This window comes from Desulfobacterales bacterium (assembly GCA_030066985.1).
Classification (GTDB): Bacteria; Desulfobacterota; Desulfobacteria; order Desulfobacterales; family JAHEIW01; genus JAHEIW01.
Map to the genome: position 1 here is coordinate 57,672 of JASJAN010000021.1, position 57,671 is coordinate 115,342.

Annotated in this window: 61 protein-coding genes (2 of these 61 cut by a window edge); 40 read left to right on the forward strand and 21 right to left on the reverse strand. The window is 47.8% G+C overall.

Annotated features, from left to right (window positions below):
- The 4 genes from QNJ26_11905 to QNJ26_11920 form a co-directional block, all read right to left on the reverse strand.
- Positions 1–703 carry the 5' portion of a PatB family C-S lyase gene (locus QNJ26_11905; protein MDJ0986238.1) on the reverse strand. It extends 458 nt beyond the left edge of the window, so only the first 703 of its 1,161 coding nucleotides appear in the window; the start codon lies at positions 701–703; the stop codon falls past the left edge of the window.
- Between the two features lie 144 nt (positions 704–847).
- On the reverse strand, positions 848–2,353 hold the full coding sequence (locus QNJ26_11910; GenBank protein MDJ0986239.1) for a hypothetical protein: 1,506 nt from the start codon (positions 2,351–2,353) through the stop codon (positions 848–850).
- 178 nt (positions 2,354–2,531) lie between these two features.
- Positions 2,532–3,542 (reverse strand): J domain-containing protein, encoded by a 1,011-nt coding sequence (locus QNJ26_11915; GenBank protein ID MDJ0986240.1) that lies wholly within the window; start codon positions 3,540–3,542, stop codon positions 2,532–2,534.
- Between the two features lie 76 nt (positions 3,543–3,618).
- Complete coding sequence (locus tag QNJ26_11920) at positions 3,619–4,785, reverse strand: acyl-CoA dehydrogenase family protein (GenBank protein ID MDJ0986241.1); 1,167 nt, start codon at positions 4,783–4,785, stop codon at positions 3,619–3,621.
- Between the two features lie 176 nt (positions 4,786–4,961).
- On the opposite strand from QNJ26_11920, the gene QNJ26_11925 reads away from it, so the two are divergent.
- Positions 4,962–5,921, forward strand: coding sequence for an aldo/keto reductase (locus QNJ26_11925; GenBank protein MDJ0986242.1), 960 nt, complete (start codon positions 4,962–4,964; stop codon positions 5,919–5,921).
- Here the strand turns inward: QNJ26_11925 and QNJ26_11930 are convergent.
- The 8 genes from QNJ26_11930 to QNJ26_11965 all read right to left on the reverse strand — a co-directional run bounded on the left by QNJ26_11930 (position 5,918) and on the right by QNJ26_11965 (position 15,332).
- Positions 5,918–6,181, reverse strand: a complete 264-nt coding sequence (locus tag QNJ26_11930; GenBank protein MDJ0986243.1) for a hypothetical protein — start codon at positions 6,179–6,181, stop codon at positions 5,918–5,920. The two genes, QNJ26_11925 and QNJ26_11930, sit on opposite strands and share 4 nt — an antisense overlap.
- Positions 6,182–6,236: 55 nt before the next feature.
- Complete coding sequence (locus QNJ26_11935; GenBank protein MDJ0986244.1) at positions 6,237–6,443, reverse strand: hypothetical protein; 207 nt, start codon at positions 6,441–6,443, stop codon at positions 6,237–6,239.
- A 129-nt stretch (positions 6,444–6,572) separates the two neighbouring features.
- Positions 6,573–8,207, reverse strand: a complete 1,635-nt coding sequence (locus QNJ26_11940) for a hypothetical protein (protein MDJ0986245.1) — start codon at positions 8,205–8,207, stop codon at positions 6,573–6,575.
- A 56-nt stretch (positions 8,208–8,263) separates the two neighbouring features.
- On the reverse strand, positions 8,264–8,749 hold the full coding sequence (gene lspA / locus QNJ26_11945; GenBank protein ID MDJ0986246.1) for a signal peptidase II: 486 nt from the start codon (positions 8,747–8,749) through the stop codon (positions 8,264–8,266).
- Positions 8,750–8,923: 174 nt separating this feature from the next.
- On the reverse strand, positions 8,924–11,722 hold the full coding sequence (ileS, locus tag QNJ26_11950; GenBank protein ID MDJ0986247.1) for an isoleucine--tRNA ligase: 2,799 nt from the start codon (positions 11,720–11,722) through the stop codon (positions 8,924–8,926).
- Between the two features lie 655 nt (positions 11,723–12,377).
- Positions 12,378–13,259, reverse strand: a complete 882-nt coding sequence (gene rfbA, locus QNJ26_11955; protein MDJ0986248.1) for a glucose-1-phosphate thymidylyltransferase RfbA — start codon at positions 13,257–13,259, stop codon at positions 12,378–12,380.
- A gap of 61 nt (positions 13,260–13,320) precedes the next feature.
- Complete coding sequence (locus QNJ26_11960; protein MDJ0986249.1) at positions 13,321–14,700, reverse strand: nucleotide sugar dehydrogenase; 1,380 nt, start codon at positions 14,698–14,700, stop codon at positions 13,321–13,323.
- 125 nt (positions 14,701–14,825) lie between these two features.
- Positions 14,826–15,332 (reverse strand): HNH endonuclease, encoded by a 507-nt coding sequence (locus tag QNJ26_11965; protein ID MDJ0986250.1) that lies wholly within the window; start codon positions 15,330–15,332, stop codon positions 14,826–14,828.
- 376 nt (positions 15,333–15,708) lie between these two features.
- Between QNJ26_11965 and QNJ26_11970 the strand changes: the two genes are divergently transcribed.
- Positions 15,709–16,266 carry a class I SAM-dependent methyltransferase gene (locus QNJ26_11970; GenBank protein ID MDJ0986251.1) on the forward strand — a complete coding sequence of 186 codons (558 nt, stop codon included), beginning with the start codon at positions 15,709–15,711 and terminating at the stop codon, positions 16,264–16,266.
- Positions 16,267–16,345: 79 nt separating this feature from the next.
- On the opposite strand, the gene QNJ26_11975 is transcribed toward QNJ26_11970, so the two are convergent.
- From QNJ26_11975 to QNJ26_11985, 3 genes are all read right to left on the reverse strand, one after another.
- The gene (locus QNJ26_11975) at positions 16,346–17,287 is read right to left on the reverse strand and encodes a hypothetical protein (GenBank protein MDJ0986252.1); all 942 of its coding nucleotides are present in this window, start codon (positions 17,285–17,287) and stop codon (positions 16,346–16,348) included.
- Positions 17,284–18,216, reverse strand: coding sequence for a carbamate kinase (gene arcC / locus QNJ26_11980; GenBank protein ID MDJ0986253.1), 933 nt, complete (start codon positions 18,214–18,216; stop codon positions 17,284–17,286). The genes QNJ26_11975 and arcC overlap by 4 nt, the downstream gene beginning before the upstream one ends.
- Positions 18,217–18,464: 248 nt before the next feature.
- On the reverse strand, positions 18,465–19,778 hold the full coding sequence (locus QNJ26_11985; GenBank protein MDJ0986254.1) for a cyclic 2,3-diphosphoglycerate synthase: 1,314 nt from the start codon (positions 19,776–19,778) through the stop codon (positions 18,465–18,467).
- 346 nt (positions 19,779–20,124) lie between these two features.
- Here QNJ26_11985 and QNJ26_11990 point away from each other — a divergent pair, with 346 nt between their 5' ends.
- The 26 genes from QNJ26_11990 (at position 20,125) to QNJ26_12115 (ending at position 39,815) form a co-directional block, all read left to right on the forward strand.
- Positions 20,125–21,090: a hypothetical protein gene (locus QNJ26_11990; protein MDJ0986255.1), complete on the forward strand. Its 966-nt coding sequence runs from the start codon at positions 20,125–20,127 to the stop codon at positions 21,088–21,090.
- Between the two features lie 265 nt (positions 21,091–21,355).
- Positions 21,356–21,736 carry a hypothetical protein gene (locus QNJ26_11995; protein MDJ0986256.1) on the forward strand — a complete coding sequence of 127 codons (381 nt, stop codon included), beginning with the start codon at positions 21,356–21,358 and terminating at the stop codon, positions 21,734–21,736.
- 168 nt (positions 21,737–21,904) lie between these two features.
- Positions 21,905–22,354 (forward strand): large conductance mechanosensitive channel protein MscL, encoded by a 450-nt coding sequence (gene mscL, locus QNJ26_12000; GenBank protein MDJ0986257.1) that lies wholly within the window; start codon positions 21,905–21,907, stop codon positions 22,352–22,354.
- A gap of 394 nt (positions 22,355–22,748) precedes the next feature.
- Positions 22,749–23,630, forward strand: coding sequence for a phosphodiester glycosidase family protein (locus tag QNJ26_12005; GenBank protein ID MDJ0986258.1), 882 nt, complete (start codon positions 22,749–22,751; stop codon positions 23,628–23,630).
- Between the two features lie 265 nt (positions 23,631–23,895).
- A complete protein-coding gene (locus QNJ26_12010; GenBank protein MDJ0986259.1) occupies positions 23,896–24,714 on the forward strand; it encodes a zinc-ribbon domain-containing protein in 819 nt (272 codons plus the stop codon).
- A gap of 205 nt (positions 24,715–24,919) precedes the next feature.
- Positions 24,920–25,093: a hypothetical protein gene (locus QNJ26_12015; protein MDJ0986260.1), complete on the forward strand. Its 174-nt coding sequence runs from the start codon at positions 24,920–24,922 to the stop codon at positions 25,091–25,093.
- 139 nt (positions 25,094–25,232) lie between these two features.
- A complete protein-coding gene (locus tag QNJ26_12020; protein MDJ0986261.1) occupies positions 25,233–25,988 on the forward strand; it encodes a zinc ribbon domain-containing protein in 756 nt (251 codons plus the stop codon).
- A gap of 105 nt (positions 25,989–26,093) precedes the next feature.
- A complete protein-coding gene (locus tag QNJ26_12025; GenBank protein MDJ0986262.1) occupies positions 26,094–26,492 on the forward strand; it encodes a hypothetical protein in 399 nt (132 codons plus the stop codon).
- Between the two features lie 22 nt (positions 26,493–26,514).
- Positions 26,515–27,288: a carbon-nitrogen hydrolase family protein gene (locus QNJ26_12030; GenBank protein ID MDJ0986263.1), complete on the forward strand. Its 774-nt coding sequence runs from the start codon at positions 26,515–26,517 to the stop codon at positions 27,286–27,288.
- A 114-nt stretch (positions 27,289–27,402) separates the two neighbouring features.
- Entirely contained in the window at positions 27,403–27,825 is a 423-nt protein-coding gene (locus QNJ26_12035; GenBank protein MDJ0986264.1) for a GNAT family N-acetyltransferase, read from the forward strand.
- A 54-nt stretch (positions 27,826–27,879) separates the two neighbouring features.
- Positions 27,880–28,842 carry a carbon-nitrogen hydrolase family protein gene (locus tag QNJ26_12040; protein ID MDJ0986265.1) on the forward strand — a complete coding sequence of 321 codons (963 nt, stop codon included), beginning with the start codon at positions 27,880–27,882 and terminating at the stop codon, positions 28,840–28,842.
- Positions 28,839–29,459: a LysE family transporter gene (locus QNJ26_12045; GenBank protein MDJ0986266.1), complete on the forward strand. Its 621-nt coding sequence runs from the start codon at positions 28,839–28,841 to the stop codon at positions 29,457–29,459. The genes QNJ26_12040 and QNJ26_12045 overlap by 4 nt, the downstream gene beginning before the upstream one ends.
- A gap of 199 nt (positions 29,460–29,658) precedes the next feature.
- Positions 29,659–30,021, forward strand: coding sequence for a hypothetical protein (locus tag QNJ26_12050; protein MDJ0986267.1), 363 nt, complete (start codon positions 29,659–29,661; stop codon positions 30,019–30,021).
- A gap of 211 nt (positions 30,022–30,232) precedes the next feature.
- Positions 30,233–30,874 (forward strand): GNAT family N-acetyltransferase, encoded by a 642-nt coding sequence (locus QNJ26_12055; GenBank protein ID MDJ0986268.1) that lies wholly within the window; start codon positions 30,233–30,235, stop codon positions 30,872–30,874.
- A 153-nt stretch (positions 30,875–31,027) separates the two neighbouring features.
- Complete coding sequence (locus QNJ26_12060) at positions 31,028–31,582, forward strand: class I SAM-dependent methyltransferase (protein ID MDJ0986269.1); 555 nt, start codon at positions 31,028–31,030, stop codon at positions 31,580–31,582.
- 50 nt (positions 31,583–31,632) lie between these two features.
- Complete coding sequence (gene arsN2 / locus QNJ26_12065; GenBank protein MDJ0986270.1) at positions 31,633–32,070, forward strand: arsenic resistance N-acetyltransferase ArsN2; 438 nt, start codon at positions 31,633–31,635, stop codon at positions 32,068–32,070.
- A 55-nt stretch (positions 32,071–32,125) separates the two neighbouring features.
- Positions 32,126–32,332 (forward strand): hypothetical protein, encoded by a 207-nt coding sequence (locus QNJ26_12070; GenBank protein MDJ0986271.1) that lies wholly within the window; start codon positions 32,126–32,128, stop codon positions 32,330–32,332.
- A gap of 118 nt (positions 32,333–32,450) precedes the next feature.
- The gene (locus tag QNJ26_12075; protein ID MDJ0986272.1) at positions 32,451–33,188 is read left to right on the forward strand and encodes a uracil-DNA glycosylase family protein; all 738 of its coding nucleotides are present in this window, start codon (positions 32,451–32,453) and stop codon (positions 33,186–33,188) included.
- Between the two features lie 73 nt (positions 33,189–33,261).
- Positions 33,262–33,843: a hypothetical protein gene (locus QNJ26_12080; GenBank protein ID MDJ0986273.1), complete on the forward strand. Its 582-nt coding sequence runs from the start codon at positions 33,262–33,264 to the stop codon at positions 33,841–33,843.
- 86 nt (positions 33,844–33,929) lie between these two features.
- Positions 33,930–34,910 carry a threo-3-hydroxy-L-aspartate ammonia-lyase gene (locus tag QNJ26_12085; protein MDJ0986274.1) on the forward strand — a complete coding sequence of 327 codons (981 nt, stop codon included), beginning with the start codon at positions 33,930–33,932 and terminating at the stop codon, positions 34,908–34,910.
- A gap of 168 nt (positions 34,911–35,078) precedes the next feature.
- Positions 35,079–35,411: a DUF2845 domain-containing protein gene (locus QNJ26_12090; protein ID MDJ0986275.1), complete on the forward strand. Its 333-nt coding sequence runs from the start codon at positions 35,079–35,081 to the stop codon at positions 35,409–35,411.
- A 450-nt stretch (positions 35,412–35,861) separates the two neighbouring features.
- On the forward strand, positions 35,862–36,434 hold the full coding sequence (locus QNJ26_12095; protein MDJ0986276.1) for a peroxiredoxin-like family protein: 573 nt from the start codon (positions 35,862–35,864) through the stop codon (positions 36,432–36,434).
- Positions 36,435–36,437: 3 nt separating this feature from the next.
- Positions 36,438–37,007 (forward strand): cob(I)yrinic acid a,c-diamide adenosyltransferase, encoded by a 570-nt coding sequence (locus tag QNJ26_12100; GenBank protein ID MDJ0986277.1) that lies wholly within the window; start codon positions 36,438–36,440, stop codon positions 37,005–37,007.
- Between the two features lie 13 nt (positions 37,008–37,020).
- Positions 37,021–37,680, forward strand: a complete 660-nt coding sequence (locus QNJ26_12105) for an FAD-binding oxidoreductase (GenBank protein ID MDJ0986278.1) — start codon at positions 37,021–37,023, stop codon at positions 37,678–37,680.
- A 518-nt stretch (positions 37,681–38,198) separates the two neighbouring features.
- Entirely contained in the window at positions 38,199–39,221 is a 1,023-nt protein-coding gene (locus QNJ26_12110) for a hypothetical protein (protein ID MDJ0986279.1), read from the forward strand.
- 15 nt (positions 39,222–39,236) lie between these two features.
- Complete coding sequence (locus QNJ26_12115; protein MDJ0986280.1) at positions 39,237–39,815, forward strand: nitroreductase family protein; 579 nt, start codon at positions 39,237–39,239, stop codon at positions 39,813–39,815.
- A gap of 58 nt (positions 39,816–39,873) precedes the next feature.
- Here QNJ26_12115 and QNJ26_12120 read toward each other — a convergent pair whose 3' ends face one another.
- The 6 genes from QNJ26_12120 to QNJ26_12145 all read right to left on the reverse strand — a co-directional run bounded on the left by QNJ26_12120 (position 39,874) and on the right by QNJ26_12145 (position 46,502).
- Positions 39,874–41,538 (reverse strand): AMP-binding protein, encoded by a 1,665-nt coding sequence (locus QNJ26_12120; protein ID MDJ0986281.1) that lies wholly within the window; start codon positions 41,536–41,538, stop codon positions 39,874–39,876.
- A 108-nt stretch (positions 41,539–41,646) separates the two neighbouring features.
- Positions 41,647–42,393: an ATP-binding cassette domain-containing protein gene (locus QNJ26_12125; protein ID MDJ0986282.1), complete on the reverse strand. Its 747-nt coding sequence runs from the start codon at positions 42,391–42,393 to the stop codon at positions 41,647–41,649.
- Positions 42,386–43,180, reverse strand: coding sequence for an ABC transporter ATP-binding protein (locus tag QNJ26_12130; GenBank protein ID MDJ0986283.1), 795 nt, complete (start codon positions 43,178–43,180; stop codon positions 42,386–42,388). Before QNJ26_12130 ends, QNJ26_12125 begins: the two co-directional genes overlap by 8 nt.
- Complete coding sequence (locus QNJ26_12135) at positions 43,177–44,196, reverse strand: branched-chain amino acid ABC transporter permease (GenBank protein MDJ0986284.1); 1,020 nt, start codon at positions 44,194–44,196, stop codon at positions 43,177–43,179. The genes QNJ26_12130 and QNJ26_12135 overlap by 4 nt, the downstream gene beginning before the upstream one ends.
- Entirely contained in the window at positions 44,193–45,059 is an 867-nt protein-coding gene (locus QNJ26_12140; protein MDJ0986285.1) for a branched-chain amino acid ABC transporter permease, read from the reverse strand. The genes QNJ26_12135 and QNJ26_12140 overlap by 4 nt, the downstream gene beginning before the upstream one ends.
- Positions 45,060–45,227: 168 nt before the next feature.
- The gene (locus QNJ26_12145) at positions 45,228–46,502 is read right to left on the reverse strand and encodes an ABC transporter substrate-binding protein (GenBank protein MDJ0986286.1); all 1,275 of its coding nucleotides are present in this window, start codon (positions 46,500–46,502) and stop codon (positions 45,228–45,230) included.
- Positions 46,503–46,971: 469 nt separating this feature from the next.
- Here QNJ26_12145 and QNJ26_12150 point away from each other — a divergent pair, with 469 nt between their 5' ends.
- The 12 genes from QNJ26_12150 to QNJ26_12205 all read left to right on the forward strand — a co-directional run.
- On the forward strand, positions 46,972–47,454 hold the full coding sequence (locus QNJ26_12150; protein ID MDJ0986287.1) for a glycine/sarcosine/betaine reductase selenoprotein B family protein: 483 nt from the start codon (positions 46,972–46,974) through the stop codon (positions 47,452–47,454).
- An 18-nt stretch (positions 47,455–47,472) separates the two neighbouring features.
- Positions 47,473–47,721, forward strand: a complete 249-nt coding sequence (locus QNJ26_12155; GenBank protein ID MDJ0986288.1) for a hypothetical protein — start codon at positions 47,473–47,475, stop codon at positions 47,719–47,721.
- Between the two features lie 174 nt (positions 47,722–47,895).
- Entirely contained in the window at positions 47,896–49,119 is a 1,224-nt protein-coding gene (locus QNJ26_12160; protein MDJ0986289.1) for an alpha/beta fold hydrolase, read from the forward strand.
- 209 nt (positions 49,120–49,328) lie between these two features.
- Entirely contained in the window at positions 49,329–50,174 is an 846-nt protein-coding gene (locus QNJ26_12165) for a substrate-binding domain-containing protein (protein MDJ0986290.1), read from the forward strand.
- 256 nt (positions 50,175–50,430) lie between these two features.
- On the forward strand, positions 50,431–50,931 hold the full coding sequence (locus tag QNJ26_12170; protein ID MDJ0986291.1) for a DUF1566 domain-containing protein: 501 nt from the start codon (positions 50,431–50,433) through the stop codon (positions 50,929–50,931).
- A 35-nt stretch (positions 50,932–50,966) separates the two neighbouring features.
- On the forward strand, positions 50,967–51,788 hold the full coding sequence (speB, locus tag QNJ26_12175) for an agmatinase (GenBank protein ID MDJ0986292.1): 822 nt from the start codon (positions 50,967–50,969) through the stop codon (positions 51,786–51,788).
- 30 nt (positions 51,789–51,818) lie between these two features.
- Complete coding sequence (locus QNJ26_12180; protein ID MDJ0986293.1) at positions 51,819–52,676, forward strand: aldo/keto reductase; 858 nt, start codon at positions 51,819–51,821, stop codon at positions 52,674–52,676.
- Positions 52,673–53,488, forward strand: a complete 816-nt coding sequence (locus tag QNJ26_12185) for an alpha/beta fold hydrolase (GenBank protein MDJ0986294.1) — start codon at positions 52,673–52,675, stop codon at positions 53,486–53,488. Before QNJ26_12180 ends, QNJ26_12185 begins: the two co-directional genes overlap by 4 nt.
- 301 nt (positions 53,489–53,789) lie before the next feature.
- Positions 53,790–55,013: an HDOD domain-containing protein gene (locus QNJ26_12190; protein ID MDJ0986295.1), complete on the forward strand. Its 1,224-nt coding sequence runs from the start codon at positions 53,790–53,792 to the stop codon at positions 55,011–55,013.
- A 7-nt stretch (positions 55,014–55,020) separates the two neighbouring features.
- Complete coding sequence (locus QNJ26_12195) at positions 55,021–56,796, forward strand: response regulator (protein MDJ0986296.1); 1,776 nt, start codon at positions 55,021–55,023, stop codon at positions 56,794–56,796.
- 346 nt (positions 56,797–57,142) lie between these two features.
- Positions 57,143–57,394, forward strand: a complete 252-nt coding sequence (locus tag QNJ26_12200) for a cytoplasmic protein (protein ID MDJ0986297.1) — start codon at positions 57,143–57,145, stop codon at positions 57,392–57,394.
- Between the two features lie 171 nt (positions 57,395–57,565).
- Positions 57,566–57,671 carry the start of an aminopeptidase gene (locus QNJ26_12205; GenBank protein MDJ0986298.1) on the forward strand. Its footprint extends 1,094 nt past the window's final position, so the window shows 106 of its 1,200 coding nt (coding positions 1–106); its start codon is at positions 57,566–57,568; the stop codon falls past the right edge of the window.

Sequence of the window (57,671 nt, forward strand, 5' to 3'; positions counted from 1 at the left end):
TGGGCGACATCAAAGTAATGGTCCGCCGGGCGATGGCCGCATCGAGGGTTGCCGTCGGGATGTGGTTCTTATCGTCGTCCAGAATTAATTCGCAATGAATCTCATCGGAACAGATAATGATATCGTGTTTTTCACAGATAGCCGCCAGAGTGGTGAGTTCGTCGCGACTGAATACCCGTCCGACCGGATTATGCGGATTGCAGAGTATAAACAGTCGTGTGTTGGGGGTTATCGCTTTTTCCAGACGATCGAAATCAAATGACCATTGATTGTCTTTTTCCCGCAGGGGCACTTTTATCAAGTTGCGCCGGGAGTTTTGGGGGGCAGTCAGAAAGTGGGGATAAACCGGTATGGCTGTCATGACATCATCATTGTCCTGACCGACGGCACGGCAGGCCACATTAAAGCCGGTTACCAGCCCGGGCAACCACACCTGCCATTCGGGTTGTGTGGTCCAGCCATAATCGGCTTCAAGCTTTTCAACCACGAGGGCCTTTAAACTTTCCGGTGCAATCGTATATCCGAAAACACCATGGTCAATGCGCTGGCGCAGGGCTTCAATAACGGCCGGCGGTGAACAAAAATCCATGTCGGCCACCCACAGCGGGATGATGTTGCGATCCTTGTATTTGTCCCATTTCATACTGGCGGTATTTCGCCGCTCTACCGGTAGGCTAAAATCGAAACACGCGTCTTTTTTCACAGTCTGATTTTCCTTAATTTCATATTTGCTACCTGATCAGCAACTTATTGTGACGGGGGCTAATTCGATGCCATCTTACAAACCTCAAATAGCTGAATCTGTATCCATAAGTCAACGGGCAATCGATCAGCTAAGTTTGTAAGTTCAATTTAGGTTGAATTCGAAGTGCTCATCAAAAAGGTAGGGATCGTCGAAATGTGCCCGTCCGACGAATTTGATGGCATGATGACCGCGCTGTCGCATACGACCAACTTGAGGAACACCCATGGGGATAAAGATATCCGATTCCACCCGTTCCGTATATTTTGCGATGCCCCTTGAGTTAAATATACTTTCATGCCGGGCATCTGCTTTCGGCAGCATCTCTAAGCGATCGTAGGGCTCGAATTGATAGGGCCTGTAATCGGATGGCATGCTGCGAGACCCTATATGCTCCACCTGGTGCCATCCTGACATAACGCGAATGGCCAATCTTTGTCGGGGGTAATCATCCGGCAGCCAGGCTGGCACGAAGGCATCGATTGCCATTGGTGAAGGTAAAATCCGTTCAACCCTCTCATGGCGCGGAACATAAAAATGATAACAGCCGCAGTTGTTCATGACATCGACCATGAAAGGGCTGCCGTTTTCATCCAAACTGACGCGTATGGTTAATCCGTCCAGATTGCCGCGTTCGATGCGTGGCGAATTGGGCCCGCTGCGTTCCGAATACCAGATCACATAATTGATCTGTAATATTGGCGTGTTGTTTAAATAGGCATGTGAAAAATAAAAATACATCAGAGGCCTGTCGGCGTCCACGCTTACCTGCCGGACCGTCCATACAACCGCACCAAGTTTATCATAATCGGCGGCCTCATCCTGAATAATAAGCGGCGCAAACATCGCCAGCAATTTGTTTTGATCGTCCACCGAAGGCAAAGGAATGCCCAGTGGGTTTTTCCTGGACCGTTCCATCATCTTGCGAATTTCCGGCCCGGAGAATGCCATCCAATCTGCTGGTCCATAAGTGGTTAAGGTGCCCAGAATCGGCCGCTCATCTTCAGGCAATTGATGCCATTCAGCAATCTCGTTATTGACGCGCAGGGTGACAATGGCAACCGGAATGGCAGCCAGGGGGTACAAACCAAAAACCCGCATCAGGGTGGAATACTCACTTGAGTCTTGAACAGCCACGTTCAAAACTTCAAAGAAATCAGGCTGACGTTGATCATGGGTTAGCAGTTGATCGGAAGCAACCACAACTTTGGCCATTAAATTTTCACGACCCGGCCCCAAACCGAAATCGGTGACCAATCGTTGCACCTGGGCTGCCGGCAAATTCTGGATTTCCGCTTTGCGGGCAGCTAAATTCAATTGCTGCAGCAAAAAAACCCATTGACGTCTTTGAGCATCATTTTCCAGCCGCTGTTTTAGGGAAACAAGAAACCGATTGGCCCGTAAATAGGGAAAACCTTCGATTCGAAAATCAGCGCCGTGTCCCACCCCGGTCTTGTAAACGGCAGCATCCAGCTCTGCGAAAAAACGGACTGTTTCCGGCGGCCTTTGCGAATCGCTTTCAAATCGATATGCAACCCGGCTCGCACAACCTATGGCAGCAACGATGACCACTATGACCATCAGAACACTGTTACGATGCCTAAACCGCATAGATACCCACCCCTTTGGTCCGCATAAAAGCTTCGGTTCAAAAACCCTTGCCATAATTAATCTTAAGTTTAGCCTGCCCCGGATTTTATTCCCCCACACTGGCTGTCTTTTTGGGGAATCGCTCAAAACCGAAAGTTAACACACTTTAGGATCGCATGACGGTGCCTATAATGCTGCGCTAATCTTTTTTGGTTCGCAAAAGAGCATCGTAGGCCCGAGTTAATTCAACAAACTTTTCCTGATCACCGCCCTGATCCGGGTGAAGAGCCCGTGCTCTGCGCCGGAAAAGACGACTCAGCTCCTGTCGGTTCAATTTTTGGAGAGTGTCTTCGGTCTCATTGAAAATCGAGCTGGCGTCTTTCATACTAACCGTATTGTCACGTGACGGTGATTGATGAAAACGTCGGCTGTTAATAAAGTTGCGAATGTAGTCTTCCACCCAGGAACGCGGCGCAAAATCGAAATCAAAGAACATGAACAGATAGCGCACTAAGTATTCATGCAGCCAACCATCAAACGCCATACCAGCCCAAAAATCCGGGTCACCATTTAATTTGCAGATTTCCGCAATGAAGTAATCGTCGATATCCTTTTGCTTTAAAAACTGTGGCTTTTTGGCAGCAAACGATTCGGCAAAGAAACGGTTGATATCAAAAATGACATAGCTGTAAGCTTTATATTCTCGGGGGTTTAATTGTCGCTCCATGTGGATAAATTGCTGCTCAATTTCGTCTCTGGATTTGTGGCGCAATACATTGAAAACTTTATGTGGCACAAGCCACAAATAGCCCTGCTCCATACGGCCAAATTTAAGATAATGCAACCGGCGTTTATCGAAAATATGCACCTGCAGCTTGGTTTTGGCCGGCGCACCACTGGGTACCCTTACCTGTTGTGAACGTTTGCCTCGATTGCGAAAATGCTCCAATGCGTGTTGAATCCGCGGATTTAAAAACGGCCAAAAAATATCTTCAAGGTCATCTGCCGGCGTGGATACGCCCAGTCCTTCTAAATGATCTTCGATGTCCGGGTCGACATAAAATGCGTTTCCTCCCGGATAGATAATGTGCTCACCCGGATTGGTGCCCAGGTCAAATAAATCCCGGCTTACGTAATGTTGGCCGTCCCAGTAGGATTCCCGGATATAATAATGCAGCACACCTTCGATGGTTTTACGCGCTAGATACATTCCTGGTTGTTTCCCCTCAAAAGCATTATTCAGTTTTTTCCAGTCTATCGGTTTCTAAAGCGTTAGGTTTCAGTGTTTAGGTGAAGGCTGAGATACCCGTAATCTCCTGCCCCAACACCAGCGTATGCATACTGCTCGTCCCCTCCAAAGCACTGATCGCCTCCAGATCGCATAAATGCCGGATGACATGGTGATCCGCCAGGATACCCCGCGCCCCGAGGATATCCCTCGCAATGCGTGCGATCTTAATAGCTTCCTGCACGTTGTTCATTTTTGCCAGCGATATTTGTGCCGGCCGGGCTTGGTGAGCATCTAGTAATCGCCCCAGATGAAAATTAATTAACTGCGCTTTGGTGATTTCAATCAGCATGCGAGCCAACCGATCTTGAACCAGCTGATAGCCGGCAATGGCACGATCGAATACCTGCCGCTCAAGGGCAAACTGTCTGGCTGTCTGATAACAGGCAATGGCTGATCCAACTGCACCGCAGGCAACGCCATATCTGGCAAAATTAAGGCATTCAAATATGGATTTGAGACCGTTGGCATTCGGCAAGATGCTATCCGCATCAACTCTACAGTCCTTTAGATCAATAAGCGCCGTCGGGGAGGTCCGATAGGAAAATTTACGCTGAATTGCCGTGGCGCGAAACCCGGGTCTGTCGGATTCCACCAGAAAACCCCTAATTTCTCCTTCGTATTTTGCCCAGATAATGGCCACTTTTGCCATTGTACCATTGGTAATCCACATTTTCTTACCATTCAGAACATATCCATTTTTCGTCTTTTGCGCCCACGTCTCCATACCGCTGGGATTTGAGCCATATCCCGGTTCAGATAAACCAAAACAGCCAATAATGTTGCCGCGGGCCATTTTAGGCAGCCATTTTTTGCGCTGTTTCTCTGAACCAAACTGATAAATGGGGAACATGACCAGGGAATTTTGAACCGAAAACATGGCCCGCAGGCCGCTGTCACAACGACTCAATTCCTGACAGATGAGACCATAAACGGCGTGGCTGCGCGGTTTGCATCGGTGGCCATCGACATGCACCCCCAAAAGGCCCAGCTCAGCCATTCTTGGAATCAGCTGCACGGGAAAAGTTGCCTTGTCAAAATGTTCAGCGATGACCGGCATACATTCCTGGTCTACAAATGCGCGAACGATACCTCTAATGGTCTTTTCTTCTTTGCTGAGCAAGGTGTCAATCTGGTAAAAATCAACATTTTCGCCTGTAGTCATTAGCGATCTCCTGCTGTGGTAGGATTTGCATATGAGTTATCATAAGACCCCATGAGAAAAAGAGCAACCAATGACGGTGCACATCGTCGGCGATTCTTGTTTTTTGGACTCAAATGGTTAGAATGTCGTATGATAGATGCAAATACATCTCTGACATCACAGGAATGGAGGAAATCATGCAATATCGCCAGCTGGGACTATCGGGCATTCAAATTTCGTCGATTATCATGGGCCTCTGGCAGGCCGGCAAAGAGATGTGGGTCGGCATAGATGACCAAGAAACCATCCGAGCGATTCGTGCGGCCTATGAAGCCGGTATGACCACATTCGACACAGCCGAAGCCTATGGTAAAGGACATTCGGAGAAAATACTGGCATCGGCAATATCCGATCACCGCAATCAGGTTATTTATGCCACTAAGGTATTTGCTAACCATCTCAAACACGATCAGGTGCTGGCAGCCTGCGAGCGTTCACTCAAAAACCTGCAGACGGATTATATTGACCTCTATCAAATCCACTGGCCCTCGGATTCATTTGGCTTTAAACCGGTGCCCATTTCAGAGACAATGAAGGCGATGAATTTACTAAAAGAGCAGGGAAAAATCCGCTCGATCGGCGTTTCCAACTTTTCGCGCTCTCAGCTTCAGGAAGCACTTCAATACGGCCGCATCGACAGCCTGCAACCACCGTATTCCCTTTTCTGGCGACATATAGAAAAAGATCTGATGCCCTTCTGTGCTGACAACCATATCACTGTTTTGGCTTACTCATCCATGGCTCAGGGGTTTTTAACGGGCAGATTTGGGCCGGGTCACAAATTTGAAAAAGGGGATGTGCGGGCAAAAAATAGATTGTTTCAGCCGGATATGTATGCCCGCGTTCAGGAAGCCCTCTCCCGCCTGGAACCGCTTGCAAAGCAACATAATGTTACGCTAGGTCAATTGGCCTTGGGCTGGGTCATATCGCATGCGGGCACCTGTGCCATTGCCGGTGCTCGAAATGCCCATCAAGCAATCGACAACGCGGCGGCAGGCGCCTTGATCCTATCGCAACAAGATCTGGCCAAAATCGATGAAATTGGGCGCGGTGTTACCGATTATCTGGATGATAATCCGGTGATGTGGGATTTCTAGCATTTGAAAGGGTAGAAGTGATGATAGCAGTATCCCTGCGGGTCTCCCCATTTCATTTCTGTATCAATTAGGCATTGCCCGATCATCTGTTTGGATATCTCTTCATAATCAGGGCGTTGCTCCTCTTGTCGTTTACACTCCATACATATGGCTTGATGATCATATACCGATAAAATCCGATGATCATCGCTGCCAATTTGTTTGTCGCAACGATTGCATTGTATGGCGCAGGTTAGCTGCTCTACCCACTGGTCAGCCATCAGATATCCTCCTTATCTAAATTGAGCGCTTCGAATAATTTCATCACCAGAATGTTTATTTCTTTATATCATTCACCAAATCCTTGATTATGGCAACAACATTTCGTCCCCTTTCGCGTGCAATGCGATGCGCATCCGCGACAATTTGAGATGCCTGAATGTTGAGCTCCGCCTGATTGGGCACTGTTTTGCCCAGCTTTTGGTAGCGCCAGGTGATAAATCGTATGGCCAGGCGCTCCTCCTGCTGTTTGAAAAAACCCATTTCTCCAGTTCCTGTTTTCCCAGGGCATTATGCATCAACGAATAGATGATACTGTAATGGTGATGTTTATGGCTATTGGCTTATGATCAGTTGCAGCCAGCTGCCAGGAACCAGCAGCCAGTGGCCTGCTCAGGCTGACCCCTTTTGCCGATAGCATACACTTAAAACCAGCCGCTCTAAAATTAGTTTGGGATCCTGGCCGCTGGTTTTAAGCTCACGGTCAGTTGCGTTCAAATGGTCAACGGCGGCCATCAGTTCTGTTTTCGTAAACCGAGCCGATTTCTTTAACAGCTGATAAACGGGATAGCTATTTTTAGGATTTCTGGCAAGCACTAAATCGGTTTGAATCTTCTTTTTTTTCGAATCTTTACCGCCTTTAGCAAGACCATCAACATCTTCAACCATATATTCAGGCTGCTCCCATTGTTCAAGGGTTCGGCGCAAGGATTGGTCATAATCCACAATCGATGGCATCATATTTTGTTGAAAAGCGTTGTATGAGACCCCAGCATGCCATCCTCTTCCTGCCTCGCTGGCGGTAAAATCCTTGGCCAGCAGCAACCGCCTGATCTGATTAACAATTGCCGAAAGGATCTGTAAGGGATGAAATCCACCAGCGATGAGAGAATTGATATAAAATAGGGCTTTTGACACCTGTCGGTCTGCTATGGCATTGGTCAGCTCATAGATCGGATCCTGTTTAGTGCGTTTCAAAACAGAGGTCACATCTTTTTCGGTAATCGTATCCCGATCGCCAACATAGTCCACTAATTTCTCAAGATTGCCGCAGAATGTTCTCAGGTCAAAGCCGGTCATATCCAGCAGTGCCGCATAGGCAACTTTGTCCATTTTTTTGTTTGCCGGCTGAAGGATTTCGACCACTTTTTTTTGCAAGATAGCGTCTTGCGCTATCCGGTCTGCGCGACGCTCCCCTTTGGGAACCCGACAGTCAATGATAACACCCTGTTCCTTTACCAGCTTGTACAACCCCAGTCGCTTGTCAACCACGTCAGTGGTAATTACCAGGTGATTGTTGGCTGGAAATCCCTTTTTGATCGCTTTTTGCAGCGCCCCGGGCAAATCCGCCGGCGGGGGGATGTTGAGATCACTTTGTTGGCAGTATTCGATAAGGTCATCCAACCATTCATCGCTTTTGATTAAATCTTGCGCAAACGATAGTGTGGATTGACGGTTCGACGGCGCAACATCATCAAACGACAGGCTTAAGTTACCCATCAAGCTTAATAAATATTTGGCGGCTTTGCTTTTATTGTCATCATCATAGGCTTTTTTTGAATTTTCCATCAAGCGGGTCTTATCCTGGGTGGCATGAAAAATTCTTGATTCCAACAAAGCAACCACTTTGGTCCCGGGTATCAAAGAAAAGGTGTTAACCCGTTCAATCACATCATAGATATTCTCAACAACGCCTTCCATAGGATCATAGTTTGCATGCCGTTTTTTTTCCGGCAGCAACACATCCAGCAGCTTTGAATAGGCTGTTTTGACCAGCAGTTCTTCACCGAACAACAAATAGACGGGCGCAAATGGCTTTTCGGAATCACCACCCAGATCCTTTAAGTACTTTGGCAGCAATTGATGGTTGAGTTCAGGCATTTTGCTGTGGCTGTCAATTGATGGTTGTCCGTCATCTGTTGCAGACAAACAGAGAAAAAAGGGTATGGTGTTGAACTCCTGGATACCGGCAAACACCACAAAGCACAACGTAAAGCACCATTGGATCCGGCAGCGAAAGTTTGACATCTATAACGCGCCGCAAGCGATCACCCGAGCCGAAGCCGACATCAAGCGGCCAGATTCTATTCGGGCATTTTTTTAAAAATGATATGGTAAAGAAATATCCCAATTCCAACAGAAATGGCGCTGTCGGCAATATTAAATGCGGGCCAGTGCCAGTTTCCCACATAGAAATCCAGAAAATCGATTACCATTCCAAATCGAATCCGGTCGATGAGGTTTCCGATGGCGCCGCCAAAAATCAAGGCAAATGCGGCTGCCAGCGCGACGTATTGCCTGGGTGTTTTTTTGTAGAAATAAAAAATTAATCCGACTGCCAAAGACGAGATAAATAAAAAAATAATGCTTCGCAGGGTCGGGCTCAGATTCGCCATAAGCCCAAAGGCACCGCCCGGATTGTATATATGGGTCAGATTAAAAAAACCGTCGATCACCGGGATCGTCGTGTGTTGTGGGACGGCGCGCAGAACGATTTCTTTGGAAATCTGATCCAGCGCAATGACCCCTCCGGCGATCACCGCCAGCTTGATATATTTGTTGTTGAGCATGTCTTCTTTACAAAGGTTCCAAGGTTCAGGGTTCTGCGTTCAGGGTTAAACCATAAAAGTCAACAGCTGTCTGGTCTCACGAATGTCGCCATTAACCGGCTAATCATTCAATATCAGTGGACAGAGCCAGAACACCTCCAACCTTTGAACCCTGAACCTTGAACGCTGAACCTTCTAAGATATTTCGGATAACGCATTCTGGCAACGTTCGCAAATCGTCGGTTGAGAGCTATCCGTTCCGACAGTGGTTTCATAGACCCAGCAGCGTTCACATTTTTTGCCTGCTGCGGTTTCAATTTTAATGGCCAGGCCTTCAAGATTTTCACTCACAAAACTGCCGTCCAGTTTTTCGTCCTTGAGCAACGATACGTTTGAAACGATAAAAATAAATCTTAGATCATCCGCATACGGTTCAAGCAGACTGTATAAATTATCATCTACAGAAAGGATAACAGAGGCGTCCAGAGGGTGCCCGATTTGTTTTTTTGCTCGGGCCTCTTCCAGAGCTTTGGTCGTCTCGGCCCGAACTTTCAGAATCGTATCCCATTTTTGAGCCAGCTGATCATCTTTCCAGTTTGGATTGTCCTCGGGCAGGAGGACCAGGTGAACACTTGGAACTTTATCGCTGTGTTCCGGCATGTGGGTCCAGATTTCTTCAGCTGTGAACGGCAGTAGCGGTGCCATCAATCGCACCAATGAATCCAGTAGATAATACATCACCGTCTGCGCGCTTTTGCGAGCTTTAGATTTCGGCGGTGATGTATACAGCCGATCTTTGAGGATATCCAAATAAAATGCCGACAAGTCTAATGTGCAATAATTATGGAGCGCATGATAGATAATATGATATTCATAGCGATCATAGGCCTTAAGCGTTTTTTCAATTATCGCCTGTAGTTTATGCAAGGCAAAACGATCCAACTCCGGCATGTCTTCATAGGGCACCAAATCTGCAGCCGGATCGAAATCAAACAAGTTACCTAGCATGAACCGGCTGGTGTTGCGGATACGCCGATAAGCGTCGCTGAGTTGTTTTAAAATATTCTCAGAGATACGGATATCTTCTCTGTAGTCGGTTGCCGACACCCACAATCGCAGGATTTCAGCACCGTATTTATCAATAACCTCGCTGGGCGCAACAACATTTCCCAGCGACTTGGACATTTTGCGACCTTCGGCATCCACCACAAAACCATGGGTTAATACGGCTTTGTAAGGGGCCTGTTTTCGAGTACCCACAGCCGTCAGCAACGAACTGTGAAACCAGCCTCGGTGCTGATCGCTTCCCTCTAAGTATAGATCCGCCGGCCATTGCAAATCTGCTCTGGGTTCGAGCACTGCTGCGTGACTGACGCCTGAATCAAACCATACGTCAAGAATGTCATTTTCTTTGACAAAAGACTTGCCGCCGCATCCGGCACAGGCCACATCACCGGGAAGAAAATCGGAAATATCTTTTTCAAACCAGATATCGGCACCGTGCTGCTCGAATTGAGAATAGACTTCGCGCATAACGTCTTCATCCAATAGAATCGTTTCACAATCTTGACAGTAAAAGACCGTGATCGGAACCCCCCAGGCGCGTTGTCGTGAAACACACCAATCCGGTCGATTTTCAATCATGCCGTAAATGCGTTCGCGACCCCAGTGCGGAATCCATGTGACGGTATCAATAGCGGCCAGGGAATTTTGCCTCAGGCCAATCTTGTCCATTGAGATAAACCACTGCGGTGTGGCGCGGAAAATCACCGGCTCCTTGCAGCGCCAGCAATGCGGGTAGTTATGCTCGATATGACCCTCAGCGACCAGCGCGCCCAGATCATTTAGCTTCTTATTGATATTTTTATTGGCATCAAAAACAAATTGCCCTTTGAAAAAGGCAACATCATCGGTAAAACACCCCTGGTCATCTACCGGGGAATAGACATCTAAGCCGTACTTGAGACCGACCTCATGGTCTTCGCGACCGTGACCGGGGGCCGTATGAACGCAACCGGTGCCGGCTTCCAGAGTGACATGATCTCCCAGAATGATAAGCGAATCCCGATCGACCATCGGATGGCGACAGCGCTTGTTCTCCAACGCTTGCGAGTCAATCTCGGCAATGACCTCATAATCTGAGATTCCAAAGGTTTGCATACAATAATCCATCAACTCACGCGCCAGAATAAAGACCGAATCGTTTCCGACATCAACGGCCACGTACTCAAACTCTGGGTGCAGCGCAATGGCTAAGTTGGCCGGAAGCGTCCAGGGCGTTGTCGTCCAAATAACGACGTAAACAGATTTGCCGGCCAATGTTGGAAACGCTTTGCCAAGATCATCTTGCAGAATAAATTTTACGAAAATCGATGGAGCGGATTCGTCCTGGTACTCAATTTCCGCCTCAGCAAGTGCGGTCTGACAGGTGAAACACCAATAGATCGGTTTTTTGCTGCGAAACAGGCTTCCATCGCGGGCAAATTTGCCACATTCCCGGGCGATGATTGCCTCATACTGATAGTTCATGGTCAGGTAAGGATTTTCCCAGTCCCCCATTACGCCTAGTCGTTTAAACTCATCGCGCTGGATATCAATGAATTTTTCAGCATATGCCCGGCAAAGCCTGCGAACATCCGCCAAAGAGAGTGTTTTTTTCTTCTCCCCGATCTCCAAATCGACATTATGCTCGATCGGCAACCCATGACAGTCCCAGCCCGGAACATAAACCGCATCATAGCCTGCCATCTGCTTGGACCGCACGATGATGTCTTTCAGAATTTTGTTCAAGGCGGTGCCAATATGGATGTTGCCATTGGCATATGGCGGCCCGTCGTGCAAAATAAACGGCTCCCGACCTTTGGATGAATTTCGGACGTGTTGGTGCAGATCCACCTTGTCCCACTGCTTAAGTTGTTCCGGCTCTCGCTTCGAAAGATTGGCTTTCATCGGAAAACGGGTCTTCGGAAGGTTAAGCGTCTTTTTATAATCCATGCATTCCTCCGATTTTTATTTTCGGATTAACCTATATCGAGCGTGTACAATATTAAGAAGAGATCAATTATATCTAATTTTGTACAAATTTTGTGTGTTATAATTCTACGATTGATGGCCGCAGGATCAGGGCAACGGTTTGAACAATCCATTTCGTTTTTTTAATTAGAAACCCTTTGGTTTTCGCTTTCAGCTTTCGACTTCCCATCCACTGATGCAGGCTGCTGCGGAGGACGGGCGCTCTTTGAGCTTGGGGCTTCAGTAAATAGCTTCCGTTTTCGCTCTGCCGAGCTTGGGGCTTCCGTCTTCGCATTGGCATGCTATGCCGGGACAAGTCGACCCCACAAGTCGCCGCGACACAACGCCGGGGCAGGTCGCCCCGGCACGGTGGCAATCCGCCGTAGGCGGATCAATCCTGCCAATCACTCCAGTTAGGATTAAACTAAGTTTTTTACTTGGATTGCCAAATCCTGTCAAGCAAATACCATTAGCGGTGCTATTCGCAGATGCGGATTGAACCATTCGGGCCGCGCTGTCCATCTGCGGTTATTCAGAAAAATGCCGGAAACAGTTTCAGCAGGATTTGATCGGCAAGGTGGGGGTGTCGACTGTGGCGTTTGATGCCGCAGCAGACGATCATGATCCATACAGACAGTTAGATCGAGGTCTCAACATCATTGGCGATATCCAGCAAATAGCGCCCATAATCATTCTGGACCAATCGCTGAGCAAGGTTTTCAAGTTGCTTTTTGCTGATATATCCCAAGCGAAAAGCCAGCTCCTCAACACAGGCAATTTTAAGTCCCTGGCGTTCCTGGATGGCCTGAACGTAACTTGCCGCCTGTTGCAATGCCTCATGGGTTCCGGTGTCCAACCAGGCATATCCGCGTCCTAAAAGCTCTACTCTGAGTCTACCCTGTTGCAAATACGCCATATTGACATCGGTGATCTCAAGCTCGCCGCGTTTGGACGGCTTAAGGTGATGGGCAATGTCAATGACATCGTTATCATAAAAATACAATCCGGGAACGGCATAATTGGACTTCGGTTGTTGGGGTTTTTCTTCGATTCCGATAACGTTGCCACTAGCATCGAAATCGACAACGCCATAGCGCTGGGGATCTTTTACCGGATATCCAAAAATTAAGCCGCCGCGCTTTAACTGAACTGCCTTGCTCAAGATCATTGATAAATTGGGACCATAAAATATATTGTCTCCCAGAATGAGCGCCACGGGATCACTTCCGATAAATTCCTTTCCAATAATGAACGCCTGTGCCAGTCCTTCGGGGCGCGGTTGTTCTTTGAAAGTAAAAGACAAGCCCAACTGGGACCCATCGCCCAAAATTCTTTTGAAAATCGGCAGGTCATCCGGAGTCGAGATCAACAAAATTTCTTTGATACCGGACAGCATCAACACAGACAGAGGATAATAAATCATCGGTTTATCATAAACCGGTAATAGTTGTTTACTGACCCCCAGAGTAATGGGAAACAGTCTGGAACCGGATCCACCCGCTAAAATGATGCCTTTCATCATAGTGACGTCCTGCTTAGAATATTTTTTGGCGTTGAGTGCAGCAATATCAGCGTTGCCATCAGGACGGCTGCATTACCACAGAGCCTACTGCCAAATAAGTGTAGTCTTTAGACACGAGTTCATCATAATCCGGAATCATGCGGCGGCCGTCCATAATCAGGTAGGGAGGGGTCACGGTATCTTCAATGGTTCGTGAAAATCCACGAAATTCCTCACAATCTGAAGATATAAAGAGCGCCTGGGTGTCCTTAATGGCATCTTTGGCCGAATCAAAATATTTAATTTTATCAAATAATACGTTTTGGGAAGGATCAAACTCCTGCCGGGCTGATTCATTGGCCAATGGATCATAGGCATTGATTTGGGATACGCCTTTTCCGAGTAATGCTTCGACAACTTTGATAGATGATGCATCGCGCATATCGTTGGTGTGTTTTTTGAAAGCCAGTCCCAACACTGCCACGCTTTTATTGTTAAATTTGAAACCGGCCTCATTGATGGCACGATCAACCAGATACACTTTCTGGAATTCGTTGACCTCAAAAGAAGCCTCCAGCATTTTGGTGCTGACATTCATTCGTCGCAACTGAAAAATTAAGGAGGCAATATCTTTTCCGAAACAGCTGCCGCCGGCGCCATTGCTGACAAATGAGCCCCAGGTGCTGATGCGGTCGTCAGCCGTGACACCCATTCGAAGGTCATCAATATTCACATTTGCGATTTTTTCACCGATCTTGGCGCCCACACCGTTCCAAAATGAGATGTAAGTCAACAACATGGTGTTGGCGACGTATTTTATCGCCTCGGCAGTTTCAGGCGTGGTCTCAATGTATTTGATGCGAACGTGATGTACAAATTGCGAATAGACACGGCGTAGAATTTTAAAATCTTCTTCATGGTCGCAGCCCACAACCACGCGATCTGGCCTGCGGGCCTGATTCACAGCGGTTCCTTCGGCTAAAAATTCAGGATTGGAAGCCACGCCAAAATTCTCTACACCGCAGTTTTTCATAATTCCTTCCAAGCGTCTGGCGGTCTCAATGGGTACCGTGCTCTTGCTGACCAACACGATGCGACGGTTATCTTTCCGAGTCGCTAAAATCCCAGCAATTTGCTCGGCGGCAGCATCAAAATAGGTCAAATTGGTAGAGCCGTCCAGATTAGAAGGTGTCGGCAGACATAAAAATATGGCATCAGTACCTTCGATGATCGACTTCAAGTCACTGGAAAAAAATAGGGATTTACCGTGGGTTTCACGAATAATATTGGACAAACCGGGCTCCATCACAAATTTTTCGATTTCATCAGCCTGACCGGTGGAAAATGCATCGATCTTGGCTTGATCGACATCATAGGCGTATACCTCGTGACCGTATTCCGAGCACACAGCAGCCTGAACAAGTCCGACATACCCGGTTCCCGCAACAATAAGTTTCATATTCACCTCTTATCTTATTTTTTTAAACCTGTCCGAAACAAGTCCAGCACTAAAACCAAACGGGTCAATATTCTGGGGGGGAAATTTTATATGAGTGCTGCCCAAATTCGCTGATTTCCTTGTGCTTAGTAAACACCCAGATCTCTTAATAGATCATTGATGCCGAGTTTTTGAAGTTTGAGCCTTAAAAATTCTGAAATCGTCGGCTGGACAGGCCTCACTTTGAGGAACATATTGGCTTCTCTAGGCGTCTGATGGCCTTTCTTGATATTGCAGGGTTTGCAGGCCGCCACACAATTTTCAAAAGTGGATTTACCGCCTCTGGATTTAGGAATAATATGATCTATGGTAAGACGAATTCGTTGGGCTCCACAATAAGCGCATTTAAATCCATCTCGGATAAAAACGTTCTTTTTGCAAAAGGCAACCCCTGTTCGATATATGGTGCGGATCAGTTTGATCAAACGCATAACCGCCGGGATTTTAAAAATAGCGCCACTGGAACTTCTTACCGTTTTGGTAGAATCCTTTAAAACCTCAACCTTGCCTTTCGCCTGCAAGCAAATGGCGCGTTTCCAGTGAACAACATTCAGATACGTATAATCTGCATTTAGTAAAATGCAATGTGTCATCCCGTGCTCCATGTTCTAGTACTTGGCTAACATTTCCAGGCAGTTACCTCCATTTGGCAGTTGCCAAACGCTAAGGATCGCCCACAACTCTCATGTTAAAAATTTTAATATAGCCAACGTCAAAAATCAATCCCATATTGCGGTTTGCAGAATATTGTCATAATTACAGCTTAATGCTGGACGTTAAAATGCAGATGTCTCGTCTGAAGCCGGCAAAGGTAATCAGGTTAAGCCCGTTACCCGCTTGTCCGCCTCCGGTGGGTTAGCCGGTTAACTCGATCAGATGTTAGTCTGATTTTAACAGGCCTGATCCCGTATCACCAGGACCTGCAGCCCGCCCAGCGGGCTAACCGGACAACCCAAATAAATTGCGATCATGAAACATTTTGATTTGCTCGCCCCCATTTACGATTCCCTGGCCGGCAAACCCGATACAACCCGATTCAAACGGCTGTTGGCCCTGCCCTGCAAGGGTCTTTTGCTGGATGCCGGTGGGGGGACTGCCAGGGTATCATCTCGCTTAAGCAGTCTGATCGAACATATAGTCGTCAGTGATCTGTCTTATCGTATGTTGAGGCAGGCCAGCCACAAGCCAGTTCTTCTTGTTGGATCGCGGGTCGAACAACTGCCGTTTGCAGATGAATCTTTTGATCGTATTCTTGTTGTCGATGCACTGCATCATTTTAGCGATCAGCAGGGGGCCATTCGTGATCTATTACGCGTTTTAAAATGCGGCGGCCGCCTGGTGATAGAGGAGTATGACTTGACGCACACCGGTGTTAAGCTGCTGGCTCTGGCTGAAAAAATCCTGGGGATGGGCAGCCGGTTTTTAAAATCCGCTGACATGGAAAAAATGATCAGCCTAGATGGCGTATCTGTAACCATTGAGCGCCCCAACTGCTTTACCACCTGGATCATCGCCGATAAAAAATGAAAACATCCAATAATCGTTTGATCCTGCCCGCAGGTGCTAGCGGCACCGGCTGGTGATGGTTGAACCCATCTTAGGGGTATTAGTTGGTTTCACAATCGACCACCAAAGAGCATTCTTCGTCTTTATCAGTATAAACCGTAATCTCTTGGTCGCTTGAGATCGGTGATTCTTCAAGGTACAACACTTCGTCATGCGTAAAACAGGCCCTGCGAATAAAGTTTATAATCGTGTTTTCGCCTTTGATGAACCTGTAGCTTTCAGCGTCCTTTACCACCAAAACCGGCACGCTTTTGATCTCCAGCACGTTAAGAATCAATCGGTTAATTTCAGGGGCAAAGTGCGGATTGAGTTCAAGCCCTGTGAGTTCCAATGATGTGATGGTATCAATAGGATTCAAATATAAATCACAGCTATTACAATTGTTGAGTGTTTCAATCACGTTTTGACAATGCGGGCAATCAGACGAAAATATCAGAAAGATCTGTTTGCTTGGCGATGAGCAGGATTTAACGCCGTAAGATGCGTTTTTCAGTGAATAGGTTTTTGATTTTGCGCTGATGGGAAAAAACGTTAGGATTGAAAATGACAGCGCCACGGCAGATAAAACAGCAAAACCGATAGCCAGCTGTCGCAAGCCGTAGAGCATATTCAACAAAATCATAAACGCAAATATCATCAAACAATAGGCGCAGATCGTATGGGCAATCAATATTTGATATGCCATCAGGGCTGAATCAAAAACCAAACCCGAGACCAGTACCAGCCCAATGACATCAATATCAAATAGCATTTTGGGCTTTAAATTGAACGACAGCCAAAAGACCAATTGAAAAAATATCAAGCCTGCGATGTTCAAATAAAGCGGCGATATCGAGGCTAAGCCTTTAACCACCTCGCACCCGTCGTTTAAACAAATCCCAGCACCGCTGATAATGGTTATCAGGATTTGGAGCGCAATGATCACACTGGCGCCGAATGCAACCCCTCGAATGATTTTGTATTTTGTTTTTGATTCCGTCATAAAGTAATTTCGGTACCGGCCTCTCTGTTTACAGCCGACCCAATCGCTTCGATCGATGTGATCACTGCGCGTTTGCCCCCGTTGTGCACAAACTGAACCGCCGCTTCAACTTTAGGCCGCATCGATCCAGCAGCAAAATGTCCTTCAGCAATCAATTGGGCAGCTGATTGTACGTTTAAATCGCGTAAAAATACTTCCTCAGCAGTTCCATAGTTCAAGGCAACGCCATCCACATCGGTTGCAATCACGAAGATGTCAACGCCGACCTCTTCGGCCAGCTTGGCGCTGGCCAGATCTTTATCGATGACAGCATCAACGCCTTGAAACGCCCTGCCCTCCCGTACCACAGGAATACCGCCTCCTCCGCAGCAAATGACGATAAAATCGGAATTGATGAGCTTCTTTATTTCGCGTTTTTCAATGATGGTCACCGGCTTGGGCGAGACCACCACGCGCCGGAGGCCTTTGGCGGTTTTAACGATCGGATAGCCGGATGGCACATCTTTTTCCGATTTGTAAACCGGTCCGATTGGTTTGGTTGGATGAGAAAAGGCTGGATCATCTTCATGAACCACCACGTAAGTAATCAGACTGATCAACGGCTTGATGTGGACCCCCAAATCCATCAGTTGGCTGTCCAGAGTCGACTCAATCATGTATCCGATCTGGCCCTGGGTTTGGGCAACTAAAATTTCAAGCGGCAGTTTCGGTACTTCAGCGCAGCTTTCCTGCTGAAGTAAAAGGTTGCCAACCTGTGGGCCGTTGCCGTGGGTAATAATAACTCGGTAGTCCTGTGAAAGCCTGGCGATTTGCCGAATGGGCAGCACCAGATTCTTAAATTGTTGCGCGACAGAGCCTTTTTCACCCTTACGGATGAGTGCATTGCCACCCAAGGCAATCAGAAGTACCGGTCTAAGTAAATCTTTCATTTTGCTCTTGCCTTGTCCCTAAAAATAATATCATTGGCCAGCCTCTGGCTGCTGGCTTCTTGCTCCTGGCGACTTGATTCTGGCAACTGGCTACTGGCGCTCCTGATAACATAATGCACAATCGGAGCACAACCGAGGACGAGTACGAGAACGAGTACGATAAGGGCACCTAAGATCTTCGTCCTCGTCGTCGTCCTCGTGCTCGTCCTCGAGAACTCTAACTCACAGCAACCCGCTAAAATGTTAAATCATTCCAACCGCGCTGTTATCAGCGCCTCAAGTGTGAGCTCACCATGATCCTGATACTCATATCTTACCCGCACAGTGGGCTTTTCTATATTCAGCACCAGCGGCAAATGAATCGGAGTGGCAAACAAAACCAGGTCGCAATCAGCTGTATTAATTGTGTTTTCAAGATCGCTGATCTGGTCAGGCGTATACCCCATGGCCGGTATCACATTTCCGATATGCGGATAGACCGTGTAAGTTTCATTGAGAGAGCCGACGGCGTATGGGCGTGGATCAATTATTTCAGCTGCGCCAAATGTTTCGGCAGCAACAATCCCGGCACCGAAAGGCATTTCACCATGGGTGAGGGTCGGCCCGTCCTCAATGACCAAGACGCGTTTACCCCGGATCATTTCCGGCTGCTTAACCACTAGAGACGACTCCGCCAGGACAATTTGCGCCCCAGGAGCATATTCTTCGATGTTTTTTCTGACCTGCCAGACTTTTTGCGCCGGTGCGGAATCGACTTTGTTAATCACGGCAATGTCAGCCATGATCATATTGGTCTCTCCAGGGAAATACAGCAATTCATGGCCAGCCCGGTGTGGATCAAAAAGAACAATATGCAAATCCGGTTTATAAAAAGGGGTGTCATTGTTCCCGCCATCCCAGATAATAACATCGGCTTCTTTTTCGGCTTCGGTTAAAATCTTGCCATAGTCGATCCCGGCATAGACCACGATGCCCTGCTCAACTAAGGGCTCAAATTCTTCTCTTTCTTCAATCGTGCATTGGTGTTTTTCAAAATCTTCATAAGTTGAATATCGCTGCACGATCTGGTTTCTAAGGTCACCATATGGCATTGGGTGACGCACGACCACTACCTGTTTGCCGTTTTTCTTTAGGACCTCACAAACCTTGCGCGTGGTCTGGGATTTCCCGCATCCCGTTCGAACCGCACATACGGCCACAACGGTTTTCGAGGATTTAAGCATGGTATAGGGCGCACCAATCAGAATAAAATCGGCTCCCTCTGCCATAGCCAAAGAGGCTTTGTGCATGACTTCCACATGCGGGACGTCGCTGTATGAAAAAGCCACCAGATCCACCTGGTGCTGTCGAATCAGCTCGGCAAGACTGTCTTCCGGATAAATGGGAATGCCTTTGGGATATAGTTCGCCGGCAAGCTCAGGCGGATACAGACGACCAGCAATATCAGGAATCTGTGCGGCAGTAAAAGCGACCACATCATAACGTGAATTGTCTTTAAAGTAGACGTTATAATTATGAAAATCTCGACCGGCTGCCCCCATAATGATGACTTTTTCAATCATAGCCACGCCTTTCAGTTTATTTGATGGATTGGTTTTATTTTTTAGTTTAGTATATACCAATAAATGCGTGGTCTGCAAATATCTTTCATCGGTAAGGGTTCTGGGTTCAAAGGTTCAGGGTTCAGGGTTCAGAGGTTATATGTTCAAGGTTTTGAAATTAATAGGTTCCGATTTCACACCGCGCGTTCATTCTTTCGAAATATGATCTGATTGCTTTCTGATATTGCTCCAACCTTTGAACCCTAAACCTTGAACCCCGGAACCTTGTTTATAAAATTTATAATTTGATTCAAAATTCAATTTATACTAAAAATCAAGACAGTCGTTTTTATTCAGGAAATCAGATATGACCCAACCTCTTTTTCTGCAGAATATCATCGCCTGCATCTGGGACTTTGACAAAACGTTGAGTCCTGGCTACATGCAGGCACCGATATTTGAACGGTATGGAATTGACCCCAAAACTTTCTGGAAAGAAGTAGAACAATTGCCCAGCCAATACAAAAAAAATGGGCTAGATCTGATCTCTACAGACACGCTGTATTTAAATCATATATTAACCTATACCCGCGAGGGAAAGTTTAAAGGACTCAATAATGCCAGGCTAAGACAGCTTGGCCATAAAATAGAACTCTATCAGGGGCTGCCGCAATTTTTTGAGGAAATTAAAAAATTTGTGGCAACAAACGCCGAATATCGGCAACACGATATTCAAGTGGAACATTACATCGTCTCAACAGGTTTAAGACAAATGATCTTGGGCAGCAAAATTGCGCCGTATGTCGATGGTGTTTGGGGTTGCGAATTTGTGGAAGACGCACCGCCGCCCGGATATTTGGATAGCACCTCAAAGACCGCTTCGCAGGATCCCAGGACGCTCTCACAAATTGCGTATGCACTGGACAATACAACCAAGACCAGAGCCGTTTTTGAAATCAACAAAGGCAGCAATAAAATTCCAGATATTGATGTAAATGCCATGATCCCCGACGCGGATCGCCGCGTGCCGTTTCAAAACATGGTCTATATTGCCGACGGCCCCAGCGATATTCCTGTTTTCTCATTAATCAACCGCTACGGTGGTAGAACTTTTGCGGTCTATCAGCCTGAATCCAGCAAAGAATTTGCCCAAGTCAACAATTTGCAGAAGCAAAACCGTGTCCAGTCATTTGGAGAAGCCAATTACAACCGAGGTTCTCAGACCGCTATGTGGATCCTAAATGCCATAACTGAAATATCTGCTCAGATCGCTAAAAATAGAGAACGCGCGCTGGGAGATAAAATTGGGAAACCGCCTAAGCATTTGGAATAGGATTTATGTCATAGATCGGTGCCGTTTAATGCTTATAACAGTTTTTTAAGCAGCCGGAAATTTCTCCAGGAGTTCCGCCGCAGGCGGATTCAGGTGTCAGGTTTCAGGTGTCAACAAACAGCAAACAGAGGAAATATATCTGCTTCTTTTTCTATTTTTTTATCTGTCTTCTGTCTTCTGACATTTGTCTTCTGAGCACTGACACCTGAAACCTGACACCCAAAACCTTAAAAATATCCTCACTGTTGAATAAAGGATGATAAAAATGAACAAAATCGAAAACCTACAAAAAGTGACACTAAAGATGGAAGCCGGCACCACCACCGAACGAATGGACCTTACCCCGACCGCGTTGCAATATGAGTTTATCTTCGGTATCGGTCCATCCGGTATGTGCCCCTTTGAATATGAATTAATCCATAAAAAAGAGGGCGACATCGTTAAGTTGCGCCTCAACAGAGAAGAACACCATCAGTATACAGGGCATCTTTTTCTGCCGATTCATGATTTGTTTGAAGAAAATGCAAGTTTCTTTCTGAAAGTAAAAATTGCAAAAGTGCAACCAGCCGATAGCAAAGAGGTTGTCAAGGCTCTGGCAGAAACCACTGCACATACTGGCGGTTGCGGCTGCGGATGTGGTTGCTAATGATTCCTTCACATGACGAAAGACATATCAAAATTTTAATAGAAGAACGACAGGTGGGTGCAGCAAATGTCTGACCAGCGGTTATCCTAAAAGACATATGGGCTTGACGCCATATCTTCAGGCCTTTATTCAATCGGATATCCGGGTCATTATGAAAGGAGGGGGAAGATGTTTAAAGAATTTAAAGAATTTGCCATGCGGGGCAATGTGGTCGACATGGCCGTCGGCATTATCATTGGAGCTGCCTTTGGAACGATTGTCAAGTCACTGGTTGCTGACGTTCTCATGCCGCCGATCGGCATGCTGCTGGGCAATGTGGATTTTTCCAATCTCTTTGCCGTCATCAAACAGGGATCTGTTGCCGGCCCGTTTGCCACAGTGGCAGAAGCGCAGAAAGCAGGTGCAGTCACCGTTAATTATGGTGTGTTCATTAATACGATCATCAGTTTTTTGATTGTCGCTTTTGCTATTTTTATCGTTATTAAAGGCCTCAATAAATTGAAACGAGAAGAAGAAGCGCCGCCAGAGGAGCCTACCACCAAGGATTGCCCGCATTGTTTTTCAGAAATACCCATCAAGGCGACCCGCTGTGGCTTTTGCACATCAGAGCTTGGATAAACTTAGACGCTGCTGCTGTTTGCGAATGTATTTGTAGTTATTAGACCGTTCTCAACTCCAAATCCTCTGATCGCAACATACCGGGGATGGTCACTGAGTGATATGCTCAGACGACCATCCCCGGTTTGCTTCCAAACGAATGCCTGAATGTTGCACGATTCAGCGGCTTGTATGTGCAGTCATTCTTCAGGGATACTTTTCACCTCGAACCTTTTCACAAGGCGATTCAGTCTTATTCAACAAACTTCCATTACCCCAAAAGGGTCCCCCATGTCGCTTTAAGATTTAATTTGCCTTTGGGTGACGGTTGTGTGTAAGATTTGAGTATCACAGGCTGCCAAACACCCCATAAGGGTGTCTCAAAAACACCGCACATCGGTTTTCAAAACTTGATATGAAGATTCGTTTACCAACCATTTCTTTGACCATTTTGATTCTATTCGCTGCGGCGGCAGTGATCACTCAAGCCGGCGAAAACAGCCAAGCCATTGGCTGGCAGAAGCTTGATAAAGGCATAGAATTGGGCACCTTTCTATCCCCCTTGCGGGCTGAAGTCGGGGATTCACTGGTAAGGGTGTTGCGAATTGATCCGACCTATTATCAGTTGCGGTTGCTCAACACCTCGGCTATCCAAAATGGCTCTCCAATTACGCCTAAACAATGGTGCCGCCAAAACGGTCTGACGGCTGTGATCAATGCCAGTATGTATCAGACCGATTACAAAACCAGTGTATCCTTAATGCGCAGAAAAGGGCATGTCAATAACCCTAGATTGTCCAAGGACATGACGATCCTCGCCTTTGACCGGCTGGATAGCGGCGTTTCGGAAGTAAAAATTATTGATCGCCAATGTGAGGATTACAATTTCTGGAAAAAAAAATATGCCACCCTGATTCAAAGTATCCGCATGATATCATGCACTGGTAAAAATGTCTGGAAACAGCAGCCCCGGCGCTGGAGCACGTCAGCTATTGGTGTCGATACGCAGAACAATGTTTTATTCATTCATGTGCGATCGTTATATAGCACCCATGACCTGATAAATATCCTTAAAGCACTTCCCCTTAACATATCACGTGCCATGTATACCGAAGGCGGACCCCAGGCTCAGTTATACATCAAAGTCGCCGATAGAGAATTTGAATTCGTTGGTAGTTATGAAGTCGGCTCAAGTGATGCCAACAAGGGATCGTTACCATGGCCCCTGCCAAATGTGATCGGCATCGTAAAGCGAAACCCCAAGCCCAAGCCATTAAGCGCTGCAGCAAACAGATAGATTCTTGACCTGTCTGCTGGTTCGCAGGATGCACCCCTGTTCGTAAAACCATTAAAACAGGTCAGGATTTTAATCGCGCTACATTCATTTTTGACCGCCGGTGCTGAGTATTCATCGCATTGTGACTTTTTTTTCTAAATAAAGAGGTTGATATTTGATCAGCCTTCCTCTATGAATTATAGTACTTAAGAAAAGTGAAAAATTTCAGTGCTGGGATTCAATTATCTATATAACTAATTGAAATAAATACTTAAATTAAATTAACATGCCAAAAGCAACTGAACAGTATAATCTAGCCGTCATCAATCCGGGCCTTGCCAAGGAATGGCATCCGACTCGCAACGGGGAATTAAATCCCCGAAACGTGACTCCCGGCTCAGGTCGAAAAATATGGTGGATATGCAGCAGGGGCCATGAATGGCAGGCAACCGTATACAGCCGAAACCGCGGCACTAACTGCCCATCGTGCCACAAATCCACAACGGCGGATAACAGCGAAATGCTGCTTGCCAACACCGATCTCATCAAAGAATGGCATCTAACGAAAAATAGCGGTTTAAATCTGCGGAATTTACCACCGGGCTTTAATAAAAAAGTATGGTGGATTTGTGAAGAAGGACATGAATGGGAGCAAACAGTCAAAGCACGAATAAAAGGACGCGGTTGCCCGCAGTGCAACAAAGGCAGCGTTCAGAAAAAATCACCAAAAGATTCGCCATCAACTCAGCCGTCTGAGAAGATGTTGACACCTGATAAATTCGGTGTGCGCCGACCATCATTTGCTGAAACCAGTGCGGCAACCGGTTTTAGAAGAAATAAGCGCTTTATGCATCGGGCAACTGTCATCATAGAAGATGTCAATTCTGGTTCGTTGAGCTACGCCCAAACAAAAGATTTCAGCAATGATGGTATGCTATTGGAATCAGCAGTTGCTTTCAAACCCGGCACGAAAATAAAAATTAAATTTGACGCCCAACCCTTTAAATCTGCTCCAAAAACTTACAGCTCTATTGTCAGGTGGTGCAAAGAAGCTGCCAATGAAGACGCCATGCACAACTACGGAATTGGCGTAAAATTTATTTGATAAAATTTGAACCCGGAATTACCTTTCACCTATTTAATTAAACAATTCGTTTAAATTTATAATATAACTATATTAAATTAAATAAAAATCAAACTTAATAGCCTGGCGGATCAACCGACTTCATGCTAAAGTTTCGCCAAATTTAACCGATATTATGTTATACTTGTATTTTGCAAGATTCGGGTTTTAATTACAGGAGATCGTAATGAAGGACCTTATCTCTCAGGGTTTATTGCTGCTTTCAGAAATCGGCGTGATTGTCGTCATGTTAATTATTATCGTAAAAGAACGAAAAAAAAGAAAAGAACACGCAAAGAAAACAAAACGGCCAGCGCGAAGCAACGCGGTGCCCGAAACACAAACACTTTATCTGGATTGATCATCGATCCAGCTAAACCAACACCCAGTGACCCAAAATCTTACAAAGGCAGCGACCCAATACCGGGCGCTGCCTTTCTTACTAGAATAAATCAAATCAGCATGTTTTGGTCTTTAGCCGTTCAATAGGATAAACGCTCATGAATTGCCCTAAATGCGGTTTTGAACAGACCCTTGATGGCATTGAATGCCAAAAATGCTGTGTTATTTTTGCTAAATATCTCAACGTTAAAAAACATCCGGCACAGAAAACTGCCCATACGCCCCTCGCGGTTCCAAAAAACAAAGCTGGCTGGGAATTTGCAAAAAATCTATTTTTGTATGTGAAGCCTGAGACCAATTCGCTTATTTTGATAGGCCGCAGCCTTGTATTTGCCATCATTTTGATATGGAGTATCAAATTTATTCTGACCCCCATGAAAAACCATTATGCTATGGCGTCTTTCTGGCATCTGGTCAATCTGCCTTTTCACGAAGCCGGCCACCTTATATTTCGACCCTTTGGCGAATTTATGACCTCTTTGGGCGGCAGCCTCGGCCAATTGCTGATACCGCTCGTTTGCCTGGTGGTTTTTTTAATCAAGACCCGTGATACTTTTGCTGCTGCCTTTGCTTTGTGGTGGTTTGGCGAAAATTTTCTAGATCTGGCTCCGTATATCAACGATGCACGATCGTTGAGTTTGCCATTGTTAGGCGGTAACACCGGGCGTACCTCGCCATACGGATTCCATGATTGGGAATTTATTCTTAAAAAATTGGGCTGGATTCAATACGATCATACGCTGGCATATTGGGCACATCTTTTGGGTTGTGTTTTGATGATATTCGCACTTGTATGGGGCGGATATATCCTTTATAAGCAATATCAATACAAAAAATCCGCCGATTCAGCCTGAAGCCCATTACACCTCACTCAAATCCACTGTCGCACCCGAAGGTGTCAATTGGGAGATGAATCCGGTATTGTACCCTTCCCCACCTAATAAGGAAAGGATAGCAAAATGAAAAGGCAGTTAGGTTTCATTCTTATAACTGCATTGGTTATCGCCGCGGCATCTTGTTCCGGAACGATGAAAGGTATCGATCGCTATTCGGGCAAGCGCGTTTTTTTTGAATATGAAGACGAAAAATTCGGATCCGCCAAAATTCATATTGTCATGCCCGGCGGAGAGAAATTTTCGGGCAAGCTTCTTAGCGAACCTATGGTAGGGGCATCGGGCAAAGAATACCCGGCCATAAATGAATTTCCCGGCAATGCACAAGCACTTTTGTTCGGCGATCGCGGTACAGAAATGCGGTGTAAATTCAGGCTGTCGGATAAAGTGATGGGATTCAAAAGTGGCGGCTACGGCCTGTGCGAAACTTCCGAAGGCCATGTGATTGATATCTTTACGCGCTAACGAATAAATGAGGAGCCGGGGCATGAGGGTCACGGTCTGTGAAATGCACAACCAGCCAGACCGCTTTGAGCAAGATTGGAACGCATTGGTCGACCACGTCAAATCTGCTGCCAGCGAATTGGTTTTGCTCCCTGAAATGCCCTTCTATCCCTGGCTGGCGTCTGCTAAAAAAGTTGACGCTAAACGCTGGCAAGCTTCCATAGAGGCGACCGATAAATGGATAACTTGCCTTAAAGATCTGGCACCGGCCGCCGTTCTGGGCACCCGGCCGGTGGTAAAAGACAACCGTCGGTTAAATGAAGGCTTCTGCTGGGAGGCTGCCGCAGGTTATCGCCCCATCCATTGCAAAACCTACCTTCCCGATGAGCGTGGTTTCTGGGAAGCATCATGGTATCAGCGGGGTGACGACGATTTCAGCGTGATGCAGTGCGGACAGGCCACAGTGGGCTTCCTCATCTGCACCGAACTGTGGTTTAACAAACATGCCAGGAATTACGCGCAACAGGGCGCTCATCTGATCGTCTGCCCCCGGGCCACTCCCAAGGCTTCAGTCGATAAATGGCTCGCGGGCGGACGAGCTGCAGCGATAGTATCCGGCGCATACTGCCTGTCCTCAAATCATACTGGATCCCGCACAGATGGACCTGATTGGGGCGGTGCCGGCTGGATTATCGAGCCTGAAGAAGGTGAAATCATAGGGCTTACATCAAAAATGACGCCATTTTTAACCATGAGCATTGACCTGAAAGCAGCAGAAAATGCCAAGCGCACCTACCCCCGATATGTAAAGTCCTAAAAGCGCTTGCATCTAATCACAGAAACACCTAAATTTATCTAATTTAGCACCCATCATACAGCAGCCCATCTTTTCAAAGGCTGACTTGATAATCCAGAAAACAGGCTGCCCCCTATGCAGATCAATATCTCTGAATTTTCAATCGCAGATTATAATCAGGTCTTGATGCTTTGGAAGCGCTGCAAAGGCATCGGCCTGAGTGACGCAGACTCAAAAGAAAATCTAAATGCCTATCTAAATCGCAATCCTGCTTTAAGCTTTGTGGCCAAAAACGCGAATGCGGTCATCGGAGCGGTGCTGTGCGGGCACGATGGTCGCCGGGGTTATCTTCACCACCTTGCCGTGCGCCACGATTGCAGGAATCAGGGCATCGGCCGATCACTTATTGAAAAATGTTTGTCGGGGCTTAAATCAATCGGAATTCAAAAATGCCACCTGTTTATATTCAACACCAACGACAGCGGTATTCGATTCTGGAAAAAAATGGGCTGGGATTATCGCAATGATTTGAGTGTGATCTCTAAAGAAATCGAATAGCCTGTGCAGATCTTTTTATCAGCACCATATCGCATGGCAGAAACGCGAGGTAAAATGGCCACAAAAAATCAAGATGTAAAGGCGGCTGTCGTACAGGCAGCGCCCATACTGTTTAATCGCGAAGCTACTGTGGACAAAGCCTGTGCGTTGATCGAACAGGCAGCTGCACAGGGTGCCCAACTTATTTTGTTTCCTGAAGCATATATCCCGGCTTACCCAAGGGGTTTGGCGTTTGGCACGGTAGTGGGTAGCCGCAGCCCGGTGGGACGTAGGATCTGGCAACGCTACTGGGAAAACACAGTGGAAGTCCCTGGCCCCACAACGCAAAAATTGGCAGAAGCGGCCAAAAAGGCCAACGTCTATCTGGCGATGGGTATTATCGAGCGAGACATGCAGCGCAGCAGCGGCACCCTGTATTGCACACTTTTGTATTTCGGACCCGATGGCCGGTTGCTGGGCAAACATCAAAAACTGAAACCCACCGCCGGAGAGCGACTGATTTGGGGTGAAGGCGATGGCAGCACGCTCACCGTTATTCAGACTGATATCGGCAACATTGGCGGGTTGATCTGCTGGGAAAATTATATGCCGCTGGCCCGTATGGCCATGTATAACAAGGGCGTGGATATTTACCTAGCGCCCACAGCCGATGCCAGAGATACCTGGCAGGCCACACTACGTCACATTGCATGTGAAGGACGCTGTTTCGTATTGGGATGCAACCAGTATATGACCAAGGATATGTATCCGGATGATTTGAAAGACTTAAAGGAATTGGACGAGCAGCCTGAGATCATGTGCCGCGGCGGCAGCGTCATAATTTCGCCTCTGGGAAAAGTTTTGGCTGGCCCGATGTATGATCAAGAAGGCTTCCTGTATGCCAATCTGGATTTAGGCGCCATTGCCCGCAGCAAATTTGATTTCGACGTGGTAGGACATTACGCCCGCCCGGATGTCTTTCAGTTGCTTGTCAACGAAAACCCGAGTGTGTCAGTGGTGGAAGTCGATAAAAAATGATGGAATGGGGCTTATTTATCAAGGGCATGATTATCGGTTTTTCAATTGCCGCACCGGTGGGGCCCATTGGGATCCTGTGCATCCAGCGCACATTATCAAACGGCAATTTCCAAGGACTGGTCACCGGGTTGGGGGCCGCCACCGCTGACGCAGTTTATGGTTTCATTGCCGCGTTTGGTTTAACTTTTATTTCTGATTTTTTGGTGGATCAATCTATTTGGTTTCGAATCATCGGTGGCCTTTTTCTTTGCTATCTGGGAATACGTGCTTTTGCAAGCAAACCGTCTTCGCAGAGCCTTTTAGTAAAAGATAGCAATGCGCTTTCATCCTATGGCACCACTTTTTTCTTAACCCTTACCAATCCAATGACCATCCTTTTTTTCGCGGGCGTATTTGCCGGGATGGGGGTTGTCAGCGAATCCATCCACTATGCCGCAGCGGGTCTGATGGTCATCGGCGTCTTTATCGGCTCAGCGACCTGGTGGTTGCTGTTGAGCGGTGCAACCGCCATTTTTCGCCATAAAATCAGCGAGGGCAAGCTGGCGTTGGTCAACAGGATTTCCGGGGTCATTATTCTGGCCTTTGGTGTGGCGGCGCTTGTGAGTGTTGTGGTTTAAATCTAGGGTTTCAGTGTTCAGGTGTCAGGTGTCAGGACTACGAATTTGATGAAAATCATCTTTGCATGGCATCTTTTTTCTGACACATGAAACCTGACACCTGAACCGCATCTGGCGGAACTTTTGAACATTGACACCTGAAAGCTTGTAAATTTTGAGGTCATAAATTGAATTGACTTAAAAAATGGAAGGCATGCAAATGGAAACAATAGAGGTGGCACCAATCAAACCGACCATTACCTTTAAGGAATTTGAGAAGATTGACATTCGCATCGGGACCGTCGAAAAGGTGGAACCGGTTGAACAAGCCGACAAATTGGTCAAATTGCGTGTAAATTTTGGCGACCATCACCGTCATATCCTGGCCGGTATTAAGACAGAGCGAGCGGATCCAGCAGAAATTGTCGGTCTGCAGGCACTATTTGTAGTAAATCTTGAACCGCGCGAAATGATGGGCGAAGTGTCAGAGGGTATGTTGTTTGATCTGGGTTATGCCGACGACATTACGCCGGTCATGGCAGTTCCGGAGAGACCGGTTCCGAATGGTGTCAGAGCTGGATAATGATTGCCTATTGGGATGACCCTTGCCATCAAATGGAGGCGAACAATGCCATCGCCATCTTTCCTCGAAGATTTTTTGATATTTCCGATTAGCACAATTTGAACAAAATAGAGAAGCTATTCAATTCCGATGCAGAGCTTTACTTTCCCAAAAAACATTTGACACTCATCATTTTAGTCTTTGATTCTCAAAGCGCATAACAAGGACGATAATGGGTATTCACATCAGACAGGCCCGGGCTGAAGACGCTGATTTTCTGGCCTGGCTCATGATCATCGCGGGAAGGGCCCACGTCACCAGGGGAATCTGGGAGGTCATATTAGGCGGCACAGAACAAGAGTGCCTAATATTTCTTAAACACCTGGCGGTAACCACTACACCGCATCTCTTTCATCATTCATGCTACCTGATAGCGGAATCCGATGGCAAACCAGCAGCAGGGTTAGGTGGATACGATCCGAGTCGATTAGGATACATAGCACTTCAAAAGGCTATGCCGGAAGTTTTTAGAAAACTCGGGTATCTTGGTCCAAGCCCAGAAGCCAACAACCGTGCAGAGCGGGTACTTTGTTGTATACCTGATAACGTCAAAGGGGCCTGGATCATTGATAGTGTGGCCACGTTGCCTGCGTATCGCCGCAAGGGATTGGCTGACCGTTTGCTGACGGTAATTCTTGAAAAAGGTCGTCAGAAGGGTTTTCAGAGGGCCCAAATCAACTTATACATCGGAAATCGTCCTGCTCAGCGCGCCTACGAAAAGCATGGATTTAAAATTGTGGCGCACAAATGTCATCCGGACTTTGAGGATGAAATCGGCTCACCTGGAATGATATGCATGTTGAGAAATCTTTGATAATACAAACAATTAAGAAATGACAATCCTCGTGAAGGGTTGATTTTACAGGGTTGGGCTTCCAAAAATGACTAGATTATGACTTGACACGCCCAGATCAATATGATTCAGATACGGCTGCTGTTCTTTTTTTATCAACCACCAGAGGGTAACATGGCCACTTGGATCTGGATATTCATCATTTTGGTCGGAAGCCTGTTTGCCCTGAAAATCATTTACACCTTTAGCATCGCCTTGGTTTTACCCATCACCCAGGGCGCGCTTTACGTCTCAACATCTCGGGCAAAAATCAAAGCCTTTATTGATGCCGTTCCCATGAAAGCTGATCAAATGCTGGTCGATCTGGGGTGCGGTGACGGACGCGTGTTGAGGGAAGTTCAAAAGCGATATGGGGTTCGTACAGTCGGATATGAAATCAATCCGCTGGCCTGCCTGAAGGCTCGAATATATTCTTTCGGGTCTCATAAAATTAACATCAGGCGTCAAAATTTCTGGGAAGCCGATTTGTCTGAAGCAGATGTGGTTTTTTGCTATCTTTATCCGGATGTAATGAAAAAGTTGGCTGCCAAGCTCGTTGCCGGTCTGAAACCGGGCGCTGTGGTTGTATCGAGCAATTTTGCCCTACCAGGAATCGTCCCCAGCCAGGTCATAAAATTAAAGCACATATTATATAATGACCCCATCTACATATATAAAATGAAACCATAAGTGCTCAGTATAGCGCGGCGTATTCAATTTCAAAATCAATACTTGTTTCAATGGAATTTGCCTTTGCAACCGCCAAAGATGAAGAACGAATCAAACAGGTCTTGGCGGCCTGCGGCCTTGAGCACCGGGATATAAAACCGACACAGCTGCAGCATTTTTTGATGGTGCAAGATAACACAGAGCTGACGTTAAACGGTGTCGTGGGCCTTGAAATTAAAGGCCATGTCGGACTGCTGCGATCCCTGGCCGTTATGCATGCCCATCGTCAGCAGGGGCTGGCAACCCAATTGGTCAGCAAAATAGAGGCGTATGCCCGGCTGCAAAAAATTAATACGCTCTACTTGCTGACATTAACAGCTGAGGCTTTTTTCACTGCAAAGGGGTATCACCAGATCGATCGAGTTTCTGCTCCTGCTGCCTTGCAGTCGACAGCTGAATTCAAGGACTTGTGCCCGCAAACTGCCGTATGCATGAAAAAGCATCTTTGAAAAGTAGATTGATGCCAGCATCCAACATGGTAGCGCTCAATAACCTGAGAGGAGAATGATGAAGCAAGAGATTTTGGTCAAAATGCAAAAGGGGGTTTACTATCCGGGAAATCACCTGGGCAACAGAAAAGATCTGGATAATCTGGTTACCGAAGGTTTATTGGAGCCGATGGATGGATCCTTTGTTTGCGGCCCGGACAACCAGCCCTCTTATTGCTTGACCGCTAAAGGCTGTCGTGAAAAGCGAAAAAATAACCGCTGAGCAACCATCGCCACGTTAATGAATGTCGAAAACCTCAAAGTGTTTGACGAACACTTCAAATCGACCTACCTTATGATCAAAATCCCATTAGCCAATCAGATGTTGAAAAGCTGGTCCTATGAACCATGATGTGAATCACCTTGAAACCATTGCCACCGACTTGGTCAAAGCGCTGCGTCCTTTAAAGTTCGGGCCACCGATAAGTCATGTGTACAATCCACTTGAATATGCCCGGGATTCCTTAAAGCAATACCACAAAAAATTTGCTTCTGCTCCGAAAGAGGTATTGTTCCTGGGGATGAACCCGGGGCCGTGGGGCATGGCTCAAACCGGTATTCCGTTTGGTGAAATTCAGGCGGTTAGGAACTGGATGAAAATTCAAGCGCAGGTGGGAGCCCCTGCAAAAACGCATCCGAAGCGGCCTGTTTTAGGATTTGCCTGCAAAAAAAGAGAGGTCAGCGGGCAACGGCTGTGGGGATGGGCCCAAAAAAAATTTCGCACACCAGATCGATTTTTCAAGCGCTTTTTCGTAGCCAATTACTGTCCTCTGATTTTCATTGAAAACAGTGGGCGGAACCGAACACCGGACCAAATTCGTGTCGCCGAACGCAAGCCGCTGCTGGATATTTGCGACCAAGCACTGCGCCGCACCATCGACTTTTTTAAGCCGCGTTATGTCATCGGCGTCGGTAAATTCGCAGAAAAACGCGCCAGAACTGTGCTGGATCAACATGATATCAAAATCGGCATGATTGCCCATCCGAGCCCCGCTAATCCCCAAGCAAATCGCGGATGGGAACCGTTGATGGAAAAACAGCTCTCGGCAATGGGAATAAAGATCGGTTTAAAAAAATAGATGGAGTGTTGGCGTATTGATATTTTTGAGCACCACTCCAGTACTCCATTGCTCCAGAATTAAGATAAATCTTATGAATTGCAGTCTTAAATATATCGCCGCAGTTTGTTTGCTTACCGGCTTGCTGGGTTGTGCCACAGCTAATGTGTATTATCCGGGTAAAATGTCAGCAGATCCCACTTCAGTGGAAGCGCAATCTAAAGCGCAGACATACTGGCAAAATGTAAGACGGCTTGAATGGGAATTGAATGCGCTGGGTCCTGAGGTTGACCCGTTGGAGTCAAGACGGGTGGCCGAAACGGCGATTCGTGAATCCGCTATACTGGCTGAAGAATACCAGCTGGTTCGTCCGGCGGTGGCCCATAATTTGCTGGTCGTAATGGGCATTAAAGAACGTGGGTTGTGCTATCAGTGGACGGAGGATCTGATGAAACGCCTCCAAGCGCTGGAATTAAAAAGCTTTCAACTCCACTGGGCAGTCGCCTATCGCGGCAGTAACCTGCGTGAGCATAACTGCGTTGTCATCAGCGTTGCGGGGCAACCTTTTACCAGAGGGATCTTGTTGGACCCTTGGCGTCATTCAGGAAATTTATACTGGACCCCGGTTGTCAAAGACAGCTATCCCTGGGAGACAATCCCCCCCACCCAATGGTGAAGCAAAACCGGGCCGAATGCGGTTGGGGCTTAGAATATTCCCATAAAACGTTGCCTTCAGCTTAAACTCAGACCAGGAAAAACGTAATGCCCAACCCACCAGACAATGTATTTGATCGCATTCAGGATGCAAAAAAGCGGCTGGACGGACAAGCCCATATGACCCCAATAATGACCTCACAAACGCTCGATCGAAAAGTGGGCGCTAAGGTTTACCTTAAATGCGAAAATTATCAACGTGTCGGGGCATTCAAATTTAGAGGCGCTTATAACGCCATGTCACGCCTTTCCGAAGAAGAGCGCCGGCGAGGTGTTATTACGCATTCATCTGGTAATCACGCCCAGGCGATTGCGCTGGTTGGCAACCTTTTGGGTGTCAAAACCACCATTGTCATGCCGCAGGATGCACCGGCCACCAAACGGGCTGCCACCGAAGCATACGGGGCAGACATTGTTGAATACGATCCCGCTAAAACCACCCGCGAAGAGATCTCGCTGGGTCTCAAACAACAGCACGGTTATATTTTGATACCGCCCTATGACCATATTGATATCGTTGCCGGCCAGGGAACTGCGGCGCTCGAATTTTTCGATCAGGTCGAGTCGCTGGATATGCTGCTGGTGCCGTGCGGCGGTGGCGGTTTGCTGAGTGGCTCAGCCATCGCGGCGAAAGGAATGAATCCCGCTTGCAGGGTCATCGGTATCGAACCGCAATTGGCTGATGACGCCACCCGCTCCTTTCAGACCGGAAAACTTCACCGTGTTAAAAATCCGCCCACCATCGCGGATGGGACCCGCACGCCTTCGCTGGGAGAAAATGTCACCTTTCCGCTGATACTCAAATATGTGGATGATATGAAAACCGTCTCGGAAGCGGCAATTATCGAAGCGGTACAGTTTTTATTTTACCGCATGAAGCTGGTTGTTGAGCCCTCGGGCGCTTTAGGTGTCGCAGCGCTGTTAAGCGCCAGCGTGGTGCCGCAAGGCCGCTTGGGTGTCATCATCAGCGGCGGCAACATCGATGGTCCTACGATGAAAACCATTTTGGATGCTGAGACAGCGCTTTAGGCGTTTGGGTTTGAGATTTAATTGATTGACATCGGCCTGTGACAGTACCTTGACTTTGGACAAAGTTTGAATCTGGTAAGCCTTAACATAACGAAGCCAACCGGAGTTTGCAGATCCATCTATTCTGTGCTTAAATGAAATGAACGGATACAAAATGGAGTTTGCGCAATGAAAAAAATGTTAGCCATAGCCGCCATCCAGGCATCGCTGATTCTGACGGCAAACAATTCCCATGGATTTGACATCATGAACCTGCGGGATCAGTCGACACTCAGATGCCCGGGAGGTATCGTTGCGCGTGGCGATTCAGATACTGATGTGCAGCGCCGATGCGGAGAGCCAATAAAGGTAGCTTATCGACAGGATTTTGGCCCCATTTGGATCTATCATTTCGGCCAGGGCAGATTCATGTACTACCTGGCTTTCTTGCATGGAAATTTACAGCGAATTGCAAGCGCTAGATGCAACCCCAATAAAGCCGAATGTTTGGATATCAGATGATCCTTCGCATGTTGGAAATACGATTAAGGATTGAGATATCTTTGCCGTATCCATATTTTTGCACCCTCAACAAATTGGTAACTTTCATATTCAATCACATGCCATTGCTTAGTTTGCGTGCTGGTCATTGATCGCCTACCGCGGAGTGGCCTCTATACCCCCTACCCTTTGATCTTTTTTTCGATCCTCTGCCTTCAGTTCTCTGTTTTCTGGCATTTGACGGCCGCACACCGCAGCGTTTACGGTATCTGCGATTGCAGAGATCCTACATTTCCGCAACGCGAAGCTATTGACTTAAGATGGGTCGTGCATAGTTTTTTGGACAGTCTATTTTAAGGAAAGCGACTACATTTTCAGATAAAAGGGAGATCTCAGATGAGCCTACAAGCAAAGCTTGATGAATATAAAGTCAATTTCAAGAAAACAGCGCCGGCCGATGTGCAAAAGACCATGCAGCAGGCGGCTGAAGAGCTAAGAAACTCCAAGATCCTGGAACACACCTTAAAATCAGGCAATAAAGCACCTCATTTTGAACTGGAAAACGCTGAAGGCCAAATGGTACGATCAGAGGATATCCTGTCGCAACGGTTAATGGTGCTGACTTTTTACCGTGGCCGCTGGTGACCGTACTGCAATATTGAGCTGGAGGCTCTGCAAAGCCACTTGGAAAAGTTCAATGCCCTGGGGGCTGAACTAATTGCCATTTCTCCCCAGATCATCAAATTCAGCCGCACCTTGAAAAAATCTAAAAAGCTGACATTTGAGATTCTCGGCGATCCGGGCAATCAGGTTGCCGGTCAATTCGGGCTGGTGCATAGCGTGCCCGAATATTTGAGAAGCATTTATTTGCAGTTCGGCATCGACCTGCCGCGATACAACGCAGACGAATCCTGGACACTGCCCCTGGCGGCTCGATTCATTATTGACCGACAAGCGGTTATACGATACGCAGAAACAGATACGGACTACCGGGTAAGGCCCGAACCGGAACATACCCTCAATGCATTAGAAGCTTTAATTTAAATCATGACGAAGATTTACACCGGAACCGGCGACAAAGGCAAAACCAGTTTATTCAGCGGCGAACGCATATCAAAAGCTGATGACCAAATCGACGCTTACGGTGATCTGGATGAGCTCAACTCAATCCTGGGTGCCCTGGCAGCCCACCTTTCCGCAGAAGAAAAACTGGTTGTTGAACTGCAGCAAATCCAATCAGACCTTCTTCAGGCTGGGTCCTGGCTTGCCACCCGCCCGGGCTCTGCCGCGATTGATTCCCTTGAAGAAATAACGGCGGAGCAAATTGTTTTTTTAGAAGAAGCCATTGACCGCTACCAAAAAGAACTGCCGGAGCTAAAGGCATTTATACTGCCGGGCGGCCATATCACTGCTGCCTGGTCCCATGTCGCACGGACGGTTTGCCGCCGCTGTGAACGCAAAGCAATAGCGCTTATGGGCCAGCACGCAAAGGCAAAAACTGACGCGCCCTATCAACGCGTCTTGGTTTTTTTAAATCGCCTGTCGGATTATTTGTTTGTGTTGGCCCGTCATTGCAATCACCTTCATGGTGTTGCAGATAAACCCTGGAAACCCTGAGGTCATTTCCAATTTGAAAACCCATGTAGCAACCCATTCTGCTGTCCTGCTGAAACGTCATTGGATTTCGGCGAAAACATTTGAAATCATAATCAGCAAGCCGCCCGGGTTTGAATTTGAGCCGGGCCAGCGCATCAGTTTGAGCTTGGGTGGGCATGCAAGAGATTACTCCATCGCATCGGCAGCAAATGAGCCTGAGCTGATATTTTGTATCCGCAGCGTAGCCGGCGGTAAATTATCCACGCTTCTCAGCGTCGCTGATATCGGGACTCCTCTTTCTGTTAATGGCCCCCACGGTTATTTTAGTTTCAAATCCTCTTCTCGACCGGCGGTGTTTGTGGCAACCGGCACCGGCATTGCACCATTTTGCTCAATGTCTCGTTCAGGTATATCAGACTTTACGCTTCTGCATGGTGTCCATTTAACGGAAGATCTCTATTATGCGAATCAGTTTCAACAAAATGCCCGCACCTATGTTCCCTGCCTGACGGAAACCGCTCAACTACCGCAAAATGCGTTTAAAGGAAAGGTCACTGAATATCTTGAACAGCATTTGGCTTCCGGTGCCTATGATTTTTACCTTTGCGGTCGGCATGAAATGATCAGAGATGCCACCCTGATCATCGATGAGCGCTTCCCCGATTCTCTGGTATACACTGAGATGTTCTACTGAAGCTAAAGCTTCAGGGTTCCGGGTTCTGGGTTCAGGGGTTCAGAGGTTAGCGCCCGGCCGGCAGTTAGCGACTGCCACCGTATAATTTTTGTAACATGTCGTTTTCCGGCCTGGTGTGCAGTTTGGAGGTTCTGACGTGCTGCTTTACGGCCTGACCTGCTTGGCCGGCAAAGCTCGATGGAGCGACGCCGGATCGTTTTGCGGCTTAATGTGTCCAATATGGGTCAGAGGTTAGTAATACGTACCACCTGATTGCACCTTATAGTTCACTGGCTACCTGTTAATGTTAACTGGCACTGGCATTTGGCTGCTGGCAAGAAGCCGCTGAGTGGTAGATATTTGGCAGCAGCCAGAGACCGGTAGCCAGATGCCAAAAATGCGAAACCCAGAACCTTGAACCTCTTAATTTTGAACCTTTGAACCCTGAACCTATGAACCCGATAGAAAAAGTAGGTATTGATCTTGGCGTTTTTTCTGGCTAACTTACCCCCAGGACACACATAACACAAGGAGGCAGTATGAAGTTTGAAGCTATTGAACGCGAAACTGTTATACTCGATCCGAATAACAACATGCAGCGCCGCACGATTCCCAGTGAAATCCGCAAAGACCCGCTGACTGGCAGGACCTCGCGTATCTGTCACTTCATGCCCCTAAAATGGGAAAAACCGGATTTCGATCAACTGGTGGCCGGCACCCAGGAATTCTGCCCCTTTTGCCCGGATAAGGTCATGAAGGTCACCCCCTGTTTCCCGGAGGATATCATACCCGAAGGTCGTATGGTGTTAGACGACAAAGTTCTGTTTCCCAACATTGCTCCCTATGACAGCCTGGGCGCCTGCGCCACCTTCAGCGGCCAGCACTTTATTCCCATGACCGACATCACCTCCGGTCACATTGTGGATGCCTTTCGCCTGGCAATACAGTTTTTTCAGCGGGTAGATGAAATCAACCATCCCGAATCCGTATACCACCTAATTAACTGGAATTATATGCCCGCTTCCGGCAGTTCGCTCATTCACCCGCACCTGCAGGTCTTTGCCTCTGCCTACGCGCCCCATCTGTTGCACGAGGAGCTGGCCTGCGCCAGAACGTATTTCCAGCAGCAGGGAACCAATTACTGGGATGATCTGGTAAAAACGGAGGAAACAGATGGCCAACGCTTTCTGGGACAAATTGGCCGCAGCAGCTGGCTGACCGTATTTGCACCATTGGGGGTCGCCGGAGATGTCATCGCGGTTGTCGACTCGGCCAACTGTACCCTGGATTTGACCGCTGAAGATATTGAAAACCTGGCACACGGGCTGACAAAGCTGATGATCGCCTACGATCAAATGGGTGTTTACAATTTTAATATGAATTTTTTCCCCGGCGCCCAGGGGAATGAACATGCCCGTTTTCATTTGGTGTTTTCACCACGCACCTTTTTCAACCAAGCCTTGGGAACCCCCGATGTCGGCGCATTGCGTAATCTATACAACGAAGGCATCTGTATGGCTTTTCCGGAAGAGATCAATGAAAAGCTAAAACTTGAATTTTAAAGGAGGAAAACCACAATGGAATTTATGGAAGTGATTAAATCCCGCAGAAGTTGCCGTGCATTTGAACCGGATCCGGTCCCCCAGGAACAACTGGCCGCCATCATGGAAGCCGGTCAATGGGCGCCAAGCCCTCTGCACGCCCTGCCCTGGGAATATATTGTCGTCACCGATCCCGGTGTTAAAGCAAAAATCAAAGAGGTTTCCGAAGCAGCCAAACAGGCTGTTTTAGATGGTGGCGGACCGGGGTTTGCAGCCAAATACCCAATGGATTTTTTGGAACAGGCGCCCGTGCTAATTGTTGTGGTTTTTGATCCGACGAAAAAGGGATTAGGAGACTTTTTTAATCAGAAATACGGCGCCATACAGGCAGTTTCAGCCTGCGTTCAAAACATGATGCTGGCCGCTGCGGAATATGGATTGGGGTCGTTATTTTTTACCTGGTTTGATCCTGATAAAATGCAACCGGTTTTAAACATCCCGCAAAATCTCGAAATTGCAGCGATCATTCCGATTGGAAAACCCAAAGGAGAGGTAAAGGCGCCGCCCCGCCCTGAGCCAAAGGTTCATTACGAGGGATTTAGCGCCTCTGAATAATGCAGTTTTAGGGTACAGGGCTGCCGGCATGGGGCCCGGTCATAAGGCGGCACCGACCTTAGGACGCGGTTTTGTCCTTGGATATCCGACGGCGTTCTTCGTCCCGGATTTCGCGCCGCAGCAGCTTGCCCACTTTGGATTTGGGTAGCATATCGCGAAATTCAATGTATCCGGGGACTTTATACGGCGCTAGACGGTCGCGGCACCATTGCTGCAGTTCCGCACCCCCAACGCCGCGGGCATCTTCTTTCATCACGACGATGGCCTTGACCCGCTCACCAACTTTCTCATCGGGAACACCGACCACGCAGGCACCAATGACCGTGGGATGGTCCTGCAGCACCGCTTCAACCTCCGAGGCCGATATGCGGAAAGCCTTGTGTTTGATAATATCGGCTGAACGCTCCACATATATGATTTCGCCATCCTCATCCTGGCGCACATAATCGCCCATGCGGTAGTAGATTTTGTTGTTGAGTTCGATATAGGCCTGCCGGGTTTCTTCCGGTTTGTTCCAGTATTCCTTGAGGGTATAGGGGGATGTGACCAGCAGCTCGCCGATTTCTCCGATTGCAACCGGATCAAGTGTATCGGGATCAACCACAATGCATTCCCTGCTTTTCAGCGGAAGCCCCAGTGTCGTGGGCTTGGGGTCTTCATTAATCCGGCTGTAAGTTACGTGGCCGGCTTCGGTGGAGCCATAAACCTGATAAATGGGAATGCCCAGATGCTCCTGCCAGCGGTTAAACACTTCAATCGGCAACACATCGCCACCGCAATAACAGTAACGCAAAGTGCTGAGGTCATATTTTTCCAGACGATCGTTTTCTAGGATCATGCGGTACAGGGCTGGTACCCCCAGAAACCAGCGTACCCGGTTGCGCTGGATGGTTTCAAGAATGGCATCAACCTGGGGCATCGGCATCAATACAGCGGTATTGCCCTTGTTAAGCCCCACCGCTATAAATAAACCCAAGGCCATAATGTGAAACAGCGGGTTAATGGCGATATACACATCTTCGCCTTCTTTGAGATGGCCGGCAGCCACGTCATCGGTGATATCATTCACATAGGAGACCATACCAATGTGATTGCCGGGAACCCCCTTTGGAAAGCCGGTCGTACCACCGGTATATAATATATATGCCAGGTCCTTCCAGGGATCGATCTCAATTTGTGATGACTTTGGTGAGTGAGTGAGCAATTTCTTAAATTCGAATACGCCCTCTGTCCGCTCGACTTTGCCATTGGGTATTTTGTCAAAAAGAAAGCCCAGATACCGTTTCCAAAAAGGCAAAAGGTCCACCAGGTTGGTGACAATAATGCGTTTGAGCCCGGATTCAGCAAAAACATCGCTGGCATAACAAAAATTAGTGTCCTGGCAGATGATGGTTTCGGCCCCGGAGTCCTTAATCATATAATCAAGTTCATGGGATGTATAAATGGGGGACACGGGCACAAGCACAGCCCCCATTTTTTGAATCCCTAAAAAGGCGATGACCCATTGAATGCAATTGGGAATGTAGATCATCACCCGGTCGCCTTTTTTAACGCCTAAATCCTGCAAAGCGCCGGCAAAGCGTTCACTGAGGTCCCTAATTCTGGAAAATGAAAACTGCTGTCCCAGATAAATAACAGCAGTGTTATCTGGATAGCGCTCACTCATCTGATCAAAGCGTGTAAAGGTTAATTCTTTCTCTAAATTTGTTGTCGTCTGACTCATTCTATTAGAGCACTCCAAATTAATTTATGTTAAAGTTAGCTCAAAAATAGTAGGTAACGTCCATGGGTCCGCCTCCGGCGGATTAGATGCATTTTTGAGCTAACTTTTTTAGATGCCAAAATAGGCAGACCTAACATCCGGGTTATTCATCAACTCCTCGCGGGTGCCTTCCAGAACCGCGGCGCCGTTTTCCAGTATAAAGGCGTAATCCACGATCGGCAAAACAGGTCGCGCATACTGTTCGGTCACAATAATCGAAATGCCCATTTCATCGCGGATTTCTTTGGTGGCCCGCACCAGGACCGCCTGAATCAAGGGACTCAGTCCCAAAAGCGGTTCATCGAGCAGCAGCAGTTTTGGCTGCGCCATCAACGCTCTGCCGATGGCCAGCATTTGTTGTTCGCCCCCGCTTAAAAAACCGCCAATTCGTTTTTGTAATTTTTCAAGTGCCGGAAAGACTCTAAACACATATTCCAACGTCTCTTTGGCTTGAGCGGGTGTTGCCAGATAGCCTCCAATCCGCAAATTATCCAGGACCGTGCACTCCTTGAAAATTCGGCGTCTTTCCGGGCAAAGTACGATACCTTTTTTCGCTCTCTTGCTGGGTTTCAGATCCGTGATATTTTCGCCCAAATAGGTAATGTCGCCCAGAACACTGATGCGCTCACCACCGGCCATTTCCTCCTTTTTGCGGATATCTTCCATGATACCCGACAGGGTGTACATCAGGGTTGATTTACCGGCGCTGTTGGCGCCAAAAACACCCACGATTTGATTGTCGCCACACCGAATGCTGACATTGTTGAGGGCCAGCATGTTTTCGTAAAACACCATCAGCCGATTCGCCTCAAGCATGCGCCATGACCTCCTCAACCTCCTCGGATCCAAAATAAGCCTCTTTTACTTTTTCGTCTGCCATGACTTCCTCAGCTGTGCCTTCGATGAGCTTTTCACCAAAATTGAGCACCATAATCCGATTGGCCACCTGAAACAGCTCTCTGAGCCGGTGTTCGATCATAATCAGGGTGATGCCTTCCATCTGCAAACGCTCCACCAATGGCACCATGCTGGCAATCTCACTCATACTCAGCCCTGAGAAAACCTCATCGCAGATGATCACTTCCGGATTCAAGGCTAGGCAGCGGGCCAGCTCCAGACGCTTAAGATAGCCGGTCGGTAAATTGGAGGCCTTTTTGTAAGGCACAAAAGATTCGCGCTCAAAGCCCAATTCTTCCAGAATGTCGATGCTGACCGTGTTTCGGTCCCCGAGCTTGCCGCCGCCCCTCCAACCACCGGTGCGTTTAGCCCGCGGAGAAAATAGCGGAATCACCAAGTTCTTATAGGCCGGCAGGCTGTAATACGGGCGCATGATCTGAAATGTGCGGGTGATGCCCATATCAGCTATTTTATGGGGTGGTTTGCCGGATATTTTTTTTCCCCGGTAAAGAACTTCACCGGCAGTCAGTTCAATAAAACCGGTAATGCAATTCACCAGGGTGGTCTTGCCGGATCCATTGGGGCCGATAATCCCTAAAATTTCGCCTTCGTGCAGATCGAAACTGACCTCATTGAGCGCAAAAATACCGCCGAAGGATTTGGTCACCTCACCGATCTGCAGCAATGGTGTTGTTGATGGGTTCATACTTTAATCCACTTTTCGAATTGATGATATTTGCGCTGGCCATACACCATAATGCCTTCGCTGCGAAAAATAATGAAGGCCAGCAGAATCAGGGCATAAAATACGATACGCAGGGTCCCAAACGCTCGCAATAGCTCTGAAATCGGCACCAGAATGAAGGCGCCCAGAACCGGGCCCACCAGGGTCCCGGAGCCACCGATGACCGTGGCGGCAATCGGCAAAATGGAAAAATCCAGCGCTAGCGTCGACAGGCCGGCCCACATATACAGATGAACCAGATAAGCGCCCGCCAGACATCCGATCCCGGAGGCAATAAATACCGCTATGGTCTTGTAACGGGTGACACTCATTCCCGACGCCCGAACCGACTGATCATTGTCTTTAACCGCCCTGAACACTAAGCCGATATCCTGGTTGACCAATCTTCGGGTGCCGAACAGCAATACCAGCACCATCACGATAATAAAATATTGCTCCATCCAACGGTTCGTAAAACTTTCGATGCCCACAATCCCATCGGTTCCGCCCAGGACATCCAGCGCTTCGATAACCCGCGCTAACAGCAACGGATACATCAGGGTGACAATGGCAAAATAAACCCCCCGCAGAGGAAGACATGGTAGCAAAAGAACGGTGCAGATAACTGCCCCCAGCACAGTGGCAATCGGAATGGTGAAAATGGGCGGCAATCCAAAAGACGTGTTGAGAATGGCGGCAATATAGCTGCCCGTTCCGATAAAAAACGCGCCACCGAGTGAGACCAGACCCACGTAATGTGCCAGAAAATCAAAACTCAACGCCAGCAAGGCATAGATGCAGACGATGGATATGACCCGTTGCCAATACATGGAGGGCATCACCAGCGGCAAAATCAACAGGCCGCCAATCAGCGCGACCCGGGGTAGAAACAGATATGACAGCTCCCGCCAGGACATCAAAGCATAGATGCCTTCGGATCGAACCTTGATTCCCCTGTCCAAGCGTTCCTTACGGCGCTGCTCCTTTGATGCATTCATACGCGCTCTTCCAGCTCTTTCTGAAGTCCAAACAACCCGGAGGGTCTTAAAATCAGGGTGATGATGATCGCCAGCAAGGCAACCACCATCTGATAATGGGCCCCCAGGTAAACAACCGTTAAAATTTGGGCAAAACCGATGATAAAAGCCGCCAGCACCGCTCCAATCCAGCTGCCTAAGCCGCCGACAATGCAAACTGCAATAGCTAAAATAAGAACGTTATAGCCCGCTTCGACAACAATATTTCCCAGCGGAAGCAGCACAACCGCCCCCAGGGCAGCCAGCATGGAGCCGAATCCCATGGCGGCCAGCGCCATCACATCAGAGTCGATACCCAACATCATGGCCGCCCGCTCGTCCTGGGCCATTCCGCGCAGGGCCAGACCGACGCGAGTATAATGGGTAAACAACCACAGTACCGCAACCACCGCTGCGCCGATGCCCACAACCAGCAACCGTTGGTAATCCACCGATACGCCAAAAATTTCGGTGCTGCCTTCGATAAAGGCCGGCAGGGTGTAAGTCAGGCCCCTAAATCCGCCCCAGCGCAGTCCCTCTAAAATGGCCAGCCCAATGGCATAGGTCGCCATAATTTCCGATATTTCCATCCCCCGGATCCGGATCAGCACGAACTGGTAGATCAGGGCACCGATAATACCCGTGCTCAGCATGGTCAGCAGGATACTGACCAGATAATTCAACTTGAGCGTGTTGATAAACGTCCAGGTAATGAAACCGCTGGTCACGTACAGGGCGCCGTGGGCAAAATTGGGTAAGCGGCTGACGCCGTACACCATTGCAAATCCCAGGGCAAATAGCGCCAGCGAGACGCTGTTTATCGTTCCGTAAATTACAATTTCCATGATTTTAACAGGAAAAAACCAGGCGTGAATTGGATTTAAGGCGCCACACAAGCAGCGCCTTAAATTTGCAAAACAGATATATTATTGCATCTTTAAATAGTGATTAATGTGCAATCGTTGATTTTATTCTTAACCTTGCAATATTTTTTCAGGCAACATTTTTAGGTATTATTTTTTCATCCAGGGCGGCAGTTGAATGGAACCCTTGGCAATACTTTTGGGATACACTACAACCCGTTTGCCGTCCTGCCATTGCAGAATACTGCCCACCGCACCGGTTTCAGGATCTTTGGCCGGAATGACCTGGTGACTTTTGGGATCGAATTTCAAGCGCCCGTAAACGCCCATCACATCGGTTTTTTCCAGCTCGGTCACAATCTTGTCCGAATCGAGACTGCCGGCGCGCTCGATGGCATCCCGCAATACATAGATGGCCATATAGCTGCTGGAACCGCCTAATCCCTCGGGCGCAACGCCCCATCGTTTTTCGTAGGCGTTGTAGAACTTCATGGTCCAGGGCGTAGCATCGGAAGGCGCGTTGCCGGCATTGACGACGTTACAGAGGGTATATTCGCCTTTGCCATCAGTGGCTTTCCAGAAACCGGGCTGCTCGGCAGCTGCCAGGGTCGAGCCGAACGGCAGGGCCGGAATTTTCATTTCATACCATTGCTTGAGCAAAATGGCGCTTTCGGGCATATCCATCCAGATATTGATGATTTCCGTTTTGCTGTTTTTGGCCTTGAGCAATCCCATGGAAAAGTCAGTTGCACCGGTGGGGTAAATTTCCACACCGGTGACATTCCAGCCTTTTTTAGTGGCAACGGCATTCATGACTTTGGCCGCACCGCGCGCATGGGAGACATCCTGCGCGATGATAAAAAGGTTGTTGAAGCCGTGTTTTTCCTTCAGCTCGGTAAAGTTGGCAAACATCTCGCCCACCAAATTCTTGGCCTCACCGTGGATTCGGAAACAATACTTGTATTTGTCATAGTTTTCGGCCACCATTGCGTGGTATTTGGGCGTTAAAACACCGGTGGTCAGGATCGACACCTTTTTATATTTGCTTAAAAGCGGCATCGCGGCCAGCGCGGCTTCGGAACGAACCGGTCCGCCGACTATAAAATCAGCTTTTTTATCCAGGATCAGCTTTTCAACCGCCAGCAGGGCCTCGCTGACCGGCACACCCGGTTCCAAATCGCGGGTATCAATCACCTCCAGTTTGAGCGGTCGTTTCTTGCCGCCCACATTGACACCGCCGGCGGCGTTGATTTCCTCAATCGCCAGGGTAAAGGCTCTCTCAGGACCCCATCCATATAGGAAGGCCGTTGAAAGCGGCGCACCAACAATAATGGGCTTTTCGGCCGCCAGGGCCGCGCTTCCCGGCAGGATTAGAAAAATTCCCAATAATAAGATCATGAGCATTTTCATATTCTTAACGATCATGGTAAACCCTCCTTTTCCAGAATGAAAACGGGTTATGGGTTGGCAGATCACAGCAACCTAAAGCAATTGCGACCGCGATCCTTGATTTTATTGAACTGCGGGCTCGATCACGCAGCTTAGATCATGCTGCGCGGTAAAATTGATCGATGGTTGATGTTCTATCGGGTGGGTTTTTGAATGTCAAGCCATTAATATAATGAATGAAATTCATTGTGTTTAAAAACACCACCCTTCTATCTTGGAAATGAATAACAGTGATTTTGGTATCAAAGTTGACTGCTGACCAAAAGCAGTGCTAATGGCTTGACATGTAGTGATGTCAATTGAGAAGGCCATACTGTTTTAGGATAAAATTAGCTTAATGGGTTGTTAAAAAAATTGACCTAGGTCAAAATGAAACGATACAGGTTCTGTAGATCTGGTGTTATCGCCAAACCCAATTCATCTATATCAATAGAGGAACGCATCAATGGGGCAACTGAGAGAATTTCCGTTAAGATATCGACTGTTTCTAAAAACCTACCCCTGGCGGTGCAATGACCCGGTACCCTGGGCACCTTTGCAAAAACCGCTCAAGGATTGTCGCCTGGCTGTGGTATCCAGTTCGGGCTTTATCACGAATGGCCAAGCGCCTTTTGACGAATCGATTCGAGGGGGAGATTACAGTTTTCGTAAAATTCCTTCGGATATGAACGCCAACGAGTTAATCGACACCCATCGCAGCAAAATCTTTGACCATTCTGGATTACGGCAAGACCCAAACCTGGCCTTTCCCATTCGGCGCATGCAGGAATTGGTAATTAAGGGTCGCATCGGTTCATTGACGAGCCGATATTTATCGTTTATGGGTTCTATTACCGCGCCCGGACGGCTGGTCAAAAAAACCCTTCCGGCAGTCGTCAAACTGTTCAAAGACGATGGCGTGGATGTCGCGCTGTTGATTCCGGTCTGACCTATTTGCAACCAGACCGTGGGTCTGGTGGCCGGGGCACTGGAGCGTCAGGGTATCTCTACGGTGACCATTCAATTGTTGCGCCATGTGGCTGAAAAAGTGCTTCCACCGCGTGCTCTGTGTGTCCCCTTTCGTCATGGTTACCCGCTGGATGCGCCTGATGAACCGGCAAAGCAGCATGCAGTTATCGAAGCCGCCTTAAAAATGCTCGAAGACCCGCACCTGAAGCCGCCGGCCATCCAGGACTATGTGCCGCAATTAGACTAAAAGGAAAATACAAAACTCAAGGCAATTTATTGGAAATTATACAAGAAGGTTTCAGGTTTCGGGTGTCAGGTGTCAGCCCTTCTGTTCGTCCCTGAAACCTGACACCTGACACCAGAACCGCCAGAGGCGGAACTTTAGAGCCTTAAACCTTAATTCGACAAAGAAGAGGCGCATATGAAATTCAAAAAGATTGAGTTTGAAAACAACGATGGCCTGATTCTTTCAGCGAGGATCGATTTGCCGGTTGCCGGCAAACCAGCGGCATATGCTTTGTTTGCGCATTGCTTTACCTGTTCAAAAAATATCAAGGCCATTGCCCACATTACCCGGGCGCTGACGCGTGAAGGCATCGCGGTAATGCGATTTGATTTCACAGGTCTTGGTGAAAGCGAAGGTGACTTTGCGGACACCAATTTCTCCTCCAATGTTGGTGATTTGATTGTGGCCGCTGATTTTTTGGAATCCAACTATGAAGCGCCGAAAATATTGATCGGGCATTCATTTGGCGGAGCAGCGGTACTGCAAGCGGCTGCGCACATTTCTTCTGCAACTGCCGTGGTGACCATCGCCGCTCCGTCCGATCCCGGGCATGTGACCCACTCTCTTGGCAGCGCAACTCAAATCATTCAAAGCCGCGGTAAAGCGGAAGTCAGCTTAGCCGGCAGAACGTTTACGCTTAAAAAGCAGTTTTTGGAAGATCTGCAATTTGTCAATATGAAAGAAACGATCAAAAAGCTGGACAGGGCGCTGCTGGTGTTGCATTCTCCGGTGGATGATACCGTAGGGATCGACAATGCGGCCCAGATTTTTCAGACCGCCCGGCACCCTAAAAGTTTTGTTTCCCTCGATAAAGCCGACCACCTGCTAACCAGCCAGGCCGATTCTCTGTATGCCGGTGCGGTCATCGCGGCCTGGGCAAGTAAATACGTCAGCGATACGCACCCAGATCAACCCGCCGTTGATGACGCCCAGCATCAGGTAACCACCCGAATCGGCAAGACGGCTTATGTCACCGACATTATGGCAGCCGGTCACAGCCTGGTCGCCGATGAGCCCCAATCGATGGGCGGAAGCGATTTGGGCCCGACGCCTTACGATCTTTTAATGGCGGCCCTGGGCACGTGCAAAGCCATGACGTTGCGCATGTATGCCGACCGCAAGCAATGGCCGTTGGAAGATGCGACCTTTCAATTAAACCATAAAAAAATTGATGCCGCTGATTGCGAGACCTGCCAGACAAAAGAAGGTCAGGTGGACCAATTTGATTGTGAAATCGAGCTATCCGGAGAACTAGATGATCAGCAAAAACAGCGGCTACTTCAAATAGCCGATCGCTGCCCGGTTCACCGTACGTTGCATTCGGAGCTCATCGTTCGGTCGACGCTCAAAGAGGAATAAGGCTGCCACCTTATAAGGTTTCAGTGTTCAGGTGTCAGGACTACGAATTTGATGAGAACCATCAGATTCTGCATGGCGTCTTTTTTCTGACATCCGAAACCTGAAACCTGAACCGCCTCCGGCGGAACTTTTGAACGCTGACACCTGACACCTGACACCTTAAAATTATTGAGTGGTCGCATCAGGCATGTTGGATAAGGGAACTTATTATGTCCCCAAAAGATTTACCCATCATTCCACCAGAGCGTGCGGATGACCTGCATCATTTGGAGATTGCTTCACAGGCTGACTTGGTGCTTTATATGGCGGGCAACCAATTCATGGTCATGCCGGACATCATCACAGCATTCAAGGAACAGCATCCGGAAATAAAGAATATATTTTACGAAACCCTGCCACCGGGTCTGGAACTTAAGCAGATATTGGCCAGGGGCGCTCTTTGGCAGGGCAAGCCGTTTAACATCTACCCGGACGTCTACAGCTCTGTAAATCAAAAGGCCATGCAAATTCTGGCTGAACAGGGGCATATCCGGCCAGGGGACGAACTTCTGTATTTGCACAACCGCCTGACATTGATGGTGCCACGCGGGAATCCGGCAAATATTGTATCAGTGGAGGATCTGGCGAGAGATGATGTCCGCATCTCACAGCCGGACCCTGAGAATGAAGATATCGCTTACTATATCATCGACATGTACCGTCAGGCGGGCGGAAACGCCCTTGTCGAACGCATTATGGAAGAAAAGCGGGACGAAGGCACAACAATTTTGACCCGTGTCCACCATCGCGAAACACCGCTGCGAATTCGAAAAAGGACGGTGGATGTCGGACCGGTCTGGGTGACGGAAGCCAAGCAGGCCCGGGACACCGATCTGCCATTTGATGAAATTGAACCCGGTGCCCGTCTGGACCAAAGAGATAACATAAATTATTATATTTGCCGATTACAGAATACTCCCCATTCGCAAAATGCCCAAAAATTTATTGAATTTATTCTTTCGAAGACCGGGCAGAACATTTATAAAAAATTTGGATTCCTACTTCCTCCGCCTTAAATCAGCTAGTGGAAAAATCGCTGAGACCCGCTGCCGATTATCTGCGGCCCTCAAAATAAATTGGGATAAAAGCCGTTTCTGATGGATTCGCTCAAACTGCACATGTACAGATGGCCGGGGAGTACAAAAGCCCAGTGCTGCAAGGTGTTGCGGGTTGACAGGTGCAGCTTTCTTTATTAGTCTTCAGCAGTTTAGGCGCAACAGGTGTTGAGAGACGCTGTAAATTCTAATATCCCATTTGGTACCGCCAAACGATATGAATAAAACCGTGTCCAAAATGCTGGTCTGCGAAACGATCTTGCTGCTGATGGTGATGACGGGCTTTATCGATATGGCACTGGCCGAGCAACGTTTCATAGATCATGGCAACGGAACCATCACCGATCGCAAACTCGGGCTCATGTGGGCCAGAACCGATAATCAAAACGATATCTTCTGGGACCAGATAAAAAATTGGCTGACAGAAGAATTTCCAGATACAATCCCGCAGTTATACGACAACTGGCGTCTTCCAACCACCACCGAATTGCAGAGTCTTTTTGTCGAGGACCCTAAATATAAGGGATATCAAACGCTATGCGGTCATCCGGTTAAAATCGTTCCGCAAATCCAGCTCAGTTGTATCCTTGTCTGGACATCAGATATGGCCCTGGGCCTGCCGTTGGTGTTCGATTTCAACCTGGGAAGCGCATTTTCGGTCGGTCTGCATGAACAGAAAGGTTGCCGGGTGCTGCCGGTGCGCTCTTTGCGGCAGTGACTTATAGGATACGAAAAGCAGTCGTCTGAGACGAAATGGACCTATCCAGCGATAAGATAAAACCAGGGGTGGTTGCGGTGATCGGCATCCCATTTGATGCCCATTCGTCATTTAGGCATGGTGCTGCCCAAGCACCTGGCCAAATCCGTGCTGTTTTGACATCTGGTGCCAGTAATATGTGCTCGGAATCAGGCATCGATCTGGCGGACCGGTCTGATTTTGTCGATCTTGGTAATATGCGCGTCAACAGCGATCCGGATGCCATCGAGAGCATTGCAGCCAATATCAGCGAGCTCTTGAAACGACATATCCGTCTCATTTCCCTGGGAGGCGATCATTCAATTACCTATCCGATCATAAAATCCTATCATAAAAAGTTTGGCCGGCTTGAAATTGTTCAGCTGGATGCCCATCCCGACTTGTATGACAGTTATGACGGCAACCGCTTTTCCCATGCCTGTCCATTTGCGCGGATCATGGAAGAAAATCTCGCATCGCGCCTGGTCCAAATCGGTATCCGTTCGCTGAATCCGCATCAAAAACAACAGGCTGAACGTTTCGGAGTGGAAATGATCACGATACCACAATTGGAGACAGTCGCCCGGATTCAGTTGCAGGGTCCGTTGTATCTCTCAATCGATCTAGACGTTCTTGATCCGGCATTCGCCCCCGGCGTCGCCCATCATGAACCGGGCGGAATGACGACCCGCCAGTTGATTGAGTTGATTCAACAATTGCCAGCGCCAATCGTGGGTGCTGACATCGTCGAATTTAACCCCCAAAGAGACCTGTCAGAAATGACTGCCGCGGTGACAGTTAAAATCCTTAAAGAAGTTGCCGCCCGAATGCTCACATGACCCCAAACCATCGTTCAAGGTGACTTCGGAATGGATCCGACCCAAATTCAAGAACGGATATTCGGAAAAACTCAACAAACGGTGACCCGAACCGGTCTGGGCGGCGAGGGTGTTCTGCGGACCCGCCAACGGCATACCGAGGCGCATGCTGTCATACAGGCCGCCGTTGATCAGGGCATCACCTATTTTGATTCAGCACGTGTTTACGCGGACAGCGAAATATATTACGGCAGCTTATGGGGCAAACGCCCCGATATCCGGGCTGCTATTTTTCAGGCCAGCAAATCTGCCAGCCGTGATAAAAAAGGGGCTGAGGCCGATCTGAACCAATCATTGGAGCGCCTGCAGACAGACTATCTGGATTTGTGGCAAATTCATGATGTCCGCACAGAAGCGGATTTGGCAACGATCTCAGGAGCCGGTGGTGCGCTGGAAGCTTTTGTTGCAGCCAAGGCTGCCGGTAAGATCCGCGCGATTGGTGTCACCGGACATCACAATCCACACATTCTGACACAGGCGGTTCGACAATGGCCGGTTGACGCCGTCATGTTACCGGTCAATCCGGTCGAGGACATTCTGGGTGGTTTTCTAACAGAAACCTTGCCGGCAGCCAGAGAAAAAGGTATCGCCGCTATCGGCATGAAAGTCTTGGGCGCCTCCCATTTTCTGTTACCCCCGGCTCAGATCACAGCCGAAACGCTGATTCGTTACGCGCTTTCATGCGATATCGATGTCGCCATTGTGGGCTGCGCAACCCCTGCTGAAGTCAAAACATTGACCGATATGGGCCGCACAGCAGAGCCCTTTATAGAGGCAGAAAAAGAATCTGTTTTAAATGTGTTTAAACCAATTGCCAGGCAGATCGCTTACTATCGAGGCGTATTATGATGATTGATATAAGCAAAATAGATTATCCGCTGTTGGACCAACCGGCGGTGTCGAATAGGTTGTTTCACCCGCGCCCCGAATTCGGGCAGCCCGATTCAGCAAATGACGATACCCTCATGATGATACCGGTGGAAGCTGACATTTCTATAGGCGCTCGATTTCACCTGACCGAAAAATCCGGTGCAACCCTTTTGTTTTTTCACGGCAACGGAGAAATTGCGGCCGATTACGATGATTTTGGTCGGATCGTAAATCAGCTGGGATTCAACCTTCTAGCTGTTGACTACCGTGGCTACGGCCGCTCGAGCGGACGACCCACCGTAACCGCCATGATGCGTGATTGTCATGTGATTTTCGATTTTGTCTGCCAATGGCGCGCCCAAGAGCAATACAGTGGTCCTATCGTTTTGATGGGCCGATCGCTGGGCAGTGCTTCCGTACTCGAACTGGCATCTCATTACCCAGCCCGCGTTGATGGGTTAATTGTCGAAAGCGGCTTTGCCCATTCTGCCCCTCTGCTACAGCTTTTAGGCATCAATACGACCGACATCGGCTTCGAGGAGACGCTCGGATTTCAAAATACTGAAAAAATAGCTGATTTTCATAAACCCACTTTAATTATTCATGCTGAAAAAGATCACATCATCCCCTTTTCCGACGGGATTTTGCTTTTTGAAACCTGTTCGGCTGCTGATAAGACGCTGCTTAAAATTCCCCACGCCAACCATAACGACATCTTCATACATGGAATTCAGGATTACCTTGAGGCGATGGTAAAATTGCGCCAACGTCTAACCACCTCTGCAGCTTGATTGATTTGCCGATAGTATCAGGCCCAACCTGTTGATAATTTTATTAAATTTTGAAAATAGACCCGTTAGGCCTTCGTGTTTGGGCCACAATCCGCATTGTTCCCGCGTCGTTAGGTCAAAAAATACCGAACAGTCCGAATTTTCTTATTTTTCCTTAAGTTTATGCCCCAGTAAGACGATAATCATAAATAGCACCACATGGACAATTCCGAAGCAGGCATAAGCCAAAATTAAAACATTATAAATAATTTTAAGTCACTAAAAGGCTTTTGGTTGTTCATGGGAAGTTGGGGAACATCAAATGGGACTTACGCACATCAATGATCTAAAACCGGGTATGATTCTGGATGAGGAAGTCCGCGACATCAATGGGCGACTGCTGCTCAAAAAGGACAAAAAAATCCAGTCATCCCATTTTCGAATTTTTAAGATATGGGGCGTTACCGAGGTCAACATTCAGGGCAACAATGGCGACAAGAATCCTTTCGCTGACCCGGCAAGCCCGGAGCGAATTGAAAAAATTGAAGAAACTACAAAAAATCTATTTCGCCATGTCGATTTAGATCATCCGGCCATCAAAGAAATTTATCGAATTTCGCTTGAGTTCCGCAGTAAACACAATCTTTGTGGAGATGAAAATACGATCGATCTGACGGAAGTCGACAGCCAGCAAGGAAATAATGGAAGTAATTTTCTGCAAAAACTGAAAAACAAAAACATTACCTTGCCGGAAGTACCGTCAATTGTTTTCGAGTTAAACGAAGTGATTGCCAATCCCTTGTCATCGGCAGAAGATATCGCGCAAGTGGTTCAGCGCAGTCCCAGTTTAACTGCCCTGCTATTGAAAATTGTCAATTCGCCATTTTACGGGTTCCCATCCAAAATCGATAAAATTTCATTGGCGGTGACATTGATCGGTACACGGGAAATTTCCGGGTTGGCACTGGGCATCAGCCTGATTTCTTTGTTTAATAAAATTCCAAAAGAAATACTGAGCATGTACTCTTTTCTGAGGCATAGTTTGGCGTGCGGTATCATCTCACGAATTTTAGCAACCCACAAAAACATGCCTCAGACAGAACAATTGTTTGTCTCAGGGCTGCTGCATGATCTGGGGCGGTTGATTCTCTACAGCTTTTTTCCCACTGAATCTCGTAATGTACTCAGCCGAGCGCGATCTTCGGAAATGCTGCTGTATAAACAGGAATCAGATTATCTGGGCTGCAACCATACCCATCTGGTCAAGCATCTCCTGCAGCAATGGAAACTGCCCATGGTTCTGGAAAACAATGTTTATTTTCATCATAATCCCAGAGAAGCCCAACAACCACAGCCTGCCACCCTGGTCCATTTGGCGGATATTATAACCAACGGATTGGGCATTGGCACCAGCGGAGAGCGTTTTGTACCGCCCCTGGACCATGCCGCCTGGGAAAGCCTGGAGTTGTCACCGAGTTGCTTCGAGGTGGTTACCAAACAGGCCACCCATCAATATTTTGCTTTAGAATCTATGCTGGACATGTAACGCCAATATGAATCAAGATACCACCATACCAATGGATGCGGATAAACTTCTGGCCCGCATTGATTACCTTGAAGAAAACCGAAGGTTTATCCAAAATGCCCTTGAAATGGCCCTTTCACTGGGTGATTTCCAGGAAAATATTAACAAGGGCTATGGCCCTGATCATATCTTGAAGGAAGCCGACAAGCGAATCAGCCACCTGATCCCTTTTGAAGCCAATGCGCTTTATTTGGTGGATCAGGAAAGTTCAAATTTTAATTTGGCTGTATGCAATGACAACCAGCTGAAACCCTATATCCAAACAGAAGTTAATCATATGATCGAGCAGGGCTATTTTGCCTGGGCCATGCGGGAAAAACGGGGTGTATTGATATCCTCCAAAGATCATAGCCGAAAATTTGTGTTGCATGTTATCGCCACATATTCACGCATACGGGGGATGTATGTCGGGCTATTACCGGAAAAAAACAACAAAATTCCGGACACTTCTCTGACCTTGTTATCGATTATTTTGCTCAATACCGCCAATGCCCTCGAAAGCCTTGAATTTTATTCTTTGCTGCGCAATCAAAATGAAGTCCTTGAACAAATGGTTGAAGAGCGCACCCAGACGCTTGCCAAATACGAACGCCAGCTGCAGCAGGTGCTCAAGATTCAGGCCATCGGCACCCTAGCAGGCGGTATTGCACATGATTTTAACAACATCTTATTTCCCATTGTCGGATACACCGAGCTGACCATGGACGAAGTGACTGAGGACAGTGTGGCTCACAGCAACCTTGAAGAGATTCTTAAGGCTGCCAACCGCGCTAAAGAACTGGTCAAACAAATTTTAACCTTCAGCCGGCAAAGCGGACAGGAACGCAAACCCGTCGAAGTTCATCATGTTGTAAATGAAGCGCTCAAACTCTTGCGCGCATCGATTCCGGCATCTATAGAAATTGTGCATGATATCGATGAAAACTGCGCCCCGGTGATGGGGGATGCCACCCAGATCCATCAGGTAATCATGAATTTATGCACCAATGCCTATCAAGCGATGCAAGACAAAGGCGGTAAGCTGGAAATTAGCCTCAAAGAGATGTATGTCGGATACGAGCAAACGGTTCAAAAGATCGGTATGCAGCCCGGCAAACATGTGCAGCTGTTGGTAAAAGATGAAGGTTGCGGTATGGATGCTTCAGTACTCGATCGAATTTTTGAACCCTACTATACCACCAAAGAACAGGGCAAAGGCACTGGACTGGGTCTATCGGTGATTCATGGTATTGTTAAAAACCACCGCGGTGATATCACCGCCAGCAGCACGCCGGGAAAAGGGGCCGTTTTTACGGTTTTGCTGCCTGTGATCGAAGACGAGGATGTTCAAACCGAATATGAACCTGTCAATGGTGTGGAAAAAGGAACCGAACGCATCCTGTTGGTCGATGATGAAGAGCAAATTGTTTCCATGCAACGACAGATGCTTGAAAATATGGGCTACAAGGTCACCACTCGAACCAGCAGTGTTGAAGCGCTCAAGGAATTTAAGAAACAGCCTCAAATTTATGACCTGGTGATCACGGACATGACCATGCCGCACATGACCGGTGATGAGCTGGCCCAAAAATTATTGGACGTCAAACCCGGCATTCCGGTGATTTTGTGTACCGGTTTTAACGAAGACATCACCGAAGAAAAAGCACTGGAGATGGGTATTCAAAAATTTATCATGAAACCGGTCATCAAAAATGATTTGGCCACCACCATTCGCAGTGTCCTTGATCAACCCCCTCCCAACTGAAACGTCCGTCCTTCAAAGCAATAAAATGACGAAATGAAACGCATTTCTGCTCTAACCGAATGACGGTTGACACATGCTGCCCTCAGCCTCACCATAGAAGTTAGATTGACCTCGCATTTTTTTTCCTTTATGAATTGAGAAGAAATTATGTTGGTTATGCAGAAAGCTCAAGCGAGGCATATATAACCACGAAGGGCACGAAAGGATAAAAGTAAATTTATGTGATTTCCCTTTGTGATCTTCGTGTTCTTCGTGGTGAGAAAATACCAGACGTATCCAACTGGCGTTTTTCGGATAACTGCATAGATTATTTTTCAGTTTGTCATTCAGAAAGAGCAGGTTGCCTATGACGCGTCATTCGCATGAATTTGTGGAAACCTATGAAGGATTGGTGGGTTTTGGAGCTGATCGGGAAACAGACGAAAACACCGTCGTCTATTATCTTCAGAAATTTTCCGACGATCGGCTAATGAAGACCCTTGTGAAGCGGCTGTCTGAGGATGAATTGTCCGAAATTTTTAATCTCATGACCCGCCTGCTTAAAACACATCTTTCTGAGGCCGAATATCACGGCCTTTTTTTAAAAGAGGCATCATAGCTTCAGACCACTGCCGGCAGCCGGCATCTGGCTTCTACTCAATGATTCCTGGCTTCCTGCCAGCAGCCAGAAGCGAGAAGCCAGGCGCTATTGACCGTTAACCCGTGGAAGTCATTCAAATACCGGGTACCTGAAAATGGACACAAAGGACAAAAACAGAAGGGGGAGAACGTGCTGACCGAAAAACAGCTCGTGCGCTATGCCGATGTCTTATTGTGGGGCCTGCAAACCGCCAAATCCCGCCGCATCACCCGCAACGACCTTGTGCTCATTCGTT

Excerpts from the sequence above, each read along its gene's own strand:
- QNJ26_11910 (MDJ0986239.1), bottom strand. The coding sequence starts at position 2,353 with ATGCGGTTTAGGCATCGTAACAGTGTTCTGATGGTCATAGTGGTCATC.
- QNJ26_11915 (MDJ0986240.1), bottom strand. The coding sequence starts at position 3,542 with ATGTATCTAGCGCGTAAAACCATCGAAGGTGTGCTGCATTATTATATC.
- QNJ26_11920 (MDJ0986241.1), bottom strand. The coding sequence starts at position 4,785 with ATGACTACAGGCGAAAATGTTGATTTTTACCAGATTGACACCTTGCTC.
- QNJ26_11925 (MDJ0986242.1), top strand. The coding sequence starts at position 4,962 with ATGCAATATCGCCAGCTGGGACTATCGGGCATTCAAATTTCGTCGATT.
- QNJ26_11930 (MDJ0986243.1), bottom strand. The coding sequence starts at position 6,181 with ATGGCTGACCAGTGGGTAGAGCAGCTAACCTGCGCCATACAATGCAAT.
- QNJ26_11935 (MDJ0986244.1), bottom strand. The coding sequence starts at position 6,443 with ATGGGTTTTTTCAAACAGCAGGAGGAGCGCCTGGCCATACGATTTATC.
- QNJ26_11940 (MDJ0986245.1), bottom strand. The coding sequence starts at position 8,207 with ATGTCAAACTTTCGCTGCCGGATCCAATGGTGCTTTACGTTGTGCTTT.
- lspA (MDJ0986246.1), bottom strand. The coding sequence starts at position 8,749 with ATGCTCAACAACAAATATATCAAGCTGGCGGTGATCGCCGGAGGGGTC.
- ileS (MDJ0986247.1), bottom strand. The coding sequence starts at position 11,722 with ATGGATTATAAAAAGACGCTTAACCTTCCGAAGACCCGTTTTCCGATG.
- rfbA (MDJ0986248.1), bottom strand. The coding sequence starts at position 13,259 with ATGAAAGGCATCATTTTAGCGGGTGGATCCGGTTCCAGACTGTTTCCC.
- QNJ26_11960 (MDJ0986249.1), bottom strand. The coding sequence starts at position 14,700 with ATGAAACTTATTGTTGCGGGAACCGGGTATGTCGGACTTGTTCAGGCT.
- QNJ26_11965 (MDJ0986250.1), bottom strand. The coding sequence starts at position 15,332 with ATGACACATTGCATTTTACTAAATGCAGATTATACGTATCTGAATGTT.
- QNJ26_11970 (MDJ0986251.1), top strand. The coding sequence starts at position 15,709 with ATGAAACATTTTGATTTGCTCGCCCCCATTTACGATTCCCTGGCCGGC.
- QNJ26_11975 (MDJ0986252.1), bottom strand. The coding sequence starts at position 17,287 with ATGACGGAATCAAAAACAAAATACAAAATCATTCGAGGGGTTGCATTC.
- arcC (MDJ0986253.1), bottom strand. The coding sequence starts at position 18,216 with ATGAAAGATTTACTTAGACCGGTACTTCTGATTGCCTTGGGTGGCAAT.
- QNJ26_11985 (MDJ0986254.1), bottom strand. The coding sequence starts at position 19,778 with ATGATTGAAAAAGTCATCATTATGGGGGCAGCCGGTCGAGATTTTCAT.
- QNJ26_11990 (MDJ0986255.1), top strand. The coding sequence starts at position 20,125 with ATGACCCAACCTCTTTTTCTGCAGAATATCATCGCCTGCATCTGGGAC.
- QNJ26_11995 (MDJ0986256.1), top strand. The coding sequence starts at position 21,356 with ATGAACAAAATCGAAAACCTACAAAAAGTGACACTAAAGATGGAAGCC.
- mscL (MDJ0986257.1), top strand. The coding sequence starts at position 21,905 with ATGTTTAAAGAATTTAAAGAATTTGCCATGCGGGGCAATGTGGTCGAC.
- QNJ26_12005 (MDJ0986258.1), top strand. The coding sequence starts at position 22,749 with ATGAAGATTCGTTTACCAACCATTTCTTTGACCATTTTGATTCTATTC.
- QNJ26_12010 (MDJ0986259.1), top strand. The coding sequence starts at position 23,896 with ATGCCAAAAGCAACTGAACAGTATAATCTAGCCGTCATCAATCCGGGC.
- QNJ26_12015 (MDJ0986260.1), top strand. The coding sequence starts at position 24,920 with ATGAAGGACCTTATCTCTCAGGGTTTATTGCTGCTTTCAGAAATCGGC.
- QNJ26_12020 (MDJ0986261.1), top strand. The coding sequence starts at position 25,233 with ATGAATTGCCCTAAATGCGGTTTTGAACAGACCCTTGATGGCATTGAA.
- QNJ26_12025 (MDJ0986262.1), top strand. The coding sequence starts at position 26,094 with ATGAAAAGGCAGTTAGGTTTCATTCTTATAACTGCATTGGTTATCGCC.
- QNJ26_12030 (MDJ0986263.1), top strand. The coding sequence starts at position 26,515 with ATGAGGGTCACGGTCTGTGAAATGCACAACCAGCCAGACCGCTTTGAG.
- QNJ26_12035 (MDJ0986264.1), top strand. The coding sequence starts at position 27,403 with ATGCAGATCAATATCTCTGAATTTTCAATCGCAGATTATAATCAGGTC.
- QNJ26_12040 (MDJ0986265.1), top strand. The coding sequence starts at position 27,880 with ATGGCCACAAAAAATCAAGATGTAAAGGCGGCTGTCGTACAGGCAGCG.
- QNJ26_12045 (MDJ0986266.1), top strand. The coding sequence starts at position 28,839 with ATGATGGAATGGGGCTTATTTATCAAGGGCATGATTATCGGTTTTTCA.
- QNJ26_12050 (MDJ0986267.1), top strand. The coding sequence starts at position 29,659 with ATGGAAACAATAGAGGTGGCACCAATCAAACCGACCATTACCTTTAAG.
- QNJ26_12055 (MDJ0986268.1), top strand. The coding sequence starts at position 30,233 with ATGGGTATTCACATCAGACAGGCCCGGGCTGAAGACGCTGATTTTCTG.
- QNJ26_12060 (MDJ0986269.1), top strand. The coding sequence starts at position 31,028 with ATGGCCACTTGGATCTGGATATTCATCATTTTGGTCGGAAGCCTGTTT.
- arsN2 (MDJ0986270.1), top strand. The coding sequence starts at position 31,633 with ATGGAATTTGCCTTTGCAACCGCCAAAGATGAAGAACGAATCAAACAG.
- QNJ26_12070 (MDJ0986271.1), top strand. The coding sequence starts at position 32,126 with ATGATGAAGCAAGAGATTTTGGTCAAAATGCAAAAGGGGGTTTACTAT.
- QNJ26_12075 (MDJ0986272.1), top strand. The coding sequence starts at position 32,451 with ATGAACCATGATGTGAATCACCTTGAAACCATTGCCACCGACTTGGTC.
- QNJ26_12080 (MDJ0986273.1), top strand. The coding sequence starts at position 33,262 with ATGAATTGCAGTCTTAAATATATCGCCGCAGTTTGTTTGCTTACCGGC.
- QNJ26_12085 (MDJ0986274.1), top strand. The coding sequence starts at position 33,930 with ATGCCCAACCCACCAGACAATGTATTTGATCGCATTCAGGATGCAAAA.
- QNJ26_12090 (MDJ0986275.1), top strand. The coding sequence starts at position 35,079 with ATGAAAAAAATGTTAGCCATAGCCGCCATCCAGGCATCGCTGATTCTG.
- QNJ26_12100 (MDJ0986277.1), top strand. The coding sequence starts at position 36,438 with ATGACGAAGATTTACACCGGAACCGGCGACAAAGGCAAAACCAGTTTA.
- QNJ26_12110 (MDJ0986279.1), top strand. The coding sequence starts at position 38,199 with ATGAAGTTTGAAGCTATTGAACGCGAAACTGTTATACTCGATCCGAAT.
- QNJ26_12115 (MDJ0986280.1), top strand. The coding sequence starts at position 39,237 with ATGGAATTTATGGAAGTGATTAAATCCCGCAGAAGTTGCCGTGCATTT.
- QNJ26_12120 (MDJ0986281.1), bottom strand. The coding sequence starts at position 41,538 with ATGAGTCAGACGACAACAAATTTAGAGAAAGAATTAACCTTTACACGC.
- QNJ26_12125 (MDJ0986282.1), bottom strand. The coding sequence starts at position 42,393 with ATGCTTGAGGCGAATCGGCTGATGGTGTTTTACGAAAACATGCTGGCC.
- QNJ26_12130 (MDJ0986283.1), bottom strand. The coding sequence starts at position 43,180 with ATGAACCCATCAACAACACCATTGCTGCAGATCGGTGAGGTGACCAAA.
- QNJ26_12135 (MDJ0986284.1), bottom strand. The coding sequence starts at position 44,196 with ATGAATGCATCAAAGGAGCAGCGCCGTAAGGAACGCTTGGACAGGGGA.
- QNJ26_12140 (MDJ0986285.1), bottom strand. The coding sequence starts at position 45,059 with ATGGAAATTGTAATTTACGGAACGATAAACAGCGTCTCGCTGGCGCTA.
- QNJ26_12145 (MDJ0986286.1), bottom strand. The coding sequence starts at position 46,502 with ATGATCGTTAAGAATATGAAAATGCTCATGATCTTATTATTGGGAATT.
- QNJ26_12150 (MDJ0986287.1), top strand. The coding sequence starts at position 46,972 with ATGGGGCAACTGAGAGAATTTCCGTTAAGATATCGACTGTTTCTAAAA.
- QNJ26_12160 (MDJ0986289.1), top strand. The coding sequence starts at position 47,896 with ATGAAATTCAAAAAGATTGAGTTTGAAAACAACGATGGCCTGATTCTT.
- QNJ26_12165 (MDJ0986290.1), top strand. The coding sequence starts at position 49,329 with ATGTCCCCAAAAGATTTACCCATCATTCCACCAGAGCGTGCGGATGAC.
- QNJ26_12170 (MDJ0986291.1), top strand. The coding sequence starts at position 50,431 with ATGAATAAAACCGTGTCCAAAATGCTGGTCTGCGAAACGATCTTGCTG.
- speB (MDJ0986292.1), top strand. The coding sequence starts at position 50,967 with ATGGACCTATCCAGCGATAAGATAAAACCAGGGGTGGTTGCGGTGATC.
- QNJ26_12180 (MDJ0986293.1), top strand. The coding sequence starts at position 51,819 with ATGGATCCGACCCAAATTCAAGAACGGATATTCGGAAAAACTCAACAA.
- QNJ26_12185 (MDJ0986294.1), top strand. The coding sequence starts at position 52,673 with ATGATGATTGATATAAGCAAAATAGATTATCCGCTGTTGGACCAACCG.
- QNJ26_12190 (MDJ0986295.1), top strand. The coding sequence starts at position 53,790 with ATGGGACTTACGCACATCAATGATCTAAAACCGGGTATGATTCTGGAT.
- QNJ26_12195 (MDJ0986296.1), top strand. The coding sequence starts at position 55,021 with ATGAATCAAGATACCACCATACCAATGGATGCGGATAAACTTCTGGCC.
- QNJ26_12200 (MDJ0986297.1), top strand. The coding sequence starts at position 57,143 with ATGACGCGTCATTCGCATGAATTTGTGGAAACCTATGAAGGATTGGTG.